This window comes from Proteus genomosp. 6 (genome assembly GCF_040139785.1).
GTDB lineage: Bacteria > Pseudomonadota > Gammaproteobacteria > Enterobacterales > Enterobacteriaceae > Proteus.
Map to the genome: position 1 here is coordinate 57,672 of NZ_JBEEVJ010000010.1, position 57,671 is coordinate 115,342.

At 38.4% G+C, this 57,671-nt stretch carries 46 protein-coding genes and 4 tRNA genes (2 of these 50 cut by a window edge); 36 read left to right on the plus strand and 14 right to left on the minus strand.

What is annotated here, in order from left to right; translation table 11 throughout:
* Positions 1-1,080: the 3' portion of a hypothetical protein gene (locus tag ABN212_RS13270; protein ID WP_349443302.1), read on the plus strand. Its footprint begins 174 nt before the window's first position; 1,080 of the gene's 1,254 nt are visible here — the last part of the coding sequence; the start codon falls outside the window, past its left edge; it ends in the stop codon at positions 1,078-1,080.
* A gap of 47 nt (positions 1,081-1,127) precedes the next feature.
* Here the strand turns inward: ABN212_RS13270 and yfbR are convergent, their stop codons facing one another.
* Positions 1,128-1,709, minus strand: coding sequence for a 5'-deoxynucleotidase (yfbR, locus tag ABN212_RS13275; protein ID WP_049203494.1), 582 nt, complete (start codon positions 1,707-1,709; stop codon positions 1,128-1,130).
* A 135-nt stretch (positions 1,710-1,844) separates the two neighbouring features.
* The gene (locus ABN212_RS13280; RefSeq protein ID WP_100158515.1) at positions 1,845-3,059 is read right to left on the minus strand and encodes a pyridoxal phosphate-dependent aminotransferase; all 1,215 of its coding nucleotides are present in this window, start codon (positions 3,057-3,059) and stop codon (positions 1,845-1,847) included.
* Positions 3,060-3,919: 860 nt separating this feature from the next.
* Between ABN212_RS13280 and hexA the strand changes: the two genes are divergently transcribed.
* The 14 genes from hexA (at position 3,920) to nuoN (ending at position 20,585) form a co-directional block, all read left to right on the plus strand.
* On the plus strand, positions 3,920-4,837 hold the full coding sequence (hexA, locus tag ABN212_RS13285) for a transcriptional regulator HexA (RefSeq protein ID WP_109374122.1): 918 nt from the start codon (positions 3,920-3,922) through the stop codon (positions 4,835-4,837).
* Positions 4,838-5,636: 799 nt separating this feature from the next.
* The gene (locus tag ABN212_RS13290; RefSeq protein WP_036912633.1) at positions 5,637-6,089 is read left to right on the plus strand and encodes an NADH-quinone oxidoreductase subunit A; all 453 of its coding nucleotides are present in this window, start codon (positions 5,637-5,639) and stop codon (positions 6,087-6,089) included.
* A 17-nt stretch (positions 6,090-6,106) separates the two neighbouring features.
* The gene (locus tag ABN212_RS13295; protein ID WP_004243697.1) at positions 6,107-6,781 is read left to right on the plus strand and encodes a NuoB/complex I 20 kDa subunit family protein; all 675 of its coding nucleotides are present in this window, start codon (positions 6,107-6,109) and stop codon (positions 6,779-6,781) included.
* Positions 6,782-6,857: 76 nt separating this feature from the next.
* Positions 6,858-8,654 (plus strand): NADH-quinone oxidoreductase subunit C/D, encoded by a 1,797-nt coding sequence (gene nuoC / locus ABN212_RS13300; RefSeq protein WP_100158480.1) that lies wholly within the window; start codon positions 6,858-6,860, stop codon positions 8,652-8,654.
* A gap of 2 nt (positions 8,655-8,656) precedes the next feature.
* Entirely contained in the window at positions 8,657-9,202 is a 546-nt protein-coding gene (gene nuoE / locus ABN212_RS13305) for an NADH-quinone oxidoreductase subunit NuoE (protein WP_006533305.1), read from the plus strand.
* Positions 9,199-10,563, plus strand: coding sequence for an NADH-quinone oxidoreductase subunit NuoF (nuoF, locus tag ABN212_RS13310; RefSeq protein WP_023581728.1), 1,365 nt, complete (start codon positions 9,199-9,201; stop codon positions 10,561-10,563). Before nuoE ends, nuoF begins: the two co-directional genes overlap by 4 nt.
* Positions 10,564-10,616: 53 nt before the next feature.
* Entirely contained in the window at positions 10,617-13,349 is a 2,733-nt protein-coding gene (gene nuoG / locus ABN212_RS13315; protein ID WP_198619768.1) for an NADH-quinone oxidoreductase subunit NuoG, read from the plus strand.
* Positions 13,349-14,326, plus strand: a complete 978-nt coding sequence (gene nuoH / locus ABN212_RS13320; protein ID WP_006533300.1) for an NADH-quinone oxidoreductase subunit NuoH — start codon at positions 13,349-13,351, stop codon at positions 14,324-14,326. Before nuoG ends, nuoH begins: the two co-directional genes overlap by 1 nt.
* Positions 14,327-14,340: 14 nt before the next feature.
* Entirely contained in the window at positions 14,341-14,883 is a 543-nt protein-coding gene (gene nuoI, locus ABN212_RS13325) for an NADH-quinone oxidoreductase subunit NuoI (protein WP_006533299.1), read from the plus strand.
* 12 nt (positions 14,884-14,895) lie between these two features.
* Complete coding sequence (nuoJ, locus tag ABN212_RS13330; RefSeq protein WP_109374124.1) at positions 14,896-15,429, plus strand: NADH-quinone oxidoreductase subunit J; 534 nt, start codon at positions 14,896-14,898, stop codon at positions 15,427-15,429.
* Positions 15,426-15,728 (plus strand): NADH-quinone oxidoreductase subunit NuoK, encoded by a 303-nt coding sequence (nuoK, locus tag ABN212_RS13335; RefSeq protein WP_099073810.1) that lies wholly within the window; start codon positions 15,426-15,428, stop codon positions 15,726-15,728. The genes nuoJ and nuoK overlap by 4 nt, the downstream gene beginning before the upstream one ends.
* Complete coding sequence (gene nuoL / locus ABN212_RS13340; protein WP_196533816.1) at positions 15,725-17,560, plus strand: NADH-quinone oxidoreductase subunit L; 1,836 nt, start codon at positions 15,725-15,727, stop codon at positions 17,558-17,560. Before nuoK ends, nuoL begins: the two co-directional genes overlap by 4 nt.
* A gap of 19 nt (positions 17,561-17,579) precedes the next feature.
* Positions 17,580-19,109, plus strand: coding sequence for an NADH-quinone oxidoreductase subunit M (gene nuoM, locus ABN212_RS13345; protein ID WP_198619770.1), 1,530 nt, complete (start codon positions 17,580-17,582; stop codon positions 19,107-19,109).
* A gap of 6 nt (positions 19,110-19,115) precedes the next feature.
* Positions 19,116-20,585 carry an NADH-quinone oxidoreductase subunit NuoN gene (gene nuoN / locus ABN212_RS13350; RefSeq protein WP_198619771.1) on the plus strand — a complete coding sequence of 490 codons (1,470 nt, stop codon included), beginning with the start codon at positions 19,116-19,118 and terminating at the stop codon, positions 20,583-20,585.
* Between the two features lie 58 nt (positions 20,586-20,643).
* On the opposite strand, the gene ABN212_RS13355 is transcribed toward nuoN, so the two are convergent.
* Positions 20,644-21,687, minus strand: a complete 1,044-nt coding sequence (locus ABN212_RS13355; RefSeq protein WP_198619772.1) for an alpha-xenorhabdolysin family binary toxin subunit B — start codon at positions 21,685-21,687, stop codon at positions 20,644-20,646.
* 15 nt (positions 21,688-21,702) lie between these two features.
* On the minus strand, positions 21,703-22,917 hold the full coding sequence (locus ABN212_RS13360; RefSeq protein WP_198619773.1) for an alpha-xenorhabdolysin family binary toxin subunit A: 1,215 nt from the start codon (positions 22,915-22,917) through the stop codon (positions 21,703-21,705).
* Positions 22,918-23,127: 210 nt separating this feature from the next.
* Here ABN212_RS13360 and ABN212_RS13365 point away from each other — a divergent pair, with 210 nt between their 5' ends.
* From ABN212_RS13365 to ABN212_RS13395, 7 genes are all read left to right on the plus strand, one after another.
* Positions 23,128-24,459 carry an isochorismate synthase gene (locus ABN212_RS13365; RefSeq protein ID WP_349443303.1) on the plus strand — a complete coding sequence of 444 codons (1,332 nt, stop codon included), beginning with the start codon at positions 23,128-23,130 and terminating at the stop codon, positions 24,457-24,459.
* A gap of 346 nt (positions 24,460-24,805) precedes the next feature.
* Positions 24,806-26,500, plus strand: coding sequence for a 2-succinyl-5-enolpyruvyl-6-hydroxy-3-cyclohexene-1-carboxylic-acid synthase (gene menD / locus ABN212_RS13370; RefSeq protein WP_349443304.1), 1,695 nt, complete (start codon positions 24,806-24,808; stop codon positions 26,498-26,500).
* Positions 26,475-27,242 carry a 2-succinyl-6-hydroxy-2,4-cyclohexadiene-1-carboxylate synthase gene (menH, locus tag ABN212_RS13375; RefSeq protein ID WP_349443305.1) on the plus strand — a complete coding sequence of 256 codons (768 nt, stop codon included), beginning with the start codon at positions 26,475-26,477 and terminating at the stop codon, positions 27,240-27,242. The genes menD and menH overlap by 26 nt, the downstream gene beginning before the upstream one ends.
* A 12-nt stretch (positions 27,243-27,254) precedes the next feature.
* The gene (gene menB / locus ABN212_RS13380; protein WP_109374133.1) at positions 27,255-28,112 is read left to right on the plus strand and encodes a 1,4-dihydroxy-2-naphthoyl-CoA synthase; all 858 of its coding nucleotides are present in this window, start codon (positions 27,255-27,257) and stop codon (positions 28,110-28,112) included.
* On the plus strand, positions 28,112-29,083 hold the full coding sequence (menC, locus tag ABN212_RS13385) for an o-succinylbenzoate synthase (protein ID WP_349443306.1): 972 nt from the start codon (positions 28,112-28,114) through the stop codon (positions 29,081-29,083). Before menB ends, menC begins: the two co-directional genes overlap by 1 nt.
* Positions 29,071-30,495: an o-succinylbenzoate--CoA ligase gene (gene menE, locus ABN212_RS13390; protein WP_349443307.1), complete on the plus strand. Its 1,425-nt coding sequence runs from the start codon at positions 29,071-29,073 to the stop codon at positions 30,493-30,495. The genes menC and menE overlap by 13 nt, the downstream gene beginning before the upstream one ends.
* 176 nt (positions 30,496-30,671) lie before the next feature.
* A complete protein-coding gene (locus tag ABN212_RS13395; RefSeq protein ID WP_349443308.1) occupies positions 30,672-32,399 on the plus strand; it encodes a M10 family metallopeptidase C-terminal domain-containing protein in 1,728 nt (575 codons plus the stop codon).
* 108 nt (positions 32,400-32,507) lie between these two features.
* On the opposite strand, the gene ABN212_RS13400 is transcribed toward ABN212_RS13395, so the two are convergent.
* Positions 32,508-33,962: a catalase gene (locus tag ABN212_RS13400; RefSeq protein ID WP_198619778.1), complete on the minus strand. Its 1,455-nt coding sequence runs from the start codon at positions 33,960-33,962 to the stop codon at positions 32,508-32,510.
* A gap of 283 nt (positions 33,963-34,245) precedes the next feature.
* Here ABN212_RS13400 and ABN212_RS13405 point away from each other — a divergent pair, with 283 nt between their 5' ends.
* Entirely contained in the window at positions 34,246-34,788 is a 543-nt protein-coding gene (locus tag ABN212_RS13405; protein WP_198625787.1) for a YfaZ family outer membrane protein, read from the plus strand.
* 85 nt (positions 34,789-34,873) lie between these two features.
* On the opposite strand, the gene tyrP is transcribed toward ABN212_RS13405, so the two are convergent.
* The 6 genes from tyrP to ubiG all read right to left on the minus strand — a co-directional run bounded on the left by tyrP (position 34,874) and on the right by ubiG (position 41,414).
* A complete protein-coding gene (tyrP, locus tag ABN212_RS13410; RefSeq protein WP_349443309.1) occupies positions 34,874-36,025 on the minus strand; it encodes a tyrosine transporter TyrP in 1,152 nt (383 codons plus the stop codon).
* Between the two features lie 240 nt (positions 36,026-36,265).
* Positions 36,266-36,499, minus strand: coding sequence for a YgdI/YgdR family lipoprotein (locus tag ABN212_RS13415; protein ID WP_109374138.1), 234 nt, complete (start codon positions 36,497-36,499; stop codon positions 36,266-36,268).
* Positions 36,500-36,590: 91 nt separating this feature from the next.
* Entirely contained in the window at positions 36,591-36,869 is a 279-nt protein-coding gene (yfaE, locus tag ABN212_RS13420; protein ID WP_109374139.1) for a class I ribonucleotide reductase maintenance protein YfaE, read from the minus strand.
* A 25-nt stretch (positions 36,870-36,894) separates the two neighbouring features.
* On the minus strand, positions 36,895-38,025 hold the full coding sequence (nrdB, locus tag ABN212_RS13425) for a class Ia ribonucleoside-diphosphate reductase subunit beta (RefSeq protein ID WP_109374140.1): 1,131 nt from the start codon (positions 38,023-38,025) through the stop codon (positions 36,895-36,897).
* An 11-nt stretch (positions 38,026-38,036) separates the two neighbouring features.
* Complete coding sequence (gene nrdA, locus ABN212_RS13430) at positions 38,037-40,328, minus strand: class 1a ribonucleoside-diphosphate reductase subunit alpha (RefSeq protein ID WP_198619780.1); 2,292 nt, start codon at positions 40,326-40,328, stop codon at positions 38,037-38,039.
* 348 nt (positions 40,329-40,676) lie between these two features.
* Positions 40,677-41,414, minus strand: coding sequence for a bifunctional 2-polyprenyl-6-hydroxyphenol methylase/3-demethylubiquinol 3-O-methyltransferase UbiG (ubiG, locus tag ABN212_RS13435; protein ID WP_198625785.1), 738 nt, complete (start codon positions 41,412-41,414; stop codon positions 40,677-40,679).
* 172 nt (positions 41,415-41,586) lie between these two features.
* Between ubiG and gyrA the strand changes: the two genes are divergently transcribed.
* Both gyrA and rcsC read left to right on the plus strand, forming a co-directional pair.
* Positions 41,587-44,214: a DNA topoisomerase (ATP-hydrolyzing) subunit A gene (gene gyrA / locus ABN212_RS13440; protein ID WP_198619782.1), complete on the plus strand. Its 2,628-nt coding sequence runs from the start codon at positions 41,587-41,589 to the stop codon at positions 44,212-44,214.
* 193 nt (positions 44,215-44,407) lie between these two features.
* Positions 44,408-47,242 (plus strand): two-component system sensor histidine kinase RcsC, encoded by a 2,835-nt coding sequence (gene rcsC, locus ABN212_RS13445; protein ID WP_198619783.1) that lies wholly within the window; start codon positions 44,408-44,410, stop codon positions 47,240-47,242.
* Between the two features lie 389 nt (positions 47,243-47,631).
* Here the strand turns inward: rcsC and rcsB are convergent, their stop codons facing one another.
* Both rcsB and rcsD read right to left on the minus strand, forming a co-directional pair.
* The gene (gene rcsB / locus ABN212_RS13450) at positions 47,632-48,288 is read right to left on the minus strand and encodes a response regulator transcription factor RcsB (RefSeq protein WP_006533269.1); all 657 of its coding nucleotides are present in this window, start codon (positions 48,286-48,288) and stop codon (positions 47,632-47,634) included.
* A gap of 2 nt (positions 48,289-48,290) precedes the next feature.
* Positions 48,291-50,999 carry a phosphotransferase RcsD gene (gene rcsD, locus ABN212_RS13455; RefSeq protein WP_349443310.1) on the minus strand — a complete coding sequence of 903 codons (2,709 nt, stop codon included), beginning with the start codon at positions 50,997-50,999 and terminating at the stop codon, positions 48,291-48,293.
* A gap of 202 nt (positions 51,000-51,201) precedes the next feature.
* Between rcsD and ABN212_RS13460 the strand changes: the two genes are divergently transcribed.
* The 4 genes from ABN212_RS13460 to ABN212_RS13475 all read left to right on the plus strand — a co-directional run bounded on the left by ABN212_RS13460 (position 51,202) and on the right by ABN212_RS13475 (position 51,831).
* A tRNA-Ser gene (locus ABN212_RS13460) sits at positions 51,202-51,289 on the plus strand.
* A 6-nt stretch (positions 51,290-51,295) separates the two neighbouring features.
* A tRNA-Thr gene (locus ABN212_RS13465) sits at positions 51,296-51,371 on the plus strand.
* A 290-nt stretch (positions 51,372-51,661) separates the two neighbouring features.
* Positions 51,662-51,749: transfer RNA gene (locus ABN212_RS13470), tRNA-Ser, on the plus strand.
* 6 nt (positions 51,750-51,755) lie between these two features.
* A tRNA-Thr gene (locus ABN212_RS13475) sits at positions 51,756-51,831 on the plus strand.
* Positions 51,832-51,953: 122 nt separating this feature from the next.
* Here ABN212_RS13475 and ABN212_RS13480 read toward each other — a convergent pair.
* Positions 51,954-52,691 carry a LexA family transcriptional regulator gene (locus ABN212_RS13480; protein WP_198625783.1) on the minus strand — a complete coding sequence of 246 codons (738 nt, stop codon included), beginning with the start codon at positions 52,689-52,691 and terminating at the stop codon, positions 51,954-51,956.
* Positions 52,692-52,929: 238 nt separating this feature from the next.
* Here ABN212_RS13480 and ABN212_RS13485 point away from each other — a divergent pair, with 238 nt between their 5' ends.
* From ABN212_RS13485 to ABN212_RS13515, 7 genes are all read left to right on the plus strand, one after another.
* Entirely contained in the window at positions 52,930-53,745 is an 816-nt protein-coding gene (locus ABN212_RS13485) for an antitermination protein (RefSeq protein WP_198632235.1), read from the plus strand.
* A 362-nt stretch (positions 53,746-54,107) separates the two neighbouring features.
* Entirely contained in the window at positions 54,108-54,416 is a 309-nt protein-coding gene (locus ABN212_RS13490) for a phage holin, lambda family (protein WP_088495157.1), read from the plus strand.
* Entirely contained in the window at positions 54,409-54,813 is a 405-nt protein-coding gene (locus ABN212_RS13495; RefSeq protein ID WP_198619786.1) for a structural protein, read from the plus strand. The genes ABN212_RS13490 and ABN212_RS13495 overlap by 8 nt, the downstream gene beginning before the upstream one ends.
* Entirely contained in the window at positions 54,810-55,259 is a 450-nt protein-coding gene (locus ABN212_RS13500) for a lysis protein (RefSeq protein WP_198632234.1), read from the plus strand. Before ABN212_RS13495 ends, ABN212_RS13500 begins: the two co-directional genes overlap by 4 nt.
* 98 nt (positions 55,260-55,357) lie before the next feature.
* Positions 55,358-55,870, plus strand: coding sequence for a phage gateway protein (locus ABN212_RS13505; protein WP_198625781.1), 513 nt, complete (start codon positions 55,358-55,360; stop codon positions 55,868-55,870).
* A gap of 8 nt (positions 55,871-55,878) precedes the next feature.
* Entirely contained in the window at positions 55,879-57,366 is a 1,488-nt protein-coding gene (locus ABN212_RS13510; RefSeq protein WP_198619789.1) for a DUF3383 domain-containing protein, read from the plus strand.
* 10 nt (positions 57,367-57,376) lie between these two features.
* Positions 57,377-57,671 carry the 5' portion of a phage tail fiber protein gene (locus ABN212_RS13515; protein WP_198632233.1) on the plus strand. Its footprint extends 158 nt past the window's final position, so the window shows 295 of its 453 coding nt (coding positions 1-295); it begins with the start codon at positions 57,377-57,379; its stop codon lies off the right edge, out of view.

A 57,671-nucleotide genomic window follows, 5' to 3' on the forward strand; every position in this document is an offset into this window, starting at 1 on the left:
ATAATAATAGAAAAAAATAGCCAGGGTAAATCAACAGCAAGAGTAAATAATAAAAATATTGTTTTTTCTAGTGAACATAATAAAAATTTAACTCAAAGTGTTAGCGATGATCTAAAACAGATAAAACAGGCTATTTCTACACGTCCTACTGTTTTTAAAGGATTGATCGCGAATAATTTGATGAATAATAAAGAAAGTGTGGGGAATGAGATATTATCAAAGTATAATAATTTTACTTCATTAGCACCTGAGTTTCATGATAAAGCATCAAAAGCAATGACTAATTTTTCTATTTCATTAGAATTAAAAAATGCAGATGAGGCAATAATCTTTTCTATATTAGAAAATAATAATAAGAATGATTCTGTTGAGTATGTAAAGGATTATTTAAATGAGAAATACCAAGGATATATAGACGCTGTAAAAAATAAGTTGAATATCACTAATAGAGCGAAAAATATATTAAAAACAATGGAGTCAAATAAATTTGATAAAAAAATAGAAGGTCTTTTTGAACTTGTTAATGATTTTAAAAATAAAAATATTGTTAGAAATAAAAGTGATTTAAATACACATGATATTTTTCAAGGAATTGCTGAACACTATCTTAATGACAATAATATTCATGTTAATTTAGAACAAGCCGAAAATATTATTGAAAAAATGATCAAAGATAAAGGTTTAGAGTTTGCTGCAACATTAAACTCAGAAAAACGATTAGAGACAGTTAATTCGGCAATTGACCAAACATTAGATTATATGAAAGCACTAAAACTTAATGAAAATAAAAATGATATAATAATGCTTGCTATGGGAAAAACAAAAAGTATCAATAGAAGTAATGTATTTATTAGAGGTATGAAAGGAATAAGAAATCTAGTTATTGGTAAAGATAATAGTAAAATTGAGAGGCTAAATAAATTAACAGAAGGTTTGATCGTAAGTTTTGAATCCAATACATTGAAGTTTTTAGCAGAAAATATAAAGGAAATGGAAAATATAAAGGAAATGGAAAATATAAAAGGTATGAATGATAAGGATATTAATCCTGATAAAAACGATGTAAAAAATGAAGATTGATTTATATCATTAAATTATAGTATCAACTTTAAAGTGAGTGATTATTATCACTCACTAATTTCATCAAGCGATAAACTAAACCCTGGTACAAACACCTTCATAAAATAGTCCATTTCTGGGCTATGTCTTTCTGCTAGGGTCTTTTCTAACCGATTTTTAGCCAGATTAAATTCGCTATTACCGGCTGCTAACTCTTCAAGACATTTTAAATAAGCGCACAGACTATCTGCTTGTTTTACAATAAAGGTTTCTTCCTCGCTATGTAATTGCTCATCAATAAGAGGGCGAAAGTCATCTTGTAATTCTTCGGGTAACATTTCAATTAGTTTTTGCTGCGCGTATTTTTCTATTTTTTTATATTCATGAGCAATTTGAGGATTGTGATATTTAATAGGCGTTGGCATATCGCCAGTGATCACTTCGCTTGCATCATGATACATCGCTTGTAATGCAATTCGTTCGGCATTGACATTGCCATCAAATTTACGATTTTTAATCACCGCTAAGGCATGGGCAACAAAAGCCACTTGTAAACTGTGCTCAGACACATTTTCTTGGCGAATGTTACGCATTAAAGGCCAACGAGTAATGAGTTTTAAGCGAGAAAGGTGGGCAAAAAAGTAACTCATAATATCTCCCAATTGCGTGATTGAAGTGATTATTGTGAGTGGATAATTAACAGATGTAAACGTAAATAAAAAAGAAAATAAAAAAACGCAATATAACTGATTGTTATACTGCGTTTTATTTTGATTTGATAAGTCTTATTGGTGATAACCCACGATAAAACGACCAAATTTTTGAATTGCCATATCTAAATCATCTTCACGAGGAAGGGTAACGATACGGAAATGGTCTGGGTGTGGCCAGTTAAATGCCGTTCCTTGTACTAATAGCACTTTTTCTTGCAACAATAAATCGAGGATCATTTTCTGATCGTCTTTAATACTGTAGCGATTTAAGTCAATTTTAGGGAACATATAAAGAGCACCCATTGGCTTAACGCAAGAAACACCAGGAATTTGATTGATCAGCTCCCAAGCTCGATTACGTTGTTCGTATAAGCGACCTCCCGGAAGGATAAATTCACTAATACTTTGATAGCCGCCTAATGCAGTTTGAATGGCGTGTTGCATCGGAACGTTAGCGCATAAACGCATAGACGCTAACATATTCAAGCCTTCAATATAGCTTTTAGCATGTTTTTTAGGGCCGTTTAGTACCATCCAACCTTGACGAAAACCAGCAACACGATAGGTTTTTGATAAACCATTAAAAGTGACGGTTAATAAATCCGGTGCCATTGCAGCAATAGAGTGATGCTCTGCATCATCATAGAGAATTTTATCGTAGATCTCATCTGCAAAGATAATCAGGTCATGCTGACGAGCTATTTCAACGATTTCCATTAGAATATCTTTGCTATATACCGCACCCGTTGGGTTATTTGGGTTGATAATAACAATGCCGCGAGTATTTTTTGTAATTTTACTGCGGATATCATCTAAATCAGGGAACCAACCTTGTTGCTCGTCACACATATAGTGAACGGCATTTCCTCCCGAAAGAGAAACTGCGGCAGTCCATAAAGGATAATCAGGCGCAGGTACTAGCATTTCATCGCCATTATTCAATAAGGCTTGCATTGCTTGTACGATTAACTCGGAAACACCGTTACCAATATAAATGTCTTCAACCGTGATATCACGCATATCACGAGCTTGATAATGCTGCATGATAGCTTTACGCGCCGAAAATAGACCTTTGGAGTCACTATAACCCTGAGAGCTTGGTAGATTGCGGATCACATCTACTAAAATTTCATCAGGTGCTTCAAAGCCAAAAGGTGCTGGGTTACCAATATTGAGTTTTAAAACTTTGTTACCTTCTTCTTCCAGACGTTTTGCTTCTTGCAAAACCGGACCTCTAATGTCGTAACAGACATGTTCGAGTTTGTTTGATTTTTTAATCTGATTCATAGCGCGTTTACCTAATAGGGTCTGACTCGTATCTTTATTGTGATTATGGCGACTTAGCGATATTTATCACCGATTGCTATTCATATAGAAAGATACAAATGAAAAGGCTGTCCCAGCAAATAACTGTTCTATCACTCTACTCTTACGTTACAAACTTTTGAAGATGCTAGGTAATTTTTGGTGTAAAAGGTCAGTTTATTCTTAGAATGTTATTTTGATGACTAATTGTATTGCTTATGGCGGATTTATGTTTCAGTTTTGAAAAATAATCTGGATTATTATTCTATTGAAAGAGGGCTTTTTAGTGTGGTGATTAGAGATAAGTTGATGTGATACACAGGTAGATGAAATGTTGCATAATCAATTATTGAATAATTTTATCGGATTTGTATTATCTGGCTTAATATATTAAATTTTCAAATAATATGGTTAAATCTATTTAATTCTATAGCAATCAATTAGTTTAAGTATAAATTAAATTTAAATCTTAAATTTAATTTATAGGGGAAGATACTTAAATTCGAATGCATAGTTAAGATAATTTAAATTATTTTCAAAATGTTAAAATTTATGAATGAGAAAGCAATATAGTATGATCTAAGTCTAACTTGTGATGACGGTATACAGTTCTTTCTTGTGAATGCTTGAAATGATAATAAAATTTAATTTGTTACAAAAAGATGCAATTCCTTTCCATCTAGGAGGTGTAAACGATAAGAAACAAATGTAAAGTATTCGGTATGTCTTTGCTCTCTTTTTCAGAGTAGAGTACTGTCTGAATCGGAAGTCTTTTTTAGACTTTTGATATAAAACACCAGGTATATGTAATTTAAAAATCAAAAATAAGTGAAGAATAAACAATGATTAATGCAAATCGTCCGATAATGAATCTCGACCTCGATCTGCTTAGAACGTTTGTAGCTGTAGCAGATTTGAATACTTTTGCAGCAGCCGCTGCTGCTGTATGTCGAACCCAATCTGCTGTGAGTCAGCAGATGCAACGTTTAGAGCAATTGGTCGGTAGAGAGCTTTTTGCCCGCCATGGTCGTAATAAACTTTTAACAGAGCATGGCCTACAACTGTTAGGTTATGCTCGTCAAATTCTGCGTGCAAATGATGATGCAACGGCATCATTAACGTATAGCGATGCAGAAGGGGAGCTACGTATTGGTGCTTCTGATGACTCTGTTGATACTTTATTACCGTTTTTATTAAACCGTATCGCATCAGTGTATCCACGTTTAGCTGTTGATGTTCGCATTAAGCGTTCTCAATATATTGAAACAATGCTAGATAATCATGAAATTGATTTAGCATTAACAACAGCACGTATTGGTCATCATCCTCGTACAGCGTTACGTACAGCACCAGTGCTATGGCATTGCGCGCCAGATTTCCAATTACAAATGAATGAGCCTATTCCTTTAGTTGTAATGGATGAAACGAACCCATTCCGTCAATTAGCGATAAACACGTTAGATGATGCTGGGATCCAATGGCGTATTGCTTATGAAGCAGCTTCTTTATCCGCTGTTCGTGCCGCAGTTAATGCAGAAGTGGGTATTACTGCGCGTCCACTTGAAATGCAAAATGCCGATTTACGTATTTTAGGCGAAAGCGAAGGATTACCTCGTTTACCTGAAACACAGTATTGGTTGTATCGTAACTCTGATGAACAAAATGAAGCGGTGTTAACGGTATTCAATGCGATTGAAAACAAGAAGACACCTTATACCGTCACTGCATCTGAAGATATTAGCTCTACTGAACTTGAATAATCACATTAATAATTGTGTGAATTTTTTAGCGTTAGAACACAAAAATTAAAGATTAAAAAAGAGTCAAATAAAACTGGATAGTGATGAATAGTGATAAACGGGAATAGATGCAATTAAGTGCGTTTATTTCCGTTTTTTATTGCCATTTTTTGAAATAGTAACACCTTGTTAATAATTATGTTGTTTTATGTATTTATCTTTGTGACATTTCATCCCAAAACTACCTTAACTGTTTGTTAAAAAAATGTTTACCTTTCCGCTTGGTTAATCAGTTGTAGGATTTGTTAACAAATAAAAAGATTGTCTAGGTTTTAAGAGAATAAAAAAGTAAATCTAATCGGATATTTGACCTCCTCCACAATATTAGAAAGTTAATTTGTTAAAATTTGGATAAATTTTAAACTGATTAAGTATTTTTTCGACTATTTTGTGAGTTTGATCAAGAAAATAAGGCACATTTGCCTGTGTTGAGTCAGGTTTTTCCTGAGATACTGGTGTAGTAAAATCGAATTATCGGTTAGACTAAGCGTGTTAGCATAAAGTTTGTCGGTTGACTGACACGTTTTAGCATTAGCCAGTAATTGAGTGTTAAAAATGAGTGTTAAATTTGTTAAATCGCGATGGAAAACTGAGTGATTTGTCGCAAAGTTTTCCAAAAAATAATAAAGGTATAAATAGACTGTTATTATTTCTTTAATTAGCAAGTCTGTTTAATTCGCCTTTTTTTTCGTAATTAGAAATGTGGTGTAAACCGCCGGATAAGAGTTGGTTAATTGACACCACCTTTGATGAGTAAGCAATGAGTATGTCTACAACCACCGAAGTTATCGCCCATCATTGGGCATTTGCTGTCTTCCTCATAGGCGCATTGGGGTTATGTTCGCTCATGTTGTTGGGTGCCCGCTATTTAGGCGGACGCGCACAGGCAAGGGCAAAGCATGTTCCTTATGAATCTGGTCTTGATTCTGTTGGCAGCGCTCGTCTGCGCATGTCAGCTAAATTCTATTTAGTTGCCATGTTTTTCGTTATTTTCGATGTTGAAGCACTGTTTCTTTATGCCTGGGCTGTTTCCGTTCGTGAAGTTGGCTGGTTAGGCTTTATTGAAGCGTCAGTCTTCATCGCTATTTTATTAGCTGGATTATTCTATTTGGTTCGTATAGGCGCATTAGATTGGACGCCTGTTCGCTCTCGTCGTGAAACCGCGAGTAAAAGCCATGTTCGATTAACCAGCGGCAAACATCCGCAGCAGTAATAAGCGAGGCATTAGAAATGGATTATACGCTCACCCGCATAGATCCGAACGGTGAGAATGACCGTTATCCCCTGCAATCACAGGAAATTGTCAGTGACCCATTAGATGCTCACGTTCATCGCAGCGTGTATATGGGAAAACTGGAACATGCGTTGCATGATGTTGTGAACTGGGGACGGAAAAACTCTTTATGGCCATATAACTTTGGTCTTTCCTGTTGTTATGTTGAAATGGTGACGTCATTTACGGCTGTGCATGACGTGGCTCGTTTTGGTTCAGAAGTATTACGTGCATCACCTCGTCAAGCTGACTTTATGGTGGTTGCGGGTACTTGCTTTACTAAAATGGCACCCGTTATTCAACGTTTATACGATCAGATGTTAGAGCCTAAATGGGTTATCTCTATGGGGGCATGTGCAAACTCTGGTGGTATGTACGACATCTACTCAGTAGTGCAAGGTGTTGATAAGTTCATTCCAGTTGATGTGTATATTCCTGGCTGTCCACCACGCCCTGAAGCTTACATGCAAGCACTGATGTTATTACAAGAGTCCATTGGTAAAGAACGTCGCCCATTATCATGGGTTGTCGGCGACCAAGGTGTTTACCGTGCCAATATGCAATCAGAACGAGAAAGAAAACACGGTGAACGTATCGCAGTGAAAAACCTGCGTACTCCTGACGAAATTTAAAGGCTTTTGCCTAAGACGTAACCAGAGCAATGTGTTGCGATCATAGTAACCCTGATCAAAGTTGTGGTGAATAGAAATGACCGATCAGATAGCGCAAAAAGGCGCTCGGCCAGCGTGGGAAACGACCGATCATATTGATGATCAGGTGGTTAATGAACTACGTCAGAAATTTGGGCCAGATGCGTTTACGTTCCAGCCTACTCGTACTGGCATGCCAGTTGTTTGGGTAAAACGGGAACAACTTATTGAGGTAATGCTATACCTCAAATCTTTACCAAAACCTTATGTCATGCTGTTTGATATGCATGGTTTTGATGAGCGTCTTCGTACGCATCGTCAAGGCTTGCCAGCAGCAGACTTTTCTGTTTTCTATCATCTGATATCAATCGATCGTAATAAAGATATCATGCTGAAAGTCGCATTAAGTGAAAATGATCTTAATGTTCCGACTATCACATCTATCTTCCCTAACTCGAATTGGTATGAGCGTGAAGTCTGGGATATGTTTGGGATTGTCTTTAATGGGCATCCAAATTTACGCCGTATTATGATGCTTCCTGATTGGGAAGGTCATCCGCTGCGTAAAGATTATCCTGCTCGTGCGACAGAGTTCGATCCTTATGTGCTGACAAAGCAGAAACAGGATCTGGAAATGGAATCGCTGACATTCAAACCTGAAGAGTGGGGGATGAAACGCGGTACTGAGAATGAGGACTTTATGTTCTTAAACCTCGGTCCTAACCATCCATCATCTCATGGTGCATTCCGTATTATTCTTCAGCTTGATGGCGAGGAGATCGTCGACTGTGTGCCTGACGTGGGTTATCACCACCGTGGTGCTGAAAAAATGGGTGAGCGCCAATCTTGGCACAGTTATATCCCATACACAGACCGAATTGAATACCTCGGCGGATGCGTTAACGAAATGCCTTATGTACTTGCAGTGGAAAAACTTGCCGGTATTGAAGTGCCTGAACGCGTTAAAGTCATTCGTGTCATGCTGTCTGAGCTATTTCGTATTAATAGCCACTTACTGTATATCAGTACCTTTATCCAAGACGTTGGTGCGATGACACCCGTGTTCTTTGCCTTTACTGACCGTCAAAAAGTTTACAACATCGTTGAAGCAATTACCGGATTCCGTATGCACCCTGCATGGTTCCGTATCGGTGGTGTTGCTCATGACTTACCTCGCGGTTGGGAACGCTTATTACGTGAATTCTTAGATTGGATGCCAAAACGTCTAGATTCTTACGTAAAAGCAGCACTGCAAAACAGTATCTTAAAAGGTCGTACTATTGGTGTTGCCTCATATAATACTAAAGAAGCATTAGATTGGGGTGTCACAGGTGCAGGTCTTCGTGCAACTGGGGTTGAGTTTGACGTGCGTAAATGGCGTCCATATTCAGGTTATGAAAACTTTGAATTTGAAATCCCTGTCGCAAGTAATGGTGACTGTTATGACCGCGTAATGCTGAAAGTAGAAGAACTACGCCAAAGCTTACGTATTCTGGAACAGTGCTATAAAAATATGCCAGAAGGGCCATTTAAAGCAGACCATCCACTGACAACGCCTCCACCAAAAGAGCGTACATTACAGCATATCGAAACCATGATTAACCACTTCCTACAGGTTTCATGGGGTCCTGTTATGCCTGCTAATGAATCATTCCAGATGGTTGAAGCCACGAAAGGGATCAACAGCTATTACTTAACCAGTGATGGCAGCACAATGAGCTACCGTACCCGTATTCGTACGCCAAGTTTTGCTCACTTGCAGCAAATCCCCGCAGTTATCCGCGGTAGTCTGGTTTCTGACTTGATTGTGTATCTGGGAAGTATTGATTTTGTAATGTCGGATGTGGATCGTTAATCATGCAAAATGAATTAAACCAAAAAGATGATGCTGTGCAGATCGAAATCGTTGATGTAACACATTCAAAGAAAGCAACGTTTGTTTTAACTGAAGAAGAACGTGCTGAAATTGAACAAGAAAAACATCATTACGAAGATCCGCGAGCAGCCTCTATTGAAGCACTGAAAATTGTGCAAAAGAACCGTGGTTGGGTTGAAGACGGCGCAATTTATGCGATTGCGGATGTTCTTGGGATCCCTGCAAGCGATGTTGAAGGCGTTGCGACGTTCTATAGCCAAATTTTCCGTCAACCCGTTGGCCGTCACATCATTCGTTTTTGTGACAGCGTGGTTTGTCATATTACAGGTTATCAAGGCATTCAAGCAGCGATTGAAAAGCACCTTAATATCATTCCTGGTCAAACTACACCAGATGGTCGCTTTACGTTACTGCCAACCTGCTGTTTAGGTAATTGTGATAAAGGTCCTACTATGATGGTAGATGACGATACTCACAGCTTTGTTAAACCTGAAGAGATTGAAACGTTACTGGAGCAGTATCCATGACAGCAATTTCAGGAGCAAAACCGATTATTCGTAGCGCAGAAACGCATCCGCTAACGTGGCGCTTACGTGATGATCGTCAGCCTGTATGGCTGGATGAATACCGTGCTACAAACGGTTATAAAGCGGCAGAAAAAGCATTAAAAGGGATGTCACCGACTGAGGTGACCACTGAAGTTAAAGATGCTGGCCTAAAAGGTCGTGGTGGTGCTGGATTCTCAACAGGCTTGAAATGGAGCCTGATGCCAAAAGATGAAAGCATGAATATCCGTTACATCCTTTGTAACGCAGATGAAATGGAGCCGGGTACTTATAAAGACCGTCTCTTAATGGAAGAACTTCCACATCTGTTAATTGAAGGGATGATTATCGGCGCTCACGCACTAAAAGCTTACCGTGGCTATATTTTCCTTCGTGGCGAATATATTGAAGCGGCTAAGAATCTGCGCCATGCTATTGAAGAAGCAAAAGCAGCAGGCTTTCTGGGTAAAAACATCTTTGGTTCAGGCATTGATTTTGAACTGTTTGTTCACACGGGTGCAGGTCGTTACATCTGTGGTGAAGAGACAGCATTAATCAACTCATTAGAAGGTCGTCGTGCTAACCCGCGCTCTAAACCTCCATTCCCTGCAACATCAGGTGCATGGGGTAAACCAACTTGTGTCAATAACGTTGAAACACTGTGTAATGTGCCTGCGATTATTGAACACGGCAAAGATTGGTATATCGGCTTAAGTGAAGGTAAAAGCCCAGATGCGGGTACTAAATTAATGGGATTCTCAGGTCGCGTGAAATATCCGGGCTTATGGGAATTACCATTTGGTACAACAGCGCGCGAGATCCTTGAAGATTACGCAGGCGGTATGCGTGATGGTCTTAAGCTAAAAGCATGGCAACCGGGTGGTGCAGGTACTGACTTCTTAACAGAAGATCACCTCGATCTTCCAATGGATTTTGGCACGATTGCAAAAGCAGGTAGCCGTTTAGGTACAGCACTTGCAATGGCGGTAGATAATGAAATTAATATGGTTTCATTAACCCGTAACTTAGAAGAGTTCTTTGCTCGTGAATCTTGTGGCTGGTGTACACCTTGTCGTGATGGCTTGCCATGGAGTGTCGAAATCTTACGTGCGATAGAAAACGGTAAAGGTCGCCCTGGTGATATCGAAACCCTTGAACATTTATGTCGTTCTTTAAGTCCGGGACACACATTCTGTGCTCACGCACCGGGTGCAGTAGAACCTTTACAAAGCGCCATTAAATATTTCCGTGAAGAATTTGAGGCTGGCATTATTCAAGAAGATTATACCAATGCCAACTTGATCAGAGGTATTCAGCCTAACTTACTGAAAAGCCGCTGGTAATTTTTCACGACACATTCTAGGTTTAACGCCTGCTGTGCAGGCCTTTGGGAAGCATGCTGACTATGGCTACGATTCATGTAGACGGCAAAGAATATGAAGTTAACGGGGCTGATAACCTGTTAGAAGCCTGTCTTAATTTAGGCTTAGATATTCCTTATTTTTGCTGGCATCCAGCGCTGGGAAGCGTTGGCGCTTGCCGCCAGTGTGCGGTTAAGCAGTATCAAAATGCTGAGGATACCCGCGGTCGTTTAGTGATGTCTTGTATGACACCTGCGACTGATGGCACGTTTATCTCTATCGATGACGAAGAAGCGAAGAAATTCCGCGAAAGCGTTGTTGAATGGTATATGACAAACCATCCTCATGACTGTCCAGTTTGTGAAGAAGGCGGTAACTGCCACCTTCAAGATATGACGGTAATGACAGGTCACACTATGCGTCGCTATCGCTTTACTAAGCGTACACATAGAAACCAAGACTTGGGACCGTTTATTTCTCACGAAATGAACCGTTGTATTGCTTGTTACCGCTGTGTTCGTTACTACAAAGATTATGCTGATGGTACTGATCTTGGTGTCTTTGGTGCACATAACAACGTATTTTTTGGACGCGTTGAAGATGGCACATTAGAGAGCGAATTCTCAGGTAACTTGGTTGAAATTTGTCCGACGGGTGTTTTCACCGATAAAACCCACTCATCTCGTTATAACCGCAAATGGGATATGCAGTTTGCACCAAGCATTTGTCAGGGTTGTAGCATGGGTTGTAACATCAGCCCTGGTGAACGTTATGGTGAATTACGTCGTATCGAAAACCGTTATAACGGGACTGTAAACCGCTATTTCCTTTGTGACCGTGGTCGTTTTGGCTATGGCTATGTGAATTTAGCAAGCAGACCTCGTCAGCCTAAAAAACGTTTAGGCAGTAACTGGTTAGAAATTAACGCTGTTCAAGCGACTCAAGCAGCTGCGGATATGCTGAAGAAAAGTCAGCGTATCGTGGGTATTGGTTCCCCGCGTGCAAGCATTGAAAGTAACTTCGCATTACGTGAAGTTGTTGGCGCTGAAAACTTCTATAGCGGTATCTCTGCATCAGAGCAAAAACGTCTGACCTTAATGTTAGATATTTTACAAAAAGGTGGCGTTCATACTCCATCTCTGCGTGAAATTGAAGATTACGATGCCGTTTTAGTGTTAGGTGAAGATTTAACACAAACTGGTGCTCGTATGGCATTGTCTGTACGTCAGGCCGTGAAAGGTAAAGCGCGTGAAATGGCGGCAGCTCAAAAAGTGGCTGACTGGCAAATTGCTGCGATTATGAATATCGGGCAACGTGCAAAATACCCACTGTTTGTCACTCATGTTGATGAAACTCGCCTCGATGATGTTGCTGCGTGGAGTTATCGCGCACCCGTTGTTGATCAAGCACGTTTAGGCTTTGCGATTGCGAATAACATTAACGGTGATGCACCAGCTGTTGATGGTATTGATGAAGCGCTGAATAAACACATCGAAATGGTTGTTCAAGCACTTTCTCAAGCCAAGAAACCATTAATTATCAGTGGTAGCCATGCGGGTAGCGAAGACGTTATCAAAGCAGCCGCTAACATTGCTTTTGCATTAAAAGCAAAAGGTAATGAAGTAGGGCTTTCTTTCGTTGCTGATGATGCAAACAGCATGGGTCTTGCCATGATGAATGCACAGCCACTTGATGACGCATTAAAAATGATGCGTAGTGGTCAAGTTAACACCGTTGTTGTCATGGAAAACGATTTATATCGTCATTTTGATGCCGACGTGATTGATGATGCGATTGCTAAAGTAGATAACTTAATTGTCATCGACCACCAGCAAACTGACATTATGGCGAAAGCACATCTTGTTCTCCCAGCTTCTTCATTCGCTGAAAGTGATGGAACAATGGTGAGTCAAGAAGGCAGAGCACAACGTTATTTCCAAGTTTTCGAACCTTCTTTCTATAACAAAGAAGTGGTGATGCATGAAAGCTGGCGTTGGTTGAGTGCGGTTGATTCACAATGGCATGAAAGAACACTGGATTGGACACAGTTAGACAATGTGATTGAACATTGTGCGACGAGTCTTCCTCAGTTTGCTGGCATTGTTGATGCGGCACCAAATGCGTCATTCCGTATTCGTGGACAAAAACTGGCTCGTGAACCACATCGTTATAGTGGTCGTACATCTATGCTGGCGAATGTGTCTGTTCATGAACAGCGTCAACCAAAAGATATCGACACCCCATTTGCGTTCTCAATGGAAGGTAATAACAGCCCAACAGCACCTCGTCAGCAAATTCCATTTGCATGGGCGCCGGGTTGGAACTCACCTCAAGCATGGAATAAATTCCAAGCAGAAGTGGGTGGCAGCTTACGCTTTGGCGATCCAGGTGTGCGTTTAATTGAATGTGGTGATAATACACTTGGCTACTTCACTGATATTCCTGCGCCATTTAATGCACAGAAAAATCAATGGACTGTCGCACCTTGCTACCGTTTATTTGGTAGTGAAGAGTTATCACAACGCGCTGAAGTTATCCAATCTCGTATGGAAACCGCTTATTTAACATTGAGTGAATCTGATGCCCAAGCATTAGCGTTAACTCAAGGTCAGCAAGCTATGTTTACTTACGAAGGCCGTGAATTCACCTTACCTGTGAAAATCAGTGCTCACCTGACTCAAGGTCAAATTGGCTTGCCGTTAGGTATGGCAGGTATTTCTCCATCGCTGGTGGGTGTATCGGTTCGTCAACTGCGGGGTATTGCATAATGAGCTGGTTATCTCCTGAAGTTACAGAGATTTTACTCACCGTATTAAAAGCCGTTGTGATCTTGCTTGTTGTGGTCACTTGTGGTGCTTTTATGAGTATGGGGGAACGCCGTTTACTGGGTTTATTCCAAAACCGTTATGGGCCTAACCGTGTAGGTTATGCAGGTTCAGCACAGCTAATTGCGGATATGATCAAAATGTTCTTTAAAGAGGACTGGATCCCGAAATTTGCTGACCGCTTTATCTTCACCATTGCACCAGTAATTGCGTTTTCATCTTTACTGCTGTCATTTGCGATTGTACCTGTTAGCTCAACATGGGTTGTTGCTGACTTAAACATCGGTATTTTGTTCTTCTTGATGGTTGCAGGTATTGCGGTGTATGCCGTGTTATTTGCAGGATGGTCAAGTAATAACAAATATTCACTGTTAGGTGCAATGCGTGCATCAGCACAAACCGTAAGTTATGAAGTGTTCTTAGGACTTTCAATCTTAGGTGTTGTTGCACAAGCGGGCTCTTTTAACCTGACTGACATCGTAAACTCACAAGCAAATATGTGGAATGTCATCCCACAATTCTTTGGCTTTATTACGTTTGCGATTGCTGGGGTTGCTGTTTGTCACCGTCATCCATTTGACCAACCTGAAGCTGAGCAAGAGCTGGCTGATGGTTATCACATTGAATATTCTGGTATGAAATTCGGTTTATTCTTTGTTGGTGAATATATCGGTATCGTTGCGGTATCGGGTCTTATCGTGACGTTATTCTTTGGTGGTTGGCAAGGGCCTTTCTTACCATCATTCATTTGGTTTGCACTGAAAACAGGGTTCTTCATGATGATGTTTATCCTTATTCGTGCATCGTTACCGCGTCCGCGCTACGACCAAGTGATGTCTTTTGGTTGGAAAATTTGCTTACCGTTAACGCTTATCAATCTGCTGGTCACTGCTGCAGTGATACTTTACAACGCTCAATAAGGGGTGATTGAACCATGACTTTAAAAGAGTTATTGACTGGTTTCGGCACCCAGGTACGAAGCATTTGGATGATTGGCTTACATGCCTTTGCCAAACGTGAAACACAGATGTACCCGGAAGAACCTGTCAATGTTGCACCACGTTATCGTGGACGAATTGTGTTGACTCGTGATCCTGATGGTGAAGAACGCTGTGTTGCTTGTAACTTGTGTGCAGCAGTCTGTCCAGTTGGCTGTATTTCATTACAGAAAGCAGAACATGAAGATGGTCGTTGGTATCCGGAGTTTTTCCGTATCAACTTTTCTCGCTGTATTTTCTGCGGTTTATGTGAAGAAGCTTGCCCAACAACGGCGTTACAATTAACGCCTGATTTTGAAATGGGTGAGTTTAAGCGTCAGGATTTGGTTTATGAAAAAGACGATCTGTTGATTTCAGGGCCAGGCAAATATCCTGAATATAACTTTTACCGTAAAACAGGTATGGCGATTAACGGCAAAGATAAAGGTGATGCGGATGATGAAGCTAAACCTATCGATGTCAAAAGCCTGTTACCGTAGGGAGCGATATTCATGGAATTTGCATTTTACATCGCGGGGCTGATTGCCATCCTTGCAACATTGAGAGTGATCACTCATACCAATCCTGTACACGCTTTATTGTACTTAGTGATTTCATTGATTGCGCTCTCTGTGGTTTTCTTCTCGTTAGGCGCCTATTTTGCTGGTGCATTAGAAATCATTGTTTACGCTGGCGCCATTATGGTGTTATTCGTTTTCGTGGTGATGATGCTCAACTTAGGTAAATCCGTTGTTGATCAAGAGAAAAAGTGGCTACAACCGAAGTTTTGGATTGGGCCTGCGCTTTTATCTCTGACGCTATTAGTCGTGTTAATTTACGCCATTAGTAGTGTCACTCACGGCGAAATTGCTGGAGAAGTGATTGGCGCGAAAGAGGTCGGTATTAGCTTATTTGGGCCTTATATTCTGGCTGTTGAGTTAGCATCTGTTCTCTTATTGTCTGGATTGATTGTTGCTTACCACATTGGTCGTGATAAGAGCCATGACGATCTCGTCGAAAACGAAAACGCAGGGGAGCAAAAATGATACCTCTTCAACATGGTTTGATCTTGGCTGCGGTACTGTTTGTGTTAGGTTTTACCTGCTTAGTACTTCGCCGCAACCTGTTGTTTATGTTGATCGGACTAGAAATTATGATTAATGCAGCTGCACTGGCATTTGTTGTCGGTGGTAGCTTTTGGGGTCAAACAGATGGTCAGATAATGTATATCATGGCAATCAGTTTGGCGGCGGCAGAGGCAAGTATTGGTCTGGCATTGTTGTTACAGCTTCATAGACATCGCCAAAACATCAATATTGATACAGTCAGTGAGATGCGCGGATGAATATACTCTATTTAACCATTCTGCTACCACTGCTGGGATTTTTACTGCTCGCTTTCTCGCGTGGTCGTTGGTCTGAAAACGTATCAGCATGGATTGGTACAGGTTCTGTTGGTCTATCTGCCCTTGTTGCACTTTGGGCAGGTATGGATTTCTTTGCTAATGGGCAAGAAACGTATGTTCTGACTTTATGGAACTGGATGTCAGCAGGGAATTTCAATATTCCGTTTACACTGGTTCTTGATGGTCTTTCATTAACCATGCTGGGTGTGATTACCGGTGTTGGCTTCCTTATTCATATGTATGCATCTTGGTATATGCGTGGCGAAGAAGGGTATTCTCGCTTCTTTGCTTATACCAACTTATTTATCGCAAGTATGGTTGTCTTAGTACTGGCTGATAATATGATGCTGATGTATATGGGGTGGGAAGGGGTTGGTCTATGTAGTTACCTGCTAATTGGTTTCTATTATAGCAATCCTGCTAATGGCGCAGCTGCGATGAAAGCGTTTATCGTAACGCGTATCGGTGATGTGTTCTTAGCTATCGGTATGTTTATCCTATTTGACCAATTAGGTACATTGAGCTTCCGTGAAATGGCAGTACTTGCTCCTGAGCAATTAGCAGTAGGATCAAGCGTCATTAACTGGGCAATGTTAATGGTATTAGGCGGTGCAGTCGGTAAATCAGCACAGCTTCCATTACAAACATGGTTAGCGGATGCGATGGCAGGCCCTACACCAGTATCTGCATTAATCCACGCCGCAACGATGGTTACGGCAGGTGTATATTTGGTTGCACGTAGTAACGCGCTATTCTTAATGGCACCTGAAGTACTTGAATTAGTCGGTATTATTGGTGCAGTCACATTAGTGTTAGCGGGCTTTGCGGCTTTAGTACAAACCGATATCAAACGTATTCTTGCTTATTCAACCATGAGCCAAATTGGTTATATGTTCTTGGCTTTAGGCGCTCAAGCATGGGATGCGGCAATTTTCCACTTAATGACTCACGCTTTCTTTAAAGCATTACTGTTCTTATCTGCAGGCTCTGTGATTGTTGCCTGCCACCACGAGCAGAATATCTTTAAGATGGGCGGATTACGTAAGAAGATCCCATTTGTTTACGCCTGTTTCCTAATTGGTGGTGGCGCATTAGCGGCATTACCACTGTTAACAGCAGGGTTCTTCAGTAAAGATGAAATCTTATGGGGTGCGTATTCAAACGGGCATTTTAACTTAATGCTTGCAGGTTTAGTTGGTGCGTTATTTACGTCACTTTATACCTTCCGTTTGATTTTCATCGTATTCCATGGTGAAACCAAAACCGAAGCACACCAAGTTAAAGGGTTTACACATACTTTCCCATTAGCGGTATTAGCACTGTTATCAACATTTATCGGTGCGTTAATTACTCAACCGTTAGGTGCTGTTTTCCCTGAAGGAAGCGCATCGCATGAGGGTAAATATGTATTAGAAGCGCTTTCTGGTGTGGTAGCGATAGTAGGCGTTGCCATTGCAGCATGGTTATACCTGAAACAGCGTCAATGTGTTTCTAAGGTTGCTAATACTCGTACAGGTCGTTTCTTCTCAACATGGTGGTTCCATGCTTGGGGATTCGATGCACTGTATGAAGTGCTGTTTGTCAAACCTTATAAAGGGGCGGCGTGGCTTATCCAAAATGATCCTGTTAACCAATTCTTTAATCTATTCGGTTGCCTGCTTAAAGGCACCAATAAAGGGTTAAGTTTCAGTGAGAATGGATTGGCACGTTGGTATGCGGCTTCTCTCGGTTTAGGTGCAGTGCTGGTTATCGCTCTGCTGCTTCTGGTTTAATTAAGGGACACATTGCGCCATGTTATTACCCTGGCTAATACTTATTCCCTTCATCGGTGGCCTGCTAAGTTGGCAGGCTGAACGAATCGGCTCGCAAGTCCCTCGCTGGGTTGCGTTGCTGACGATGGGATTAACACTCGTTATTTCTGTGCAACTTTGGTTGCAAGGCGATTATCAACTACTTAGTGCTGATGGAGCACCACGTTGGACAGAGTTTTTCTTTGTGCCGTGGATCCCTGCTTTAGGGATTAATATCCAATTTGCACTTGATGGTATGTCATTGCTGATGACTGTATTAACTGCGATTTTAGGTATCTTAGCGGTACTTTCATCGTGGAATGAAAATCAGCCATCACAAGGTGCTTTCCATTTTAACCTGCTGTGGATTTTAGCTGGTGTGATGGGGGTATTTTTAGCGACTGACCTGTTTTTATTCTTCTTCTTCTGGGAAATGATGTTGATCCCAATGTATTTCCTGATTTCTTTATGGGGACACAAAGGAAGTAGTGATAAAAAACACGTTAGTGCAGCAACAAAATTCTTTATCTATACACAGGCAAGTGGTCTGTTAATGTTGCTGGCCATTATCGGTCTTGCGGTTGCTTTCTACCGTGAAACGGGTATTTGGACGTTTAATTATGACACCTTATTACAAGCACATACGGTATTAGGCTCTGAACTGCAATTTATTCTGATGTTAGGTTTCTTCGCGGCATTTGCAGTAAAAATGCCTATTGTACCTGTACATGGCTGGTTAGCGGATGCTCACGCAGAAGCACCAACAGCAGGCTCTGTTGACTTATCAGGTATTTTGCTAAAAACAGCGGCTTACGGTCTATTACGTTTTAACTTACCACTCTTTCCTGAAGCGTCAGCGTTGCTGGCACCTGTGGCGATGTGGTTAGGTTTAATTACCGTATTCTATGCAGCACTGTTAGCCTTCCGTCAGACTGATATCAAACGTCTTGCGGCTTACAGTAGTATTTCTCACATGGGCTTTATCGTGATTGCGATTTATGCCGGCTCTGTATTGGCTTACCAAGGTGCGATTATTCAAATGATCACCAACGGTTTGTCAGCTGCGGGTTTATTTATCATGTGTGGCATGCTGTATGAGCGTTTAGGTACGCGTGATATGAACCAAATGGGTGGATTGTGGAAAAGCATCCGTTTCTTACCTGCGTTTTCACTGTTCTTTGCGGTTGCCTCTTTAGGTATGCCAGGAACAGGTAACTTCGTGGGTGAGTTTATGATCCTGTTTGGTACTTATGGTAACTTTAAGCTGATCACCATTATTTCGGTCTTTGGTTTAGTCTTTGCTTCTGTCTACGCGCTGTGGATGATGCAACAGGCTTACTATGGTTCACCGAAAACAGCTGAAAGAACCTATAAAGGGTTAGATCTGAGAGAATTCTTTATCCTGATCACATTGGTTGTTTTACTGGTTATTTTGGGCTTCTTCCCACAACCTGTATTAGACACATCAATATCAGCGATGGAAAATCTCCAGACTTGGTATTCCGCTTCTATTTCAACAGTAAGGCCGTAATTCGCCATGACAATAACTCCTGAACAATTGATCGCAATGCTACCGCTATTGATCGTCGGATTGACGGTGGTGGTTGTGATGCTGTCCATTGCATGGCGACGCGATCATTTTACCATTGCCACTTTGACAGCTACGGGTTTCATCATTGCGCTGGGCTCGCTCTATTACGTTAATGCATTAGGCGTAGTGGACGTGACCACGCTTTACCACGTTGATGGATACTCAAGCTTCTTTACTGCACTAGTGATCCTTTCTGGTATTGGCACTATTGCTTTTGCTTATCCTTGGTTAGAAGGCTATCAAGATAACAAAGAAGAGTTTTACTTGCTGATTGCGATTGCGGTAGTCGGAGGGATTTTACTCTCGTCTGCTCATCACTTCGCATCGATGTTTATTGGTATTGAATTACTGACATTACCGCTGTTTGGTCTTATCGGTTACGCATTCCAACAACGTCCATCACTGGAAGCAGGTATCAAATATATGCTGCTGTCTGCGGCAGCCTCTTCTTTCTTACTATTTGGTATGGCACTTCTTTATGCAGAAGCAGGGGGGCTCTCCTTTGCTGCAATGGGACAAAGTTTAAGTGATAGCAATATCCATAAACCATTAGTACTTGCAGGTTTAGGTATGATGTTAGTGGGAATTGGATTTAAATTATCTTTATTCCCATTCCAATTATGGACACCCGATGTTTACCAAGGTGCACCAGCACCAACGGGTGCGTTCTTAGCGACGGCAAGTAAGATTGGTATTTTTGCTGTTGTTATGCGTTTATTCCTTGAAGCGCCAGCTGCGGATAGTGAAACCTTACGAATGATCTTAGGTTTCATGGCAATTGCCTCTATCTTGTTTGGTAACATCATGGCGTTAACGCAAAAGAGCGTAAAACGCTTATTGGGTTACTCTTCCGTATCACACCTTGGTTATCTACTCGTGGCATTAATTGTGCTGCAATACAGCCCTGTATTAGCACAAGAAACCGCTGAAATTTATTTAGCTGGTTACTTGTTTGCAAGTCTCGGGGCGTTTGGTGCTATTGCAGTAGCGTCAAGTCCTTATCGTGAAAGCGAAATGGATTCACTGGAAGATTACCGCGGATTATTCTGGCGCCGTCCTGTTGTGGCTGTGGTGATGTCACTGATGATGCTATCACTGGCAGGTGTACCAATTACATTAGGTTTCATTGGTAAACTGTATGTCATCATTGCGGGCATTAGCTCAAGCTTATGGTGGTTAACAGGTATGGTTGTGTTAGGTAGTGCGATTGGCTTATTCTACTACCTACGTGCTGCGGCTATTGTCTTTTTACGCAAACCAGACAATGACAACACTCCTGCGATTTCTACAACATCACAAAATATGGCAACATTTGTTGCGTTAATCTGTGCAGTTGTTGTGATTGCCTTAGGTGTATGGCCACAACCACTGATTGAATTAACGAATTTTGCGATTATTGCACCCGCAATCAACTAATCGTAATAACGTATCGTTAAATAATAAAACGGCTCTTTTATAGAGCCGTTTTTAATTATTATTGATAAATATTTATTTTGTCTGCGCTCTCATAATATAAAGAGAAATCATCTAAAAATGAGAAGATAGGAATAATAATCTCTTCATTTAATAAGCTGTTATTTTCTAATGTTGATATTTTTAAGGCTATTTCCCGCCAACTTTCAGATAGAAATGTTAACTGTTTAATCAATATATGAAGAAAGTAATCAATATCCATAATATTATAATGATGTTTCATATTTAATAATATTTTTTGCTGCTTAGCTTTTAATTGATGAAGGCTCTTTATTTGTGATAAATAAAGCGAAGTAAGTTGATGCCGAGTTTCAACAACTTTACTATAAGAAAACCCAGAGTCTAACGTAGAAAATAAATTACTCAGTATTTTTACCAGTGAAGATAAAACATTTTTTTCTTGTGTTTCAATATTAAGATCTTCAATTTGTTGTTGCTGAGGAAGTTTGTTTTTGAACAGATCGAAAAAATTTCTTTTATGTAAGATATCTTCACTATCACGTATGATATCTAACTCATTTTTTGTTGTTTCGGAGGCGCTTTCTAAGATAATAATCTCTTCTGAACAGATTTTAACATCATTTTCTTTATTATAGATAAAAGGTATTACTTTATTTGTGAGGGATTTATTTTTTAATTTATTGATTTCAATTGAAAGTGAATGAGTATGTTCATTTATCATTTTCTCTATTTCATTTATTTCATTTGAAAATATATTGATTATTTCTTTTCTTTTTTTTTCTAATTTATTTTTTATTTCATTATCAAGATTTCCTGTTTTTATCTCATTGTCAATTTCATTTATTGTTTTAAAAATATCATTAAATAAACTTTGCCTTAATCTGCTTTTTAAACTCAGTGAAAAATAAATAATGCGTTCAATATTTTTATTGTTTATTTCTAATAGATTATTGACTTCTCCCTCAAGTGTACTATCTAGATAACATTTACTATTACTTAAAGAGAGAATATTTCTGTGCGCATGAAATAATTGATTATGTTTAAAACATTCTTCTAAATTGACGGGTTTTTCATTATGACTCATAACAATATCCTTTTGTTAATCTTTAGATGAATAAAATGTAGAAAGAGCATCATCAAAAGAGAGTAAGATCTCCTTTGAGTAACCAATGACCATATACCAAGGCGCGATAATCTTTTCTAAGTAAATACTAAATTTAATCAGCTCTAATGCACTGTTAATTTTATTAAAATGTGTTATTGATGCTTCTATTTCTGTTAAGATGGCTTGCCATACATATTCAATATGTTCTAACGCCATATTTGTATCTTCGATAAATAGTTCTATTTCAGATAATTCAATATAGAGTGTATTTAAATGCAAAGATAAACCTTCATAGATATCGATGTCAGCATTGATTTTTTTCACCTTTTGAATAAGTTCATTTTTCTTTTTACGTATGACTTCGGCTTTTGCCCCGAATATTCCACCTGTGATAATAACACCAATAACACCTATTGCTAGCCCTGTAAATGCAAGACCAACATAGTGTTTATATTCATCTTTGAGTATTTCTATTTCTTCAACGAGTAAATCTCGTTCTTCAATAAGTGAACGACTATTATCTGTATAAAACTCATTAATAAATCTTTTCTTGTTAAGAATGTCGTGATAAATAGAATGATGATTAACATTCTGGCTATCTTTGCCTCCCATTATTTTACTTCTAAAGGTAGATAAGCTGTCTTTTATTTTTATGGTCTTATCACGTTCATTTTCAATATCCTCTTTCATACTTTCTAATATATGAATTAATTGTGTTGAAACTTCTTTATCTTGAGATGTGTATCGAATATTTTTTAACTCTTGCTCAGAAATGTCATTAATAATAGTAGATATTTTAGTTAATAAAGGCATTTGACTAATAAATAAAATGACACTTTCACCTGTAGAAGTGATTTCTCTACCCATTATTTCTAAATCAATTGCTTGTTGCTTTATTGCATATTCAATTTGATTCCATTCAAATGCATGCTCCCGTATTTGAATGAACAGAGACAAAATATTATCAGGAGAGAGTTGTGATTCATTTATTTTACTGTAATGAATAAATTTGATGACATCATCTATTTTGTAAGGAAGAGAAAGTGCTTTATTAACATAAGACTTTATTTTTATTAAATCATGAGATGTCACAATACCCGGTAATCGACCATTTTCGATATCTATTCCTAATATTAAACCGAGTGCAACTTTGGGTATATCGGAGGTCTCAATGATTTTATCGACATGTTCATAGATGGTTGTATCCATATAACCTCACTTATGTATGAAAATTTTTATCTTTACCACTTTATCTAATGAAGATGTGTTGGTTATTTCAGAAGTGCGAGTTAATGCTTCTACTTTGTAACATGAAAAATACAAAACTTTGATAAATGACAAAGGTTATAATTAATCAGCCCTTTGATAATTCGTATAGAGACGTATAATCTCCTTTTTAATTAGTTGTGGGTATTTGGAGTGGAAAAGGTTAATCCTGTGTTTTCGACACTGTACGAAAAAGTTAAAAATATAAATCTGACAGCACAAGGTAATCTTTTACATTTGAAAGTCACCTTGCCAGCAGAGGTTTCATTTTCATTGCTCTCATGGCTTGCTGCGCAGTCGTATTATCCTCAATTTTATTGGCAGCATCGTGATGAACATGAAGAAGTGGCAGCCTGTGGACAATTACGCTGTTTCAATCATATTCAAGATGCACACCAATTTTTAGCTGTGCACCAATCGGATCCCTGTATTGATGATGTACGTATTTGGGGCTTAAATGCATGGGATACTATTATTCCTGGTCGTATTGATGAAAAAAATGGCGATGATGCCTACCTTTTTCTGCCACGGATTGAAATTCGACGCCACCAGCAACAGCTTTCCGTTCATCTAAATATGTTGAATGAAGGTGATAAACAAAGCACCTTAGATTTTCTGCAAACTTTAAATCAAGCGCTGGATATTGAGCCGCTTGCTGTTTCTGTGGTTTCGGTGAATCACTCCTTAACGCAAGCTCAGTGGGTCGATTATCTCACTCTTGCATTAGATGAAATACGTCAAAATCATTTTGAAAAAGTGGTACCTGCGAGAGGAACTTGCTTGACGTTGGATAATCCGCTAAAAGCGATTCAATTTATGAAAGCAAGTCGTGATGTTAATCATCACTGCTATCATTATATGCTGGCTTTTTCGCCTTCTGATGCATTTATGGGGTCAACCCCAGAACGATTATATAAACGTGATGAGTTAATGCTGTATACCGAAGCGTTAGCAGGAACGGCTGCCAGCTCTGACAATGAACAGCAAGCGACAGAATTTGCAGATTGGCTGATGAATGACAAAAAAAATCAGCATGAAAATCTGGTGGTGGTTGATGATATTTGTCAGCGATTACAAGGAGGTGTTGAAGGTATCGATGTTTCAGCAGCGGATGTGATCCGACTCCGTAAAGTGCAACATCTTCGTCGTTATATACATGGGAAACTGATTGATTCTGATGATATTGACTGTTTAAAACGACTTCAACCTACCGCCGCAGTATGTGGTTTACCTCGTAGTATTGCTCGCGCTTTTATTCGTCAACATGAACCTTTTGAGCGCCGTTGGTATGCGGGTTCAGCAGGATATTTAGGATTACCACACACAGAATTTGCAGTAAGTCTACGTTGTGGTGAACTGCATGATGATACTCTGACACTTTATGCAGGTGCAGGTGTTGTTGCTGGTTCAGATCCGTTACAAGAATGGACTGAAATTGAGAATAAAGCGGCGGGTTTGCGTACATTGCTAGAAAAAGAAAATTAATTTATTACAGATAACCTCAAATTTATTAAATAGCATCATTAAAACCATCAAAATTTGATGGTTTTATTTTAAGCGCATTTTTAGTGCTACTTTTCAATTAACTATTGCGATTTGTTAACTAATTGATGCTATTCTTTAAGCCACTTGTGCTATTTATTCTTATTCTTAACGATAAAAAGAGTTCATTGAAAATAGAGTGGATGATTAGCCTAAATAATGCACTCTTTGAGTGTTTCTTTAACGATTTATTTAACGAAAACGACTGTTCATTGAACTAGGCTAAAGAAAAGTATTTAGGAACAGATATTATAATAGCAATTGCAGGTTTTCGTTGTTGGGATGATCAATGTCTAATAGTTCGTTTAATCGCCAATGGGCTAAAGTTATACTCGAAGCTTTGACTCGTCATGGTTTACGCCATATCTGTATTGCACCTGGATCTCGTTCGACACCTTTAACACTTGCCGCAGCTACAAATCATAAATTAACCTGTCATACGCATTTTGATGAGCGTGGATTGGGGCATTTAGCATTAGGGCTTGCAAAAGCATCGAAAGAACCGGTTGCTGTTATTGTGACATCGGGTACCGCGGTGGCTAACCTATATCCCGCTTTAATTGAAGCAGGATTAACGGGTGAACGAGTGATCTTTTTAACCGCAGATAGACCGCCAGAATTAATTGATTGTGGTGCGAATCAAGCAATTCGTCAGCAAGGTATTTTTGCAACTCATCCTTCAAAAACACTCTCTTTACCACGACCGACAACTGATATTCCCGCAAGTTGGTTAGTTTCTACACTTGATAATGCGATGAATACATTGGTTCATGGCGCATTACACGTTAATTGCCCTTTTGCTGAACCGTTATATGGTGATGATGTTGAAACATCTACGCCGTGGACTGAGGCATTAGGCCATTGGTGGCAAAGTGATAAGCCGTGGTTACAAGAATCCCTTTTTACCTCTGTATCGACGCATCCTCAATGGGATGTTATACGTCAGAAAAAAGGAGTGGTTATCGCAGGACGTATTAGCCCAGAAGAAGGTGTCGAAGTTGCCAAATGGGCATCTCAATTAGGTTGGCCTTTATTGGGTGATGTTTTATCACAAACGGGGCAACCGTTACCTTGTGCCGATTTATGGTTGAATAATCCACAGATAAAATCAGAATTAAATAAGGCTGAAATCGTTATTCAATTTGGTTCAAGTTTAACAGGTAAACGCTTATTACAATGGCAAGTCGGGTGCTCTCCAAAAACGTATTGGATCATTGATCCTATTCCGGGGCGCTTAGATCCTGGTCATCATCAAGGTGAGAAATTTACGTTATCACCGATGCAGTGGTTAACGGCACATTCTGCGGTTGATAATTCACCGTGGACTAATGTATTAACTAATATAGCCAAACAAACCTATAAAAAAGTCAGTGAAATAACCGATTATTTTGGTGAAGCACAGGTTGCGCACCAATTAGATAAATTACTTCCTAATGATGGACAATTATTTGTTGGCAATAGTCTGATAGTACGATTAATCGATGCATTTGCTCAGTTACCACAAGGTTATCCTGTGATGAGCAATCGAGGCGCAAGTGGTATTGATGGCTTAATTTCAACATCTGCGGGTGTTCATCGTGCAACAGAAAAGCCAACATTAACAATATTGGGTGATTTATCTGCACTGTATGATTTAAATAGTTTAGCGTTGCATCAACAAGTTTATGCGCCTAATGTTATTATCGTAGTGAATAATAACGGTGGGCAAATATTTTCAATGCTACCAACGCCAGAGGCAGAGCGAGAACGCTTTTACTGTATGCCTCATTCACTAAATTTCAAACACGCAGCTGCAATGTTTGGTTTGCATTATGTATCACCAACAAGTTGGGATGCACTGTTAACGACAGTTCAGAAATGCTGGGTAGGGGCGCCAATAACGACATTAATTGAATTAATTGTTGATGATACCGATGGTGCAAAAACATTAAATCAGCTGGTAAAACAGGTAACATCTCATGACTTTAGCATGTCAGCGATATAATACCCATAATGAAGGGCCTTGGTTAGTTTGGTTGCATGGGCTATTAGGTGAGGGTTGTGAATGGGAGCCTGTCATTCAAGCTTGCCATGAATATCCATCACTTGTGATTGATTTGCCTCGTCATGGTGATTCTGCTTCTATCAGCGTGAAAAATTTTGTTGAAGTGAGTACGTTGCTGACAGATACACTAAAAGAGCAAGGTGTTGACCACTATTGGCTAATTGGTTATTCGTTAGGTGGCAGGATTTCGATGTATCATGCGTGTTTTGGTGATACTACGGGATTAATGGGGTTGATTGTAGAAGGTGGAAATCCAGGTTTATATGATGCAACGGAAAGAAAAAATCGCATTGCACATGATAAACGCTGGGCTGAGCGTTTCCGTAATGAACCTATCAGTGACGTATTGACACAGTGGTATCAGCAACCCGTATTTGCCGATCTTAGTGATGAGAAACGCCAATTACTCGTTGAAAAACGTTGTCGTAACGCTGGTTTTTGTATTGCAGAAAGTTTAGAAACGCTTTCTTTAGGTAATCAACCTTGGCTTGTCACAGAGTTGCAGCAACTCACATTGCCGTTTATTTGGCTTTGTGGTGAAAAAGATAATAAATTTCAATCTATTGCGCAGCAGTATTCGCTGCCATTAACGACTATCCCGCAAGCTGGTCATAATGCCCATCAGGCACAGCCTGTTGCTTACGCTGCGGTGATAAATCATGTTTTATCCCTCTTTGGTTAAAGGAACCTAATTATGCTTTACCCGAGCGAAGAAAAATTATATGCACCGATTGAATGGCAGGATTGTTCTGAAGGTTTTGAAGATATCCTCTATCATAAATCAGTCGATGGCATTGCAAAAATTACGATTAACCGCCCGCAAGTGCGTAATGCTTTCCGTCCTTTGACAGTGAAAGAGATGATCCAAGCATTAGCGGATGCTCGTTATGATGACACCATTGGTACTATCATTTTAACGGGTGCTGGTGAAAAAGCGTTCTGTGCAGGTGGTGACCAAAAAATTCGCGGGGACTACGGCGGATACCGTGATGATAGCGGTACACATCACCTGAATGTGTTGGATTTCCAACGCCAAATCCGTACGTGTCCAAAACCTGTTGTGGCAATGGTCGCGGGTTATTCTATCGGTGGTGGCCATGTGCTTCATATGATGTGTGACTTAACCATCGCTGCTGAAAACGCAATTTTTGGTCAAACTGGTCCTAAAGTCGGTTCTTTCGATGGTGGCTGGGGCGCTTCTTATATGGCACGTATTGTAGGCCAAAAGAAAGCACGCGAAATTTGGTTCTTATGCCGTCAATATGATGCAAAAGAAGCATTAGAAATGGGATTAGTGAATACCGTTGTTCCTTATGCAGATCTTGAAAAAGAAACGGTGCGTTGGTGTCGTGAAATGCTGGAAAATAGCCCAATGGCATTACGTTGCTTAAAAGCTGCATTAAATGCAGATTGTGATGGTCAAGCGGGTCTTCAAGAATTAGCAGGTAATGCAACCATGCTGTTCTATATGACTGATGAAGGTCAAGAAGGCCGCAACGCCTTTAACGAAAAACGTCAACCTGATTTCTCTCGATTTAAACGTAACCCATAATGCGAAACGCCAAACTCTATTCATTCAGCCTTCCTGTTGATGCAGGCGTTGTGCTGCGTTATCAAAGGCTAAAATCGCGTGATGGTTTTCTTGTCTGTTTAGAGCAAAATGGCAAACAAGGATGGGGTGAAATTTCACCTCTTCCTGAGTTTAGCCGTGAAACTTTAGAACAAGCCCAAGAAGCCGCACAATCTTGGTTAACGGCTTGGTGTGCAGGTGAAAACCCTGTTTATAGTGAACTACCAAGTGTCGCTTTTGGTATTAGCTGTGCATTAGCAGAGCTTGAAGGTACTTTGCCACAAGAAGCGAATTATCGTGCTGCACCTTTATGTAATGGCGATCCTGATGATTTGATTTTAAGCCTTAATGATATGGAAGGTGAAAAAGTCGCTAAAATCAAAGTGGGTTTATATGAAGCTGTGCGTGATGGAATAGTCGTTAATCTGTTATTAGAAGCCATTCCAGACTTAAAATTAAGATTGGATGCGAACAGAAGTTGGACGCCAGCAAAAGCCGAAGGATTTGCGAAATATGTAAATCCTGCATGGCGAGATCGCATTGCATTCTTAGAAGAGCCATGTAAAACACCAGAAGAGTCACTCGCTTTTTCACAGGCTACAGGGATTAACATCGCTTGGGATGAAACTGTGCGTGATGAAGGTTTTGAAATCAAACCTCAAGCGGGTGTAACAACGATTGTTATCAAACCTACATTGGTGGGAAGTATTGAACGCTGCCAATCTTTTGTTGAACAAGCACATGCTTTAGGACTAGATGCCATTATCAGTTCAAGTATTGAAAGCAGCTTTGGGCTGACTCAATTGGCAAGAATTGCGCAGTGGTTAACGCCTAATAGCACTCCAGGGCTCGATACCGTTGATTTAATTAAACAACAACTTATTCGTCCTTGGCCAAATGTGAATATTCCACTTATCTCTCTTGAACAACTAGAGACAGTATGGCAACAGTAGTTCCATTTAAACAATGGCCGTGGCATCAATGGGCACAACTCTACCCAAATGAAACGGCCATCATTTCAGGTGTTTCACCTATTACATGGCAGCAACTCAGTTGTCATATTAATCACTTAGCTAACAATTTTGCTAAACAAGGTGTTGATACACAAAGCATAGTGTTGTTGCGTGGAAAAAATAATCTCAATCTTGTTTTTGCATTACTCGCTGTTTTTCAATGTGGTGCTAAGGTTTTACCTTTAAATCCACAACTTCCAAAGTCTTTACTTGATGATTTATTGCCTCATTTAAATATTGATTTTTATGCTGATCTGAGTGAGTCAACGCTAGATCTGGATGCGACTTTGCTTGATCTTAATGGTGTTGAGTTTAATAACACACCACGTCAACATAAAAATGAAATAGAAGATGTGCAGTGGGAGCCATCTCGTATGGCAACGCTTATTTTGACATCGGGCTCATCGGGTCTACCTAAAGCGGCTGTTCATACTTTTGATGCGCATCTTTGCAGTGCGGAAGGTGTTTTATCATTAATGCCCTTTGAGAAAGGTGATAGCTGGTTGCTCTCTTTACCTTTGTTTCATGTATCAGGACAAGGCATTTTTTGGCGTTGGTTGTTACGTGGCGCAACGCTGGTGGTGCGTGAAATGCATCCTTTTATTGATGCATTACAAGGTTGTACTCATGCTTCTTTAGTCCCTACACAGCTTTGGCGTTTCTTACAAAATAAAGCGCAACAAGATAGGCAACACTCGATCAGCTTAAAATCTGTTTTATTAGGTGGCGCGATGATCCCCATTGAATTAACGCAAGAAGCAGAACATTGGGGAATTCAATGCTGGTGTGGTTATGGCATGACCGAAATGGCATCCACTGTTTGCGCCAAACGCGCTGATGGTAAAGCGGGAGTAGGGCTACCATTAAAAGGCAAAGGTGTAAGAATACTCGATGATGAAATTCAGATTAAATCAGACAGTGTTGCTTTAGGTTATTGGTTTGATGGTAAATTAAAACCGTTATCACTCACTGCGGATGGCTGGTATTCAACACGAGATAAAGGTGACTTTATCGCTGATGAATGGTGTGTTTTAGGACGCTTGGACAATCTCTTTTTTAGTGCTGGCGAAGGTATTCAACCAGAAGATATAGAAAAAATTCTTAATACACATCCAAGTGTTAGTCAGTCTTTTGTTGTCCCTATTGATGATGCTGAATTTGGGCAACGTCCTGTCGCGGTTGTGGATGCAGAAATTGAAATAATCAATCAATTACCACAGTGGTATCACATCCGATTAGCAGGATTTCAACGACCTATTGCTTGCCTACAACTCCCTGAAAGCCTTAAAAATGGGGGAATTAAAATTTCCCGTAAACAAGTGCAAGAGTGGGTGAAAACTCAATTAGGGTAAATAGTTACCCTAATAAATAACACTTTATAGATAATATTATTAATTTAATAAATTGTTATTATTATTATTATATTGCTCAGTTGAACACTTTATATTTGTGTTTTTTTTAAAATATTATTGTTTTTGAGTACGTAAAATAATCATCTCTAATTAATTATTAATAGAGATTATCTTTTATGAAAGTAAATAATAAAGAAAAAACACCTGGATTTAATACTATTATTGATATCATGAAGACTATGATGCCAACATTAAGATCGGAAAATTCAGAGCTTGATAAAAGCATCACTAAAATAACATTTAGTTTTCCTGATTGGAGTCAATTAAGAGGTCAAGAATATAAAACCTTAACAACAATGAATGACTCCCAAAAAAATGCGGTAAAAAAATCACTGCAACAATACAGTGATATTGTAAATATTGAATTTATAGAAAAAGATAATCAGCATGATACGCATATAAAATTTGGTGTTTATAACAATATAAATGAATTAACGAAAGATTATGATTACTCAACTTTAGGCGTAGCCTCGTATTTCAATGAACGTTTAGATCAAAATAAAAAGATAGATAAAGTAAGTGATTACAGTTTAGATGGACAAGTTTGGATTAATATTTCTGAAACTGAGCTTATCTCTGTGGTTAATACAAGATTACATACAGAAGAAGAAAAAGAGAAACTATATTCATTTAAAGAGAATGCCGATGGTATTGTGACTTATTTTGAAGGATTAGATGACTGGGTTTTCCTGTATAAAAATAACAATGATAATGGACATATAAATAATCCAGAAAAAACATTGGGTCTCGGTTCTGCAATAAGAAAAACGATAATACATGAAATAGGGCATTCTCTTGGTCTGTCTCATACTTTTACGAGTGATTCTGAGTTACCTGATATTGAAGAAAATAGCCTAAAATATTCAATTATGGCTTATGAAAAACCGAAAAAAGAATACGCAGATTTTGGCGTTAATTACCCAATGAATCCATTATTATTGGATACTTATCTTATCCAAAAATTGTATGGGAAGAATATGACCACGCGAACTGGTGATACAATTTATGGGTTTAATTCTAATACAGAAAGAGATTTTTATAGTTTACATTCGACAGATGATGTTTTGGTCAGTTGTATTTGGGATGCTGGTGGTAATGATACTTTAGATTTTTCACAATATAACGTAAATCAGAAAATTAATTTAAATGAAGGGACTTTTTCTGATGTCGGTGGATTACGTAGTAATGTTTCTATTGCTTTCGATGTCGTTATTGAAAATGCCAAAGGGGGGCTAAGAGATGATTATATTATAGGAAATAGTACGGATAATGAATTATGGGGTAATAAAGGAAATGACACATTATTAGGTCGAGAAGGTAACGATACGCTATATGGTGGGTTAGGCAATGATATTCTTTTCGGGGATGATGGAAACGATATTCTTATCGGTGAAGCAGGAAATGACGTTCTTTTTAGTGGCAGCGGCGATGATTTATTATATGCAGGGTCGGGTGATGATACATTAATAGCAAGTGCGGGAAATAATATTTTGTATGGTGGTTATGGTAATGATACCTTTATTATAAAAAATGGTAATAACATTATCTCAGCTAACCAAGGAAAGGATATCTTTATTTTTAATTTATCAGAAAAGGCAAGTGGTAATAATGTTATTTTTGATTTTAATAAAGAAGATGATGTTCTATTATTTAAATCAGAAGCAGATGACCAAATTATTAATCCAAGATTAGTTCAGTCGTTTACAGGGAATAAAAATGAGTTAACGCTAGACTATGAAGACAATAAAACCATTATTAAGATTATGACGGTAGAAAATCTAAATGTGCCGAATTTAGTGATTAATGTTACCGGGCAATTTAGTTATGATGAGCTTCTTTGTTAACAAGAAAATAATTAGTTTAGCGATAAATAAAACCTCCTAATTACCAATATATTAATAACTAGGAGGTTTGTTTTTGCCGAGTTGCTCACAGGGCTTCTTATTATAGGGTTATTTAGCGTCTTTTTTTGCTAATGCTTTCATTGCTTTTTCAACACCAGCACCATATTCAGGATGGACTTTCTTAAATAGGGCAATTTGACGTTTTTGTGTATCTTTACTTGCTTGAATTAATTCGCCTGCGATGCGAGCAAACATACGTTGGTGCTCTTCATCACTCAGTAATTCATACAGTGCACGAGGTTGACTGAAGTAATCTTCATCTTCACGATGGTTCCAGTGATCCGCCGCACCTTCGATAGATAATGGTGGCTCTTTGAAATTAGGCTGTTCTTGGAACATACCGCCATTATTTGGCTCATAGGTAATACCGCTGCCACTATTACCATCAACACGCATTGCACCATCACGATGATAATTGTGGAATGGGCATTTAGGAGCATTAACAGGGATCTGATGATGATTAACACCTAAACGATAGCGATGTGCATCACCATAAGAGAATAGGCGACCTTGTAGCATTTTATCTGGTGAAAAACCAATACCAGGAACGATGTTGGCTGGGCTAAATGCTGCTTGCTCTACATCAGAGAAATAGTTTTCAGGATTACGGTTTAATTCAAAATAACCCACATCGATTAATGGATAATCCGCATGAGGCCAAACTTTAGTTAAATCAAAAGGGTTATAAGGAACTTTCGAGGCTTCTTTCTCGGGCATTACTTGAATTTGTAAATTCCAACGTGGGAAATCACCGCGCTCAATAGCATCAAATAAGTCACGTTGTGAGCTTTCTCTGTCTTGACCTACTAGCATTTGCGCTTCATCATCCATCAGATTTTTAATGCCTTGTTGGCAACGGAAATGAAACTTAACCCAAAAACGCTCGTTATCTTTATTAATAAAGCTATAAGTGTGACTACCAAAACCATGAATAAAGCGATAACTTCTTGGTAAACCGCGGTCGCTCATATCAATGGTTAACTGGTGTAATGCTTCAGGTAAATGAGAGAAAAAATCCCATTTGTAAGCTAAATTACGCAGATTAGTTTTAGGGTCACGTTTTACAACGTGGTTTAAGTCAGGGAATTTCAAGGCATCACGAAGATAGAAAACGGGCGTGTTATTACCCACCATATCCCAGTTACCTTCTTCGGTATAAAATTTTAATGCAAAGCCACGAATATCACGTTCGGCGTCCGCTGCACCTCTTTCACCTGCAACAGTAGAAAAGCGAGCAAACATGTCTGTTTTTTTGCCCACTTTAGAGAATATTTTAGCACGAGTATATTTCGTAATGTCGTGAGTCACTTTAAATGTACCAAAAGCACCAGAGCCTTTTGCGTGCATACGTCTTTCAGGAATAACTTCACGATCGAAGTGAGCAAGTTTTTCTAGAAACCAGACATCTTGAAGTAACATTGGGCCGCGAGGGCCTGCTGTCATCGAGTTGTTATTGTCTACAACCGGCGCACCAGATGCCGTTGTTAGCTTTTTCTTTTCCATCACATATCTCCAGTTTATGAAATAATGAACGTTCTAAAAAATAGCATGTGTGAATAAAACGAAGCGAACAGCCTTATACTTATTATGGTTAATATTGACTGTAATTCCACTTTAGCAATAATAAACTCATTAATAAAACCAATTAGACCAATAACATTGATAGACGTAACTTATTTACATAGATTGAAAATTCTACAGATTAGCTTTCAATTTTAGCTAAAGTTGTTTAATAAATTTGTTGTATAATTATAAGTTAGGACAATTATTTGCTGGAGTAATAACAATGAAAAAATATTTATTGGTCAGCGCTGTAAGTGCGTTATTTATGGCTGGTAATGCAAATGCAGTATCAATGAATATTCAAGCGGGCAAGCATTACACTGATGTTCGAGCGGGTTTAGGTGATCCTAACGCAGGGCTATCTTTTAATGGTAACTGGGCACGTAGTGATCATGATGGTCAGACGGGTAGCCTAGGTGCAAAATTCGCATTACCATTAGGACCTTTCTCAGCGAGTGTTGGAGGTAAAGCACTCTACTTATCACCAAAAAATGGTGATGATGGTGCTGCACTAGCGGGTGGTGTAGGTTTAAACTGGAATGTATTCCCTTCATTGAATGTTTATGGTGAAGCTTATGCTTCTCCTGAAGGATTAACCTCTGGCAGCAAATCTTATTATGAAGCCGATGTGGGGGCTCAATTAACAGTATTTAAACCACTGCATGTTAATGCAGGTTACCGTGTGATTGAAATCGAAAACTCACATAATAGAAGTAATAATAAAATTGCTGATGGTTTCTATGTTGGAGCAGGTTTAAGCTTCTAATTTAGAAAAAGCAGATAAGATCAAATAAAAAGCAGGTGTTGAAAAATCAGCACCTGCTTTTTTTGTTGTTGGTATAAGTGAGTATTTAGCCGACTTGTGGTAATAAACCAAAAGTGATAGCGATTTGAATACCAATAACCACCAGACCACAAATAAACACAATACCTAATGCACCTTTCCCGCCTTTAACTTTGTATTTATCTGCACCGTTTTGTTCTTGTCTAACTTTCCATACTAATAAAGCAGGTAGAAGCAACGCTAAGATTGACAGGGCAATAGCGGCATAGGCTAATGCTTGTACAAAGTTAGGGAAATAAAGCGCGCATAGTAAAGGAGGCACAAACGTTAATAGGCTTGATTGCATACGCCCAGTTGCACGATTACTGCGTTTGAATAGGTCAGCAAGATAATCAAATAGACCTAATGCAACACCAAGGAACGAGGTTGCTAAAGCTAATGCCGCAAATAGGTTAACTGCAATATTCACGCGAGGTGTAGCAACAACATCACGGATAGCAGTAAGAAGACCATTTAATCCAGATTGTTGCGCCATAATTCCCATAAAAGTATTTGTTGGGATGGCACCTAATGTGGCAATTTGCCATAAAATATAAGCAACAAGCGGAATAGCACTACCAACAATAAAGATAATACGTAGCTTTTTAATATCGCCGTTCATGTAACTTACAATACTTGGCACACTACCGTGGAAACCAAATGAGGTAAAAATAACAGGAATAGCAGAAAGAATAAGCCCATACGCCACAGGCATTGAGGTTAAGTTTACTGATTCAACGTGAGGTAACATAACAATCAGCATAAATATGAGGAAGAAAACTTTTGCGGTAAACAATAGGCGGTTAATCATATCAACCGATGTTGTACCAATTCCTACCACCGCTCCACCAATCACTGTAAAGATAATGATACCTTGTGTGATAGAAAGCTCATGACCAATCCAAGACGAGAGTGTGGATGAGAGTAGTTCACCTGCACCACTAATATAAGCAGTTGTTAGCGCATACATTAATAGTAATAGTGCAAGTCCTGTGATCACTTGACCACCAACACCAAGATAGCGCTTTGCAATAGAGCCAAGACCAGTATGAGGATCATTGTATTGATAAACTTCCACCAGCAGTAACGCGGTATAGCTCATCAATAACCATAAGCCAACAAGCAATAGCATCATGGTGCTAAAACCAATACCCACGGCAGCCAGTGGCATTGCCAGCATACCTGCCCCAATTGTTGTTCCTGCAACAATAAAAACACTGCCTATAGTGCGATTCTTCACAAAATCCTCTGTTCTCTAAACTATTTTATTTATTTAAAAAGCAGGGTATAAGAATGGTAAATTTCTGTCAAATTTTAATTACGTGTGCTGTAATGATTAATTTACAAAAGGATTTTTTGAATAAAAAAACGCCAATTATAAATATGAATTGGCGCTTTAAGAGAGATATTTATAGGAGCGTTAATCGTCAAGCTCTACCATTCGTCTTATTTGATCACGATTAATTTGTTTAATTTGTCCTGTTTCTGAATCTTTGTAGGTAATTAATCCAGTTGCTTCATCTTCTTGGGGTTTATCTGTTGTTAAAATTGTTTCCCCATTCACTGTTTCTATTTTTTGTGGACTTGAACAGCCCGCGACGAGCAGAATTGATGTGGAAATAGCAACAGCGGAGAAAATAGAACTTAATTTCATAATATTTTTCCTTTTTTATCAATGTTATTTGTAACTTTAGTCAAAGATGAACAAGAGTGTTAGGAAAAAGCCAAAATTAAGATAATTCAAATTACTCAGAGCAAATTTCTATTTCGATATCACTAATGGGATGGCAACTACAGGGGAGTATTTCATCGGCTTGGATAAACGCTAAAGGCTCATTGCGATAACACACTTTGCCTTTCACTAAGCGTAGACGACAAGAGCCACAATAGCCTTCACGACATTGGTATTCGACTTGGACTTTCCCATGCTCTAATGCATCAAGCAAAGAAGGATGGGTGTCAGTATGAAATTCTAAAGGTGTTGAAAGACCCTGCTGATGCAGGGTCACTTTATGAGATGCCATAACGTATCGGTGTTATTTCTCAGTATTACAGTTCAAAGTTACTTAAGTCATCAGTATCAACTTGTGAATCGATTTGACCCACGAGGTAAGAACTGACTTCAACTTCTTGAGGTGCAACTTGAACGTTGTCAGACACTAACCATGCATTGATCCATGGAATAGGGTTAGAACGTGCTTTAAATGGTAATTTAAGACCCACTGCTTGCATGCGAATATTGGTAATATATTCAACATATTGGCAAAGGATATCTTTATTTAAACCAATCATAGAGCCTTCAGAGAACAGGTATTCCGCCCACTCTTTTTCTTGCTCTGCCGCTTCAACAAACAGGTCATAACACTCTTGCTCACATTCAGCCGCAATTTCTGCCATTTCAGGATCATCTTGACCTGAACGCAGTAAATTCAGCATGTGCTGTGTTCCTGTTAAATGCAACGCTTCATCACGGGCAATTAATCGAATGATTTTAGCATTACCTTCCATTAATTCACGTTCCGCAAAGGCAAATGAACAGGCAAAGCTAACGTAGAAACGAATCGCTTCTAATGCATTGACGCTCATTAAGCACAGGTAAAGCTGTTTTTTCAGTTTACGCAGTGTAACGTGTACCATCTCGCCTTTGACTTCATGATCACCTTCACCAAACATATGGTAAAGATTAGTGAGTCTGATCAGTTCATCGTAGTAAGAAGAAATATCACGTGCACGTTTTAAAATTTCTTCATTTTCAACGATATCATCAAACACAACTGACGGATCGTTAACAATATTACGAATAATATGAGTATAAGAGCGTGAGTGGATGGTTTCAGAGAATGACCATGTTTCAACCCACGTCTCTAACTCTGGGATTGAGATTAAAGGTAAGAATGCCACGTTAGGGCTTCTTCCTTGAATCGAATCCAACAGTGTTTGATATTTTAAGTTACTAATAAAAATATGTTTTTCATGATCAGGTAACGCATTATAGTCAATACGATCACGAGAAACGTCCACTTCTTCTGGACGCCAGAAGAAGGAGAGCTGTTTTTCAATTAGCTTTTCAAAAATAGGATATTTTTGCTGATCATAACGCGCTACGTTAACAGGTTGCCCAAAAAACATGGGCTCCTGAAGTTGATCATTTTTAACTTGTGAAAAAGTAGTATAAGACATAGCTTCCTCAATTAAATTTTACACGCGCCGCCTTCACAATCTGAATCTTCCGTCTCAACGACTTCTTCCAGATCACCCTGTACATCGTCTGCACCGTCACGGGTATTGTGATAATAAAGTGTTTTCACACCATATTTGTAAGCGAGCAGCAAATCTTTCAGCAGTTGGTTCATTGGAACCTTACCGCTAGGGAAACGAGTAGGATCGTAGTTAGTGTTTGCAGAAATCGCTTGGTCAACGAATTTTTGCATAATACCGACTAACTGCAAGTAACCTTCAATACTTGGCATTTGCCACAGTAATTCATAAGCGCCTTTCAAACGCTCATACTCAGGAACCACTTGACGTAAAATACCGTCTTTAGAGGCTTTAATACTGATATAACCACGCGGTGGCTCGATACCATTTGTCGCATTCGAAATCTGTGAAGAGGTTTCTGATGGCATCAGCGCGGATAGTGTTGAGTTACGTAAACCGTACTCTTTAATGTCTTTGCGTAAGCCTTCCCAATCGTAATGCAGTGGTTCATTGGTCAGTACATCTAATGATTTTTTATAGGTATCAATAGGTAAAATACCTTCAGCGTAAGTGGTTTCATTAAACCATGGGCATGCGCCTTGTTCTTTCGCTAATTCATTAGATGCTTTTAATAAATAGTATTGAATAGCTTCAAATGCACGATGGGTTAAGTTATTTGCACTACCATCAGAGTAGCGGACACCGTGTTTTGCTAAATAATAAGCAAAGTTAATAACACCAATACCTAAAGTACGACGACCCATTGCCCCTTTTTGAGCAGCCAAGATTGGATAGTCTTGATAATCTAACAAGGCGTCAAGTGAACGAACGGCTAAACGAGCAAGTTCTTCTAAATCATCAAGATTTTCAATTGCACCTAAGTTAAATGCAGATAACGTACACAGTGCAATTTCACCATTAGGATCTTTAATATCATTTAATGGTTTAGTTGGCAGTGCAATTTCTAAGCATAAGTTTGATTGGCGAATTGGTGCAACAGCCGGATCAAATGGGCTATGTGTATTACAATGGTCAACGTTCTGAATGTAAATGCGGCCAGTTGAGGCACGTTCTTGCATCATTAATGAGAATAACTCAACCGCTTTAACTTGTTTTTGGCGGATACTTTTGTCTTTCTCATATTGTACATATAAGCGTTCAAATTCGTCTTGGTCTGCAAAGAATGCATCGTATAAACCAGGAACATCAGAAGGGCTGAATAAAGTAATATCCTGACCTTTGATTAAACGCTCATACATTAATTTGTTTAATTGCACGCCATAATCTAAATGACGAACACGGTTATCTTCAACACCACGGTTATTTTTCAGTACCAGCAGGCTTTCAACTTCTAAATGCCATAATGGGTAGAATAAGGTTGCCGCACCACCACGAACACCACCTTGCGAGCAAGATTTCACCGCAGTTTGGAAGTGTTTATAGAAAGGGATACAGCCTGTGTGGAATGCTTCACCATTACGAATAGCGCTACCTAATGCACGAATACGACCTGCATTGATACCAATACCCGCACGTTGAGAAACGTATTTCACAATAGCACTTGATGTCGCATTGATAGAATCAAGGCTGTCGTCGCACTCAATTAAAACGCAAGAGCTAAATTGACGAGTTGGTGTTCTTACACCCGCCATGATTGGCGTTGGTAATGAAATTTTAAAGGTTGAAATCGCATTATAGAAGCGTTCGATATAGTCCATACGAGTTGCTTGTGGATAACGAGAAAACAAGCAAGCAGCGACTAGAACGTATAAAAATTGCGCACTTTCGTAAATTTCACCTGTAATACGGTTTTGAACGAAGTATTTGCCTTCTAATTGTTTAACCGCAGCGTAGGAGAAATTCATATCACGTTGATGAACAATAAAGTTATTCATCTGTTCGAACTCTTCTTGCGTGTAATCTTCGAGAAGATGGCGATCGTATTTGCCTAAATCGACTAATTTTTTAACGTGATCATATAGTGCTGGAGGCTCAAATTGGCCATACGCTTTTTTACGTAGATTAAATACGGCAAGACGGGCAGCGAGATACTGATAATCAGGCGTTTCAGCAGAGATTAAGTCTGCAGCAGCTTTTACCAGTGTTTCATGGATATCAGCAGTTTTGATACCATCATAAAACTGAATCTGAGAACGTAATTCAACTTGAGATACAGAGACATTTTCTAGACCTTCAGCGGCCCAGGCGATAACACGGTGAATTTTGTCTAAGTCAATGCGTTCTTTATGACCATCACGTTTTGTGACTAGCAGGCTGTGATTCATGAGCGATGCACCTTTCTTGCATTAGTGTTACCTGAAATTTTATACCGCAAAAAAACGCTCCCGATGACAATTTGTGTCAAGGAGTCTTGTGGTGTGAAATTTAAGGAAACACAATATATAGGGGTTGGTTCAAATGGTGATAACAAGATAAAGGTAATTGAGAGATTGATCAAGTGTACAAATCTGATTGTTTCTGTGGATAAATAGGGGATAAATTTTTTAATAACTGCCTGTACCCTGCATAAATACAGGCAGTAAGAAACACAAATTCAAGTGACAACGATGTAAAGTCAATTTTAAAAAATGTGATCGTTTGATGTTTTATTAAACCAAATCAAACTTTCAGTTTCATGAATTCGAGTTATGTGTCGATTGTGTGTGCACCATATAATTCACATCGACATTTGGCGCTAATCGGAATTTGTCAGTGATTGGGTTATAATGTAAACCAATCATATTTTTGCTACGTAAATCGGTTTCATCGACCCAACTAAGCAATTCTGATGGGCGAATAAACTTATTAGCATCATGTGTGCCTTTAGGTACCATATTCAGAATATACTCCGCACCTACGACCAGCATTAGCCACGCTTTTTTATTACGATTGATGGTTGAGAAGAAAACATTTCCACCAGGTTTTACCAGTTTTGCACAGGCTCTTACCACAGAAGATGGATCAGGAACGTGCTCTAACATCTCCATACAGGTAACGATGTCGTAAGTTTGTGGGTTGTCATTCGCGTGGTTTTCAACGGTATCTTGAATGTAAGTGACAGGTATACCCGATTCCAGTGAGTGTAAACGTGCAACTTGTAATGGCTCTGTACCCATATCAAGTCCAGTTACTTCAGCTCCAGCACATGCCATACTTTCAGACAAAATACCGCCACCACAACCGACATCTAGGACTTTTTTTCCAAATAGGCCGTCTGCGCGTTCTTGAATATAGTTGAGTCTTAGTGGGTTGATGCGGTGTAATGGCTTAAATTCACCTTCAAGATCCCACCACCGTGATGCGACGCTTTCAAACTTGTCGATTTCATGCTGATCCACGTTAGCATGTAAAGAGGTTGTTTTATCATTCATCAGAAAGTATTACTCCTATTTTCATATTGCCATGATTCTACCAACGTTAGACGGTGAAATCGAAGAGAATAGCGAAAGGATCATTAATTTAGTTGTTTCCTTTTTCCAAAAATTGGCGATTTGTGGTATAGTTCTAAACCTTTGAATCCGTAGTATGAGGGACAGTGGCTCCATGAGCGACATTGCCAGAGAAATCACACCAGTTAATATCGAAGAAGAGCTGAAAAGCTCATATTTGGATTATGCGATGTCTGTTATTGTAGGACGCGCATTACCCGATGTTCGAGACGGACTGAAGCCAGTACACCGCCGAGTGCTTTTCGCGATGAATGTACTAGGAAACGATTGGAATAAACCTTATAAAAAATCAGCCCGTGTTGTTGGGGATGTTATCGGTAAATATCACCCGCACGGTGACAGTGCTGTTTATGAAACGATTGTTCGTTTAGCACAGCCTTTTTCTATGCGTTACATGTTGGTTGACGGGCAGGGTAACTTCGGGTCAGTTGATGGTGACTCGGCGGCTGCGATGCGTTATACCGAAGTTCGTATGGCGAAAATCGCCCATGAACTGCTGGCGGATTTGGAAAAAGAAACGGTTGATTTTGTTCCTAACTATGATGGAACAGAACATATTCCGGCAGTAATGCCAACCCGTATTCCAAACTTGTTAGTCAATGGTTCTTCAGGGATTGCGGTAGGGATGGCAACAAACATTCCTCCACATAACCTAGGCGAAGTTATCGACGGCTGTCTTGCTTACGTTGATAACGAAGACATCACGATTGAAGAGTTGATGGAACATATTACGGGGCCTGATTTCCCGACTGCCGCTATTATTAATGGTCGCAGAGGAATTTTAGATGCTTACCGTACTGGTCGCGGAAAAATTTATATCCGTGCTCAGGCTGATATCGAAACTGATGAGAAGACAGGTCGCGAAACTATTATCGTGACAGAAATTCCTTATCAGGTGAATAAAGCTCGCTTAATTGAAAAAATTGCAGAGCTTGTTAAAGATAAGCGTATTGAAGGTATTAGCGGCTTACGTGATGAGTCTGATAAAGACGGTATGCGTATTGTCGTTGAAATCAAACGTGATGCTGTGGGTGAAGTGGTATTAAATCACTTATTCTCACAAACACAAATGCAGGTTTCTTTTGGTATTAATATGGTTGCGCTTCACCAAGGCCAGCCAAAATTATTAAATTTAAAAGAAATTATCTCTGCCTTTATTCGTCACCGTCGTGAAGTTGTTACTCGTCGTACTATTTTCGAATTACGTAAAGCACGCGACCGCGCCCATATCTTAGAAGCACTGGCTGTTGCCTTGGCGAACATTGACCCAGTTATTGAAATGATCCGTCAAGCACCAAATCCAGCAGAAGCAAAAGCGGCGTTAATTGCACAACCTTGGGATTTAGGTAGCGTTTCTACCATGTTAGAGCGTGCTGGTGACAGCAATGTTGCTCGTCCTGAATGGTTAGAGCCACAATATGGTGTGCATGACGGTAAGTACTATCTAACAGAGCAACAAGCTCAGGCTATTTTGGATCTGCGTTTGCAGAAACTGACCGGCCTTGAACATGAAAAACTGTTAGATGAATATCGTGAGTTATTGCTCCAAATTGCTGAGCTATTACATATCTTAAGAAGCCCAGAGCGTCTGATGGAAGTCATTCGTGAAGAGCTAAATGCGATTAAAGATCAATATAACGATCCTCGTCGTACTGAAATCACTGAAAATACAGCAGATATTAATATCGAAGACTTGATCAATGAAGAAAATGTTGTTGTGACACTTTCTCATCAAGGTTACGTTAAATATCAGCCTCTTACCGATTACGAAGCACAGCGTCGTGGCGGTAAAGGTAAATCAGCAGCAAGAATTAAAGAAGAAGACTTTATCGATCGTCTGTTGGTAGCTAACACCCATGACACCATTCTGTGCTTCTCAAGCCGTGGTCGTCTCTACTGGATGAAAGTTTACCAATTACCAGAAGCAAGTCGCGGTGCTCGTGGTCGCCCAATTATCAACTTATTACCTCTTGAGCAAAATGAACGTATTACGGCTATTTTGCCAGTGAGAGAGTATGAAGAAGGTAAGTTTGTCTTTATGGCAACAGCAAGCGGCACCGTGAAGAAAACACCTCTGCAAGATTTCAGCCGTCCTCGTAGTGCAGGTATTATTGCCGTCAACTTAAATGAAGGTGATGAGTTAATCGGTGTTGATTTAACCGACAGCACTAACGAAGTTATGTTGTTCTCTGCGGATGGTAAAGTGGTTCGCTTTGCAGAAGATTGTGTTCGCCCAATGGGACGTACTGCGACAGGTGTTCGTGGTATGAAACTGAGCGATGACGATAAAGTGGTTTCACTTATCATCCCTCGTGGTGAAGGTGATATCTTAACCGTAACTGAAAATGGTTATGGTAAACGTACTGCTCAAAGCGAATACCCAACGAAGAATCGTGCAACACAAGGCGTTATCTCTATTAAAGTCAGTGAGCGTAACGGTAAAGTTGTTGGTGCAATTCAAGTTGAAGAAACTGACCAGATTATGATGATCACGAATGCGGGTACATTAGTTCGTACACGAGTTTCTGAAGTCAGCATTGTTGGACGTAATACACAAGGTGTTACCTTAATTCGTACAACCGAAGGTGAGTTGGTCGTTGGCTTGCAACGTGTTGAAGATGAAGATGATGCATTAGATGACGATGAAGTTAATGAAGTTATTAACGAAGAGTCATCAGAAGCACCTGATTCAGATTTAGCGGATGATGCAGACGAAGAATAATATTTATCATTATTGTGATGTATAAATAAAAGAAAGCAGGCATAATTGCCTGCTTTTTTTATATGGTAGGATCAGTTCATCATCAGAAAAAATTATCTTGATGATAAAGATCATATCATTCAGACATACAGTAACTTCTGCTAGAATAGAATAAGTTTCTTATGCGGTAGGCATTATTGATTAGGGTGGTTGTTTGAGATATCTCTCGTCCTTTAAAACATCGTTAAAAATTTCCCGCTACCTTTTTCGTGTATTAGGTATCATGTTGTGGGCGATGGGTGCATTGTTAACCATGTTTTACCTCATCAATATTTTCAATGACACAAAGTCAGATATTCGGCAAGAGTATAGTAATAACTACACCAATCTCCTTGGCTTCTTTAGGCAAACTTCTGGCACCATCCGTGATTTACAATACCTCGCAGAACGACATCAAGAACAGATCAATTTAAATCCGAGCATGAAAAATTCATTATTTTATGAAGGACCTTTTTCACTTCATAAACTTAATGACACTGCGGATTGTGAATTGTTTAAAGGACAAACAAATAACTATTTTCGCTCATTTAACAGCATCTTATATTATTGGAAAGATAATACACCCGCCCTGCAAGGAATAAACCAAGTCTTTATGGTTGGCTCCCATAGCATGTGTATGATTAACTTCCCTTTGCGCGCATCCCCTGTTGATACTGAAATGTTGAAAAAGATGGTTTACGAAAATACACGTAACTACATCAATCAACGCGCACAAGGTAAAGAGGTTAACCAATATTGGATAGTGCCAGATGCAAAAGGAGATAGCGGCATTTTATATGTTATGTCGCCAGTTTATGCCTCAGGTAAATTTATTGGCTTGATCGGTATTGAAAGGGCAATTCGACTTGAATATTTTTCTCCCGCCAAAGACAGAGTGATTTCAATTCACCTTCTTAATAGTAGAAATACCACTGTTTTAAGCTATCCAGCAGAAAATAACTATCATGCCGTTAAACAAGTTCCTGATGTTAGTGCCCCTTATTTTGGTTTTGATGAAGACTTTAGTGACTTAGTTGCTAAGCGTAAATTATTGCCTTCATCTTTTAGTGTGGTGTATTCATTACCACTCAAACAAATTTTAAATGAATTCAAATTTACGATTTTTAATGCGCTGATCTTAAATATTATTTCAGCCATTATGATTTTTATCTTCGTATGGATCTTTGAGCGAAAAATATTCTCCCCAGCTGAAAACAATGCCTCTCGTCTGGAAGAACACGAGCAGTTTAACCATAAGATTGTAGCATCAGCGCCAGTTGGGATTAGTATTCTTAGAATACGTGATGGCATGATCATTTTAAGTAACGAACTCGCTCATAACTATTTTCGTTTACTTAGCCATAGCGATAAACAAAATATCCTCTCTATTATTGCAGAGAAAAGTAGCAATATGGTCGATGTAGTGACCAACAATCGTAATCATCTGCAAATTAGCTTTGTTAATTCACGTTATCAAAATGAAGATGTGGCCATCTGTGTTTTAGTGGATATTAGCGCACGGGTTAAAATGGAGCGCTCATTACAAAACATGGCGACAGCTGCGGAGCAAGCTAACCAAGCTAAATCGATGTTCTTGGCAACTGTCAGCCATGAATTACGAACGCCACTTTATGGCATTATTGGTAATTTAGAGTTATTACAATCTCTTACACAAAGCGATGATGCTGCTCGATTATTAAAAACGATGGATAACTCCTCATCGTTATTACTAAAAATTATTAGTGATATCCTCGATTTCTCGAAAATTGAATCTAAACAGTTAAAAATTGATATTAAGCCATTTAATTGTCGCCAAGTGCTCTCTTTTGTTATCTCTAACTATTTACCTTTGATTGCGAAAAAAGACTTAGCTATTTACTGTTTTATCGAACCTGATGTACCTAAAATTGTAAATAGTGATCCAGTTCGTGTGCAACAAGTTATCTCTAATTTATTGAATAACAGTATTAAATTCACTACGACAGGGTGTATTACCTTGCATCTTTATAAAGATGATTATTATCTCTATTTCGATATTCACGATACAGGGCGAGGGATCAGCGACAAAGCATTGCATGAGCTTTTTGAACCATTCTTCCAAGTGTCTCAAAATACAGAAAGTGCATCAGAAGGGACAGGATTAGGTTTAGCTATTTGTGAAAAACTAATTAACTTAATGGATGGGGATATCAGCGTTGTTTCCCAAGAAAATATTGGTAGCCGCTTTACAGTTCGTATACCTCTTTATGGTGCTTTAGAAGGCGTTGAGCCTTCTTCTAAACAGAATATTTATAAAGAAAGTAATGTTCGCTGTTTTATTGATATTAAAAATCTCTATTTAGAAGGCTTTATTGGTCGATACCTTCGTTATTTTGGCTTGAGTTGCGAATTACTTACTGAAGAAGTGGTGTTATCTTCAACCGATTTTATTATCACAGATTACGATATACCAAGAAAAGATAACTGCCAATTTATTAGGATCAACGAGCATTATTTTGAGCCGTCGAAGAAAACAGCTGGAAACGTATGGGTCTGCAGTACTTATAAATTAAACGAGTTAACAAAAATAATCCTGCAATTGCCACAAAATAAAGTGGAAGCAAATTGTGTGGATATGGTGGAGCAAGATACTGATTGTAGCTTACAAACCTTAACGATTCTTATTGTCGATGATCACCCAATAAACCGCTTATTGTTGACTGATCAACTGAAAAAAATCGGTTTTAATACAGTAACAGCAGAAGATGGCTGTGACGCATTAACGTATTTAGCTAAAAATCATGTTGATATCGTTCTGACGGATGTCAATATGCCAAACATGAATGGTTATCAGCTGGCAACACATATAAGAGAAATAGGCAGTAATATGCCTGTGATTGGTGTGACGGCGAATGCGATTGCAGAAGAGAAACAACGCTGTATTGATGCAGGAATGAATGATTGTGTATCTAAACCTGTTTCGCTTTCTATTTTAAGAGAAGTGTTGGTGAAGTATATACCTAAAGAATAATTCTAGATCGTGAACAATAAAACGAGTAAAAAAACCAAGGCTAATTTATTAGCCTTGGTTTTTTTTAAGTCAAAATAAGGTAAAAATGACGTAATTACAAAGTATTTTGATAGATAAAATGAAACAAAGTACAGCCATAATAAGACAAGCCGATTAAAAGGAGAGTGAGGGAGTCTCTGTAACAGCCTATAAGCGAAAAAACTAGTAAAGGTACGATATAAGCCATGCAGCTTATAAGGTGCTTCTGAACAGGAAATATTTGCAAGAAAAGAGAAAGGCAAACCCAAAGAGAATGAGAGATAAAGAGTAAAAATTAAAAAGCAGAGAAGCTCCCACAAAGGGATGAGCTTCCTGATTTTATCGGTGCGACTAAGGTAACTACGGTGAAATTAATCTGGGCCGTTAATTTCCTTATCAATAGTCACTGATGACAAGTAATTAAGTAATGCGATATCGTTATCGACACCTAATTTCATCATGGCTGATTTTTTCTGACTACTAATCGTTTTAATACTACGATTAAGTTTTTTCGCGATTTCAGTCACAAGAAAGCCTTCAGCAAATAATCTCAGCACTTCACTTTCTTTTGGTGATAAACGTTTATCGCCATAACCATTTGCATTTACTTTTTCAAGTAGCTTCGCAACGCTTTCAGGCATAAATTTCTTGCCTTTTTGTAGTGCAGCCAATGCTTTTGGTAGATCAGTCGGAGCACCTTGCTTAAGCACAATACCTTCAATTTCAAGATCAAGAACTGCGCTCAAAATAGCTGGGTTGTTATTCATTGTGAGTACAATAATCGACAAATTAGGATAATGTCTTTTAATGTACTTAATGAGTGTAATACCATCACCATACTTATCGCCAGGCATAGACAAGTCAGTAATTAAAGCATCCACATTTAACTTAGGTAAGTTATTGATAAGTGAAGTCGAATCTTCAAATTCACCTACAACATTGACCCATTCAATTTGTTCTAAAGATTTACGAATACCGAATAAAACGATTGGGTGATCATCGGCAATAATAATATTAAGGTTATTCATGTTTAATTGTTACCTTGCTGCAGCAACTGTTGAATCCATTTATCCAGTTGAGTGATACGTTCTTTGATCTCTAATTCATTATGATTTTTTATGTCATGCTCTAAATATTCACAGCTTTCTCTGAGATATTCTAAATCTAACATGGCAAAAACCCCTTTTAGACGGTGAGCTGTCTGGGCTAGAGAATAAAAGTCTTTATTTGTTGCTTCTAAGTGTAGTTTTTCAACATCAATAGGAACAGTACTGATAAATAGTTCCTTATAATCACTACCATTCAACTTCTTCCTATAATTATTAAGAATTACTTCGTATTTATCAAGGTTATTATTTTCATCCCAAATACTCTCTTCAGTTGTATCTAGGGAAAATGACTCATTTTCTTCAATTAAATAAGTAATAGCCTCTATTAACGGATCACCGAAGTTATAGTTACACTTTATTAAATCTTTTGATATTTTTTCAAATCCAACAATAGAACTCATTAATAATATTGTTGGAGATTCAGGGTTATCATTCGGCGTATCCTTAAGTATGATATCGTATTCAGGATAAAGATTCTCTTTATTTTTATCAAAGTATGTGGCGCCATATTTATCAAGCTGTTGACAGATAATTTTTTCTATTTCAGGATTTTTTATAGCGAGTTTTGCGTTTACTCCCTCTAATAATACGTTAAATGTTCGTTCTTCAGTATCTATATGCTGGTATGGGAGTGCAATTTGGAAATGAGAACCAATACTTTCTTGGCTCTTAATCGTTAATTCTCCTTGTATTTTGTTGCATAGCAAATGGCATAAATAAAAAATGATACCTGAATTAGAATAATATTTGTCTCCCATTGCTTGTCCTAAGAATGGGTATTTTATATTAGCAATATCTTGAGGGGTAAGCCCGCTTCCACTGTCAATAATATCTATAAGTATTTCTTCTTTATCTTTATTTTTAACTAAATTCAGATTAACGGTTATCTTTCCATAATTAGTCGTGCTAATGGCATAATTAATCAATGATAAAATAATCTTACTTAAAGCGGGACCATCGTTAATTAAAAGTAATCCAGGTCTTATATTATTGTGGAAATAAAGTGTTAGGCCTTTTCTTATCATAAAAGGTGATGCTGTTATCAGAATAGATTCAACTAATGTTGATAGTTCAAATTCATCCTTATGAATTTTCCATTCTTGGTTTTCTAACTTATTAATTAATGTAATGTTTTCTATCCATTCAGAAATGTAATTTGTTTTCTCTAATAATAAGCTAAGCAATTGTTGATGAGTGTCTTCGGGTAATAATTCTTTAAATTGATAAACCATCTCATTTATATCTTTGATAGGACGCATTAATTCTAATGACATATTAGATAAGATCTTGCGTCGTGCGATGGTATTTTTCTCATATTCTTGCTGTGCAAGTTGTAATTTTTTATTGATTAGCGCTTCGTTATCTTTATTCAGAAATATGAATAATGAGGTATTGTCAATATTGTTATTATTACTTGTTCTTATTTCATAAATTTCGTTGTTGATAGCCGTTTGAATTAAGCCATTGTGCTCAACTGCCATTTGGCGGATCTTAGATAAATCGATATGAGGCAGTAATTTTTCCGCATGACTATTACTAATAATCTTATGGTTAGAGGAAAAATTATAGACTAGTAATCCTATCGGAAGGTTTGAAATGATGTCGTTTGTCATCTCTTCTTTGATCCGTAGATTACGAGTCATAGAGATATAAGGGAAAACGTACTTGTTACGGATATAAATATGGCCAAAAACGGAGATAGAAATAAATATCAGCAGACTGATTAATAACCAAATATTTTTGTAGGCAATCTCTTTTATAATCGACTTCATAGGGTATTCATAAGAGAGTGAATATGGGATCCCAATAATCGGTTGAGAAAAAATCAGTGAAGAGCCATCGGTTGATATTTCAATGTTATTCTTGTCATAAACAGATTGCTGACCTGTCGGAAGTAATCTTAAGTAGTGTGGAGATAGCTCTGAAGGCAAGAAATTATTGATAGGCAAATCAAACGCCACTACGCTGGTTAGCTGACCCGGAACATTAAACATAATACGATAAGTATAGTAATAAATGTTTTCCGTAGACATTTTCCTAATAGGAGAAAGGCTCTCTTTTTCATCTAATGCAGTTGATTGCATCAATAACTCAGACCGTTTACTTTCAGCCGTTAATGTTAAATAGCTTTCTTTGTAACGGATCTCCGGTTTAAGCACAGAATGGGTCGTAATTAAGATAAGATCATTCCCTTTACCATTTAGATAATAAAGTGAACTGTAATCATTACGCACACCCCAAAGAATTTCGAGTGAATTTGCAAATCGTTGTGCTAACTGAAAGGTTTGCTCATTGGGTTTACCAAATATAATGGAATCTACGGTTTGGTCTCGTCCTTCAAGCCAAAATACATCAGAACGCAATTTTATTGGATTAAGTCGCAATACAGGAAACATCGAGGTATCGGTTATTTTATTTGATAACTGAAAAAGCTGATTAGAGTGATAACGGTAATCTTCAACCTGTCGAGAGAATTTGAGAGTTGTATTGTTGATAGCGTTTTTTTTGCTATCTAGCCAAGTGTCAAAATAACTGTAAGCGTATAGAAAAAGCGATATGACCATAAAAAGAAGGAATAGGGCATATAGACGAGTTAGTGTATTTGGCTTGAGTTGGTTCAATGTACGCATTCAGTTTGCGAGCCTTTAAGAGACAATGTAATTAAAAATAGAAAATTGAATAAACAATCACCATTATTCAGCCATTATATTAACAGGTTATCCTTTTAAAAGGGATATTCGGATGAACTTTGAGCAAACAAACAAAAAAATCTATTTTTTTTACAATCGGAGCTAGACAGCGGGGTCAGAGATAGGCATAATTCCGCGCTATGGAAGGATGGCCGAGTGGCTGAAGGCAGCGGTCTTGAAAACCGCCGATGGGAAACCATCCTAGAGTTCGAATCTCTATCCTTCCGCCAGAATTAGCCGGCTTAGCTCAGTTGGTAGAGCAACTGACTTGTAATCAGTAGGTCACCAGTTCGACTCCGGTAGCCGGCACCATATAAGAACCCGTTATCTCGTAAGAGGTAGCGGGTTTTTTCTTATCTATAATTCTCTTTTTCATTTTTCCTCTTATTTATTTTTATTTAGTTCCTTATGGGGTACTCCGTTTATTTCTTGATATCACTCTGCTTTTTTATCTTTAGTTATCAAAAATTAATCAATATATTAGTGAGTTAGCATTTTTTAAGCAGAAAGCGTTTGAAGATTGAGCAAACAGATAAAAAAGTCATTTTTTTTACAATCAGGACTAGACAGCGGGGTCAGAGATAGGCATAATTCCGCGCTATGGAAGGATGGCCGAGTGGCTGAAGGCAGCGGTCTTGAAAACCGCCGATGGGAAACCATCCTAGAGTTCGAATCTCTATCCTTCCGCCAGAATTAGCCGGCTTAGCTCAGTTGGTAGAGCAACTGACTTGTAATCAGTAGGTCACCAGTTCGACTCCGGTAGCCGGCACCATATAAGAACCCGTTATCTCGCAAGAGATAGCGGGTTTTTTCTTGGATCAATTTTAATATTGAAATGATATAGTAAAAAAACACCACATAAAAAGATTGTGGTGTTTTTGTGTATTATCGTGATCACCAACCCATCACAGACCAATTAAATACTCGTCCCAAAATTTTCACTTCTTCTAATGTCGAACGCTCATCTGGGTAATCAATAGTATTATAGCTGCGGATGATAATGGTGTTATTGGGGAGTCGGTGTAAAATTTTAACTCTCAAAAGATCGCCTTGTTGAATAGCATAAATACCACCATCAATAATTTTTGTATGTCCTGTACTGATAGTGACAATCGAACCATCAGGAATAACTGGGGACATACTGTCACCATGAACTTTAAAAGCAACGGCATCACTAGGTTGAACACCATAGCGATTAAATGTAGAACGAGAAAATCTCAATAATTCCACCTTTTGATTATCAGTGGTACAACTTCCGAAACCTGCAGCCAATTCAATAGTAGTATAGAAGGGGATCTCAACTTCATCTCGTTCTATCGGCGTATTATTATCCCAATCATCAACAGGTGTCATTTCATTTACTGAAACACCATCGTTTCTTTTTGCTCCTCGCCCATATTCTAACCATTCTGCTCGAACATCGAGCCATCGACTTAATGCTAAGATATTTGTTGGATCAGGAATTGACTCATTGTTCAGCCATTTCCATACAGCTGGAGCACTGACTTTTATGCCTTGCTCAGCGAGTGCATCTGTAATTCTTTTACCTAATCCACGTCCTGCAATCCCTGAATCTAAGCAAGCTTCTTGAAGCCTTTTTGTGAACTCCGTTTTATTATCATTTTTAACCACTGGTTAATTTCCTTTGCTGCTTGACGTCACTTTGGTTAAAATATAGCATTAACTATTAGTTAATAAAAGTGCGAAAAGTACAAAAAAGTAACTAAATAAACCAATGCAAGAGTGGTAAGTAAAAATCACGTTGAGATAACGCCGTAAAATGCGGGTGATTTAGATGCATAAATGCCATGCCTTGTCGTGGTACATGGATGACCAATGAGTAGTGATAGGAAATCAAAAGGAGCATTAAATGAGACTAGCAGACTTACCTAAATATTTTTCACCAAAAAGCATTGTATTAAGTGATGTAAGAACAGTGAAGGCAGTAGATTCACTGTCAGTGACTGATGTGATGACATCAATTAGTTTAGCAACTCGAAAAGGGCGAATGGGCATAGAGTTATTTTTAGCTAAACATAGTATTAATCATCCCAGTGAAGCAATAGAAAGCCTTTATCAATATGCACTAACCCAAGCTTATCAATATAAAGCCATTGATAAACTTAATGAAGATGTGAAAGCTAATGTTTTACACATTATTGCTAATTATGCTTTCCAAGATTACGCAAGAAGTGCCGCAAGTAAGAAAGCGTGTCCTGATTGCAGTAATGGATTTATTGAAGTTGACGTTTTTACTACCAAAAGCTACACCTCAAAATCTGTTAAAGAGCTTGAGCGAAATTTTAAAAATGAGTTTAAAGTTAAACCCCAAAATAAAACTTCTTACCGTGAAGTAAGAGAAACAACTCGAGTGGTTTGCCCTACATGTAAGGGGAAAGCTGAAATTCGTTTAGCATGTCGTTGTCATGGACGTGGTCAAGTTTTAGATAAAAAAGAGAGTGAAAAGCAGGGTATGTCTGTTTTCAAACCTTGTAATCAATGTTCAGGACGCGGGTATCCTCGTTTAAAATTCAGCGAAGTATTAGAGAAAGTACAAATGGTGGTGAGTGTTTCTAAAACTGCTGCGTACAGTAACTACAAGCCGTTATTTGAACATTTAGTTGAAGAGTGCTTTAAAGAAGAGTCCTTATCAGAAAAGATTCTGCAAGAAGTGACTGCTAAGTAATAATTTTCTCTATTTATTTATTTTTGTAGAAACTAGTTATTGACTTCTAGGAAAAATAAGCATACTATAACTCCACAGTGAGAGATTTGTATCTAAAGACCTCACAACAGAATATAAAGAGCCCCACTTTTGAAGTGGGGCTTTTTTGTATCTCTATTTTCGTAACTAATATAAATTAACGATATCTGTTAAATTTTATTTTCAATAGAAGACCACCATGTGGTCTTTTTTTCTATCTGCCACTTATCTAATTAGATAAAACATAAACATACTCATGTTAAAACAGTACTTAAATTTAAGTGCTGTGGATGAGTATATTATTTATTACAGTTCCTCCTATTGGAGGTAAGCCATGAGAAACAATGAAAGAAAATCCAGATCTATGGGAACAGATATTTATTGTCCTTTCTTCAATGAAAGAACAAGGAATATCAGCCTCTCTAGCTGGAGGAATGGCTATTCTTCGAGGTTTATATAACGGCGGAGGATGGAAAAAAACCTCTATAGATGGGCTGATGTGTGCAATGTTTGCTTGGTTTATTAAAGATATTCTAATTTTATTTAATATTAATCATGAGTTTGCTTACTTAGCCAGTGTGTTTATTGGCTATGTCGGAGTAGATTCCGTGAGTAAACTCCTTAAAGGAAGAGCAGGAGTTAAAAATGGCTAAAATAGCACGAGGTGAGCGTAATAATAATCCCGGTAATATCCGGCACGGTTCGAAATGGCAAGGATTATCCATAGAGCAAACCGATAAAGATTTTTGTCAATTTATTTCACCTGAATATGGAATACGAGCTATCTACAAATTATTACAAACGTACCAAAAAAAATATGGTTTAAACACTATTAAAACAATTATCAATCGTTATGCTCCACCTAACGAAAATAATACGGCAGGCTATATTATTAGAGCATCAAAAGAAATTGGTATTGAGGAAGATAATCCAATTAATACACAATTAAAAAATGTCGCTATTCCTTTAGCAGTAGTGATTGTTAATATTGAACTTGGCTATCAACCTTATTCAGAAAAAGTTTTTGAAGATGCCTGGTTGTTATTATGAATTATTTATTAAAAATAATGGCAATAGTGATTTTATGCCTAGGTATAGGATCGATTTGGTTAATTGATAAAAATAAATCCTTGAAAAAGGAATACAATAAAATTAATCAATCTCTTATTCAACAGATTGCAGAGAATAAAGATTATCAATTAAGAATAAGTCAGCTTAATCAACTTGATAATCGTCATTTACAGGAACTTGTGCATGCAAAAAAAGAAATTGATCAGTTGCGTGATATTAGTGAGCGTACTCCTGAGCGGGTGTATATCAAAGCAGAATGCCCCAAAATATCAGCCAATTCCACCACCGGCTTGGTTGATGCAAGCACCGCCAGACCTACTGACACCGCTATCCGAAATTATTGGGTACTCAGAGAACGAATTGCGCAATCAGAACAGATCATTTTAGGTTTACAAGATTATATTCGGCAAGAGTGTATTAATTAAAAATCCCTTTAATTAATTTATAATCAATAAAAATTATTTATAAAATAAAATAGATTAAATTTTTATAAAGAAAAGGAGAGTTATATTAAGGAGGTAAAATGAAAGATAATGATATTAATATTGCCATTCGTGAACAACTATTAAAACAATTTAAATCAGCAAATATTAATGTTGATGTTATTGCTGGTTATCAGCCAGATAAAAAACAAGATAATAATATTATTATGTTTTTTCCTATAAAGGAGGTTGGCCAAGGTTGGCAAAAAAGAAATTATAATATTCAAGGTAATAATGCAAATCATAAAGAAAAACAACTGTTCGAATTAACATTTCAGGTTCAAGGTTTTATTAAACAACATCCAAATTTAACAGCAGGTGATTTAATTCGAATGACTCGAATGATTATTAATTCGTTGTCTTTTGTCGAATCAATGAGAAAAGTGGGAATAGGGATACAACGTGCGAGCGAAATTAGACGAGCGCCGATAATAAATGCTGGAAATAGTTATGAGCATAATCCTTCATTTGATTTTAATGTCACTTTTTCCAGTACGTTATCTTTAGACACTGCTGCAACAAATTTAATTATTACTAATCTATATCGTATTTAAGGATAAATATGTCTATTAAACAAACGCGCTATATTGATATTGCGAGCGCAGTTATTGGTGCATCAGCCGCACCTATGCGTAAACTTACAGCTCGTATTTTCTCAACAAACCCTAAAATTCCAGCAGGGAAAGTACTTGAATTTGCTAGTGGGCAAGTGGATGAATTACTTGGTGCAGGATCACCAGAAGCGAAATTTGCTCGTCAATATTTTAGTTATGTTAGTCCCGCACCTATTAGTAAACCTAAAGAGCTACAAATTGCTTCTTTTGAACCCGTAGGTCGTGCTCCGACATTATTTGGTACGCCAGCAGCAACGCTTGATAAATTAAAGTTAATTGAAGAGGGTGCATTTACTTTGACTATCGGTGATATCTCTAAAAATATTACTGATATTTCCCTAAAAGATGTTGAGTCTTACGCTGATGTTGCTTCTCTGATCCAAGCTAAATTAAACGCTGAAAGCGAACCTCAATTTGCCAATTGTTACGTCACTTTTAATGCACTTGATGGTGCTTTTTTGATGAGTGGTGGTGTACAAGAAAAAGCGAAGATCACCATAGATCACTCACTTTTAGCCGATGCTATGGGGTTAAGTGACGGAGAGGCATCTGAGGGTAATGTGGCACAAACGGCGCTTCAAGCATTTATCGCTGCCGAAGCGATTTCTGATTCATTTGGTAGTGCGACATTCTTAACCGAGCTTTCAGTAGAGCAAAGTGTTGAGTTAGCAGAGTATATTGCGGGTGAAAATGTAAAATACCAGCTCTATTTATCAGTTCCGGATAAACAAGCCGAAATTTATAGTAAAGCATTAATCGGTACCGCATCAACGGGATTAAATTTAAAAACAGATGATGACTTTTTTGTTCAAGCTCTACCGATGGCAATTATGGCGGCAACAGATTTTGATCGCACAAACGCGACGACTAACTATATGTATCGTCAATTTGGTATCACTTTCCCATCTCAAGTTAAGACAGATATTGCGGCGGATAGATTAGATAAATTACGCGTGAACTATTACGGTGAAACAGCTGTTACTGGCACTGATATTAGCTTCTATCAACGTGGTTTTTTATGTGGAAATGCTTCTAATCCATTAGATATGAGTGTTCATACTAATGAGCAATGGCTAAAAGCCCATATCGCACAGCAATGGTTAAGCTTATTGCTTTCCACTCGTGGTATTCCAGCGAATAAAGATGGTGAAGCAAGAGCGATGATGGTTATTGCGGGTGCGGTTACGAAAGCATTAAATAATGGCACTATTCTTACGGGTAAAACGCTGGCTGAAGTACAAAAAATCGCAATTACAGATGCAGCAGGTGATGATTTAGCGTGGCACGATGTACAAAATAAAGGTTATTGGTATAACGCTGAAATCGTTGAAGAAACAGGCCCTTCTAATTTACCAGAATACATCATGAAATATGTATTAATTTACGGTAAAGGCGATTGGGTTCGTAAAGTTGAAGGCTCACACAATTTAGTTTAAGGAACAAACAATGAACGATATTTCAGCAACAGGTTTAAGTTTAATTATTCAGGCAAGTAACACATTTCCTGCAGGTATTCCTATTACCACATTTTCAGATGATGCTGATCCTTTAGATTTACCAGCAGTAGATATCACTCAAACCGCAGTAGATATTAATGGTAATTTAGTGAGTTGGTCAGCGCCTACACCTCAAACTGTGACGGTTAATGTATTAGCAGGTAGTGAAGAAGATGAAAACTTGGCTATTTTGCTTGATGCAAATACAGCAAGACGAGGACGTCGTCATGCAAGCGATATTATTA

Bases quoted from the DNA above. Each gene is read 5' to 3' on its own strand.
- yfbR (WP_049203494.1), bottom strand. From the start codon at position 1,709: ATGAGTTACTTTTTTGCCCACCTTTCTCGCTTAAAACTCATTACTCGT.
- ABN212_RS13280 (WP_100158515.1), bottom strand. From the start codon at position 3,059: ATGAATCAGATTAAAAAATCAAACAAACTCGAACATGTCTGTTACGAC.
- hexA (WP_109374122.1), top strand. From the start codon at position 3,920: ATGATTAATGCAAATCGTCCGATAATGAATCTCGACCTCGATCTGCTT.
- ABN212_RS13290 (WP_036912633.1), top strand. From the start codon at position 5,637: ATGAGTATGTCTACAACCACCGAAGTTATCGCCCATCATTGGGCATTT.
- ABN212_RS13295 (WP_004243697.1), top strand. From the start codon at position 6,107: ATGGATTATACGCTCACCCGCATAGATCCGAACGGTGAGAATGACCGT.
- nuoC (WP_100158480.1), top strand. From the start codon at position 6,858: ATGACCGATCAGATAGCGCAAAAAGGCGCTCGGCCAGCGTGGGAAACG.
- nuoE (WP_006533305.1), top strand. From the start codon at position 8,657: ATGCAAAATGAATTAAACCAAAAAGATGATGCTGTGCAGATCGAAATC.
- nuoF (WP_023581728.1), top strand. From the start codon at position 9,199: ATGACAGCAATTTCAGGAGCAAAACCGATTATTCGTAGCGCAGAAACG.
- nuoG (WP_198619768.1), top strand. From the start codon at position 10,617: ATGCTGACTATGGCTACGATTCATGTAGACGGCAAAGAATATGAAGTT.
- nuoH (WP_006533300.1), top strand. From the start codon at position 13,349: ATGAGCTGGTTATCTCCTGAAGTTACAGAGATTTTACTCACCGTATTA.
- nuoI (WP_006533299.1), top strand. From the start codon at position 14,341: ATGACTTTAAAAGAGTTATTGACTGGTTTCGGCACCCAGGTACGAAGC.
- nuoJ (WP_109374124.1), top strand. From the start codon at position 14,896: ATGGAATTTGCATTTTACATCGCGGGGCTGATTGCCATCCTTGCAACA.
- nuoK (WP_099073810.1), top strand. From the start codon at position 15,426: ATGATACCTCTTCAACATGGTTTGATCTTGGCTGCGGTACTGTTTGTG.
- nuoL (WP_196533816.1), top strand. From the start codon at position 15,725: ATGAATATACTCTATTTAACCATTCTGCTACCACTGCTGGGATTTTTA.
- nuoM (WP_198619770.1), top strand. From the start codon at position 17,580: ATGTTATTACCCTGGCTAATACTTATTCCCTTCATCGGTGGCCTGCTA.
- nuoN (WP_198619771.1), top strand. From the start codon at position 19,116: ATGACAATAACTCCTGAACAATTGATCGCAATGCTACCGCTATTGATC.
- ABN212_RS13355 (WP_198619772.1), bottom strand. From the start codon at position 21,687: ATGAGTCATAATGAAAAACCCGTCAATTTAGAAGAATGTTTTAAACAT.
- ABN212_RS13360 (WP_198619773.1), bottom strand. From the start codon at position 22,917: ATGGATACAACCATCTATGAACATGTCGATAAAATCATTGAGACCTCC.
- menD (WP_349443304.1), top strand. From the start codon at position 24,806: ATGTCTAATAGTTCGTTTAATCGCCAATGGGCTAAAGTTATACTCGAA.
- menH (WP_349443305.1), top strand. From the start codon at position 26,475: ATGACTTTAGCATGTCAGCGATATAATACCCATAATGAAGGGCCTTGG.
- menB (WP_109374133.1), top strand. From the start codon at position 27,255: ATGCTTTACCCGAGCGAAGAAAAATTATATGCACCGATTGAATGGCAG.
- menC (WP_349443306.1), top strand. From the start codon at position 28,112: ATGCGAAACGCCAAACTCTATTCATTCAGCCTTCCTGTTGATGCAGGC.
- menE (WP_349443307.1), top strand. From the start codon at position 29,071: ATGGCAACAGTAGTTCCATTTAAACAATGGCCGTGGCATCAATGGGCA.
- ABN212_RS13395 (WP_349443308.1), top strand. From the start codon at position 30,672: ATGAAAGTAAATAATAAAGAAAAAACACCTGGATTTAATACTATTATT.
- ABN212_RS13400 (WP_198619778.1), bottom strand. From the start codon at position 33,962: ATGGAAAAGAAAAAGCTAACAACGGCATCTGGTGCGCCGGTTGTAGAC.
- ABN212_RS13405 (WP_198625787.1), top strand. From the start codon at position 34,246: ATGAAAAAATATTTATTGGTCAGCGCTGTAAGTGCGTTATTTATGGCT.
- tyrP (WP_349443309.1), bottom strand. From the start codon at position 36,025: ATGCTGGCAATGCCACTGGCTGCCGTGGGTATTGGTTTTAGCACCATG.
- ABN212_RS13415 (WP_109374138.1), bottom strand. From the start codon at position 36,499: ATGAAATTAAGTTCTATTTTCTCCGCTGTTGCTATTTCCACATCAATT.
- yfaE (WP_109374139.1), bottom strand. From the start codon at position 36,869: ATGGCATCTCATAAAGTGACCCTGCATCAGCAGGGTCTTTCAACACCT.
- nrdB (WP_109374140.1), bottom strand. From the start codon at position 38,025: ATGTCTTATACTACTTTTTCACAAGTTAAAAATGATCAACTTCAGGAG.
- nrdA (WP_198619780.1), bottom strand. From the start codon at position 40,328: ATGAATCACAGCCTGCTAGTCACAAAACGTGATGGTCATAAAGAACGC.
- ubiG (WP_198625785.1), bottom strand. From the start codon at position 41,414: ATGAATGATAAAACAACCTCTTTACATGCTAACGTGGATCAGCATGAA.
- gyrA (WP_198619782.1), top strand. From the start codon at position 41,587: ATGAGCGACATTGCCAGAGAAATCACACCAGTTAATATCGAAGAAGAG.
- rcsB (WP_006533269.1), bottom strand. From the start codon at position 48,288: ATGAATAACCTTAATATTATTATTGCCGATGATCACCCAATCGTTTTA.
- rcsD (WP_349443310.1), bottom strand. From the start codon at position 50,999: ATGCGTACATTGAACCAACTCAAGCCAAATACACTAACTCGTCTATAT.
- ABN212_RS13485 (WP_198632235.1), top strand. From the start codon at position 52,930: ATGAGACTAGCAGACTTACCTAAATATTTTTCACCAAAAAGCATTGTA.
- ABN212_RS13490 (WP_088495157.1), top strand. From the start codon at position 54,108: ATGAAAGAAAATCCAGATCTATGGGAACAGATATTTATTGTCCTTTCT.
- ABN212_RS13495 (WP_198619786.1), top strand. From the start codon at position 54,409: ATGGCTAAAATAGCACGAGGTGAGCGTAATAATAATCCCGGTAATATC.
- ABN212_RS13500 (WP_198632234.1), top strand. From the start codon at position 54,810: ATGAATTATTTATTAAAAATAATGGCAATAGTGATTTTATGCCTAGGT.
- ABN212_RS13505 (WP_198625781.1), top strand. From the start codon at position 55,358: ATGAAAGATAATGATATTAATATTGCCATTCGTGAACAACTATTAAAA.
- ABN212_RS13510 (WP_198619789.1), top strand. From the start codon at position 55,879: ATGTCTATTAAACAAACGCGCTATATTGATATTGCGAGCGCAGTTATT.